49 protein-coding genes, 1 tRNA gene and 1 pseudogene (2 of these 51 cut by a window edge) are annotated in these 56,187 nt (G+C 75.1%); 28 read left to right on the top strand and 23 right to left on the bottom strand.

Features of this window, described 5'->3' with window-relative positions; all coding sequences use genetic code 11:
* Positions 1–991, top strand: the end of a protein-coding gene (locus AB0K43_RS11815) for a SpoIIE family protein phosphatase (protein ID WP_363638465.1). Its footprint begins 1,121 nt before the window's first position; the window shows 991 of its 2,112 coding nt (coding positions 1,122–2,112); the start codon falls outside the window, past its left edge; its stop codon occupies positions 989–991.
* 14 nt (positions 992–1,005) lie between these two features.
* On the opposite strand, the gene AB0K43_RS11810 is transcribed toward AB0K43_RS11815, so the two are convergent.
* The 5 genes from AB0K43_RS11810 to AB0K43_RS11790 all read right to left on the bottom strand — a co-directional run bounded on the left by AB0K43_RS11810 (position 1,006) and on the right by AB0K43_RS11790 (position 7,185).
* A complete protein-coding gene (locus AB0K43_RS11810; protein WP_363638463.1) occupies positions 1,006–2,418 on the bottom strand; it encodes an FAD-binding oxidoreductase in 1,413 nt (470 codons plus the stop codon).
* Positions 2,419–2,485: 67 nt separating this feature from the next.
* Positions 2,486–5,692 (bottom strand): BTAD domain-containing putative transcriptional regulator, encoded by a 3,207-nt coding sequence (locus AB0K43_RS11805; protein WP_363638461.1) that lies wholly within the window; start codon positions 5,690–5,692, stop codon positions 2,486–2,488.
* A gap of 128 nt (positions 5,693–5,820) precedes the next feature.
* On the bottom strand, positions 5,821–6,096 hold the full coding sequence (locus tag AB0K43_RS11800) for a hypothetical protein (protein WP_363638459.1): 276 nt from the start codon (positions 6,094–6,096) through the stop codon (positions 5,821–5,823).
* 86 nt (positions 6,097–6,182) lie between these two features.
* Positions 6,183–6,713 carry a hypothetical protein gene (locus AB0K43_RS11795; protein WP_363638457.1) on the bottom strand — a complete coding sequence of 177 codons (531 nt, stop codon included), beginning with the start codon at positions 6,711–6,713 and terminating at the stop codon, positions 6,183–6,185.
* A 31-nt stretch (positions 6,714–6,744) separates the two neighbouring features.
* The gene (locus AB0K43_RS11790; protein ID WP_363638455.1) at positions 6,745–7,185 is read right to left on the bottom strand and encodes a helix-turn-helix transcriptional regulator; all 441 of its coding nucleotides are present in this window, start codon (positions 7,183–7,185) and stop codon (positions 6,745–6,747) included.
* Between the two features lie 215 nt (positions 7,186–7,400).
* Here AB0K43_RS11790 and AB0K43_RS11785 point away from each other — a divergent pair, with 215 nt between their 5' ends.
* Entirely contained in the window at positions 7,401–7,943 is a 543-nt protein-coding gene (locus AB0K43_RS11785; protein WP_363638453.1) for a sigma-70 family RNA polymerase sigma factor, read from the top strand.
* Between the two features lie 45 nt (positions 7,944–7,988).
* On the opposite strand, the gene AB0K43_RS11780 is transcribed toward AB0K43_RS11785, so the two are convergent.
* From AB0K43_RS11780 to AB0K43_RS11770, 3 genes are all read right to left on the bottom strand, one after another.
* Positions 7,989–9,113 carry a sulfite oxidase gene (locus AB0K43_RS11780; RefSeq protein ID WP_363638451.1) on the bottom strand — a complete coding sequence of 375 codons (1,125 nt, stop codon included), beginning with the start codon at positions 9,111–9,113 and terminating at the stop codon, positions 7,989–7,991.
* Positions 9,114–9,206: 93 nt separating this feature from the next.
* Entirely contained in the window at positions 9,207–9,803 is a 597-nt protein-coding gene (locus AB0K43_RS11775; RefSeq protein ID WP_363638449.1) for a TetR/AcrR family transcriptional regulator, read from the bottom strand.
* 68 nt (positions 9,804–9,871) lie between these two features.
* Positions 9,872–11,956 (bottom strand): discoidin domain-containing protein, encoded by a 2,085-nt coding sequence (locus AB0K43_RS11770; RefSeq protein WP_363638511.1) that lies wholly within the window; start codon positions 11,954–11,956, stop codon positions 9,872–9,874.
* Positions 11,957–12,199: 243 nt separating this feature from the next.
* Here AB0K43_RS11770 and AB0K43_RS11765 point away from each other — a divergent pair, with 243 nt between their 5' ends.
* The 4 genes from AB0K43_RS11765 (at position 12,200) to AB0K43_RS11750 (ending at position 15,693) form a co-directional block, all read left to right on the top strand.
* Positions 12,200–13,564, top strand: coding sequence for a hypothetical protein (locus tag AB0K43_RS11765; protein ID WP_363638447.1), 1,365 nt, complete (start codon positions 12,200–12,202; stop codon positions 13,562–13,564).
* Positions 13,565–13,604: 40 nt separating this feature from the next.
* Positions 13,605–13,680 (top strand) — tRNA-OTHER (locus tag AB0K43_RS11760).
* Between the two features lie 188 nt (positions 13,681–13,868).
* Entirely contained in the window at positions 13,869–14,630 is a 762-nt protein-coding gene (locus AB0K43_RS11755) for an SDR family oxidoreductase (protein WP_363638445.1), read from the top strand.
* A gap of 133 nt (positions 14,631–14,763) precedes the next feature.
* On the top strand, positions 14,764–15,693 hold the full coding sequence (locus AB0K43_RS11750) for a helix-turn-helix transcriptional regulator (protein ID WP_363638443.1): 930 nt from the start codon (positions 14,764–14,766) through the stop codon (positions 15,691–15,693).
* 44 nt (positions 15,694–15,737) lie between these two features.
* On the opposite strand, the pseudogene AB0K43_RS11745 reads toward AB0K43_RS11750, so the two are convergent.
* Positions 15,738–16,583: pseudogene (locus tag AB0K43_RS11745) on the bottom strand (LysR family transcriptional regulator); the annotation flags it as partial.
* 95 nt (positions 16,584–16,678) lie between these two features.
* On the opposite strand from AB0K43_RS11745, the gene AB0K43_RS11740 reads away from it, so the two are divergent.
* The 3 genes from AB0K43_RS11740 (at position 16,679) to AB0K43_RS11730 (ending at position 20,210) form a co-directional block, all read left to right on the top strand.
* Positions 16,679–17,410, top strand: coding sequence for an SDR family NAD(P)-dependent oxidoreductase (locus AB0K43_RS11740; RefSeq protein ID WP_363638441.1), 732 nt, complete (start codon positions 16,679–16,681; stop codon positions 17,408–17,410).
* 173 nt (positions 17,411–17,583) lie between these two features.
* Positions 17,584–18,549 carry an agmatinase gene (gene speB / locus AB0K43_RS11735; protein WP_363638439.1) on the top strand — a complete coding sequence of 322 codons (966 nt, stop codon included), beginning with the start codon at positions 17,584–17,586 and terminating at the stop codon, positions 18,547–18,549.
* Positions 18,546–20,210, top strand: coding sequence for a thiamine pyrophosphate-binding protein (locus tag AB0K43_RS11730; RefSeq protein ID WP_363638437.1), 1,665 nt, complete (start codon positions 18,546–18,548; stop codon positions 20,208–20,210). The genes speB and AB0K43_RS11730 overlap by 4 nt, the downstream gene beginning before the upstream one ends.
* A gap of 43 nt (positions 20,211–20,253) precedes the next feature.
* Here AB0K43_RS11730 and AB0K43_RS11725 read toward each other — a convergent pair whose 3' ends face one another.
* The 6 genes from AB0K43_RS11725 to AB0K43_RS11700 are packed head-to-tail and all read right to left on the bottom strand — an operon-like array spanning position 20,254 to position 27,355.
* Positions 20,254–21,120 carry an ATP-binding cassette domain-containing protein gene (locus tag AB0K43_RS11725; RefSeq protein WP_363638435.1) on the bottom strand — a complete coding sequence of 289 codons (867 nt, stop codon included), beginning with the start codon at positions 21,118–21,120 and terminating at the stop codon, positions 20,254–20,256.
* 26 nt (positions 21,121–21,146) lie between these two features.
* Positions 21,147–22,148, bottom strand: coding sequence for an ABC transporter ATP-binding protein (locus AB0K43_RS11720; protein WP_363638433.1), 1,002 nt, complete (start codon positions 22,146–22,148; stop codon positions 21,147–21,149).
* Positions 22,148–23,008 (bottom strand): ABC transporter permease, encoded by an 861-nt coding sequence (locus tag AB0K43_RS11715; RefSeq protein WP_363638431.1) that lies wholly within the window; start codon positions 23,006–23,008, stop codon positions 22,148–22,150. Before AB0K43_RS11715 ends, AB0K43_RS11720 begins: the two co-directional genes overlap by 1 nt.
* The gene (locus tag AB0K43_RS11710; protein ID WP_363638429.1) at positions 23,005–23,979 is read right to left on the bottom strand and encodes an ABC transporter permease; all 975 of its coding nucleotides are present in this window, start codon (positions 23,977–23,979) and stop codon (positions 23,005–23,007) included. Before AB0K43_RS11710 ends, AB0K43_RS11715 begins: the two co-directional genes overlap by 4 nt.
* Entirely contained in the window at positions 23,976–25,604 is a 1,629-nt protein-coding gene (locus AB0K43_RS11705; RefSeq protein ID WP_363638427.1) for an ABC transporter substrate-binding protein, read from the bottom strand. The genes AB0K43_RS11710 and AB0K43_RS11705 overlap by 4 nt, the downstream gene beginning before the upstream one ends.
* A gap of 29 nt (positions 25,605–25,633) precedes the next feature.
* Positions 25,634–27,355, bottom strand: coding sequence for an amidohydrolase (locus AB0K43_RS11700; RefSeq protein WP_363638425.1), 1,722 nt, complete (start codon positions 27,353–27,355; stop codon positions 25,634–25,636).
* A gap of 127 nt (positions 27,356–27,482) precedes the next feature.
* Here AB0K43_RS11700 and AB0K43_RS11695 point away from each other — a divergent pair, with 127 nt between their 5' ends.
* The 3 genes from AB0K43_RS11695 to AB0K43_RS11685 all read left to right on the top strand — a co-directional run bounded on the left by AB0K43_RS11695 (position 27,483) and on the right by AB0K43_RS11685 (position 30,599).
* Complete coding sequence (locus tag AB0K43_RS11695) at positions 27,483–28,178, top strand: helix-turn-helix domain-containing protein (protein ID WP_363638423.1); 696 nt, start codon at positions 27,483–27,485, stop codon at positions 28,176–28,178.
* A 158-nt stretch (positions 28,179–28,336) separates the two neighbouring features.
* On the top strand, positions 28,337–30,001 hold the full coding sequence (locus tag AB0K43_RS11690; protein ID WP_363638421.1) for an NAD(P)/FAD-dependent oxidoreductase: 1,665 nt from the start codon (positions 28,337–28,339) through the stop codon (positions 29,999–30,001).
* A gap of 76 nt (positions 30,002–30,077) precedes the next feature.
* Positions 30,078–30,599, top strand: coding sequence for a putative immunity protein (locus AB0K43_RS11685; protein ID WP_363638419.1), 522 nt, complete (start codon positions 30,078–30,080; stop codon positions 30,597–30,599).
* A 31-nt stretch (positions 30,600–30,630) separates the two neighbouring features.
* Here the strand turns inward: AB0K43_RS11685 and AB0K43_RS11680 are convergent, their stop codons facing one another.
* Positions 30,631–31,176 (bottom strand): cupin domain-containing protein, encoded by a 546-nt coding sequence (locus AB0K43_RS11680; protein WP_363638417.1) that lies wholly within the window; start codon positions 31,174–31,176, stop codon positions 30,631–30,633.
* Positions 31,177–31,399: 223 nt separating this feature from the next.
* On the opposite strand from AB0K43_RS11680, the gene AB0K43_RS11675 reads away from it, so the two are divergent.
* From AB0K43_RS11675 to AB0K43_RS11610, 14 genes are all read left to right on the top strand, one after another.
* Positions 31,400–31,822 (top strand): Rrf2 family transcriptional regulator, encoded by a 423-nt coding sequence (locus tag AB0K43_RS11675; protein ID WP_363638415.1) that lies wholly within the window; start codon positions 31,400–31,402, stop codon positions 31,820–31,822.
* A complete protein-coding gene (locus AB0K43_RS11670; protein WP_363638413.1) occupies positions 31,819–32,574 on the top strand; it encodes a DsbA family protein in 756 nt (251 codons plus the stop codon). Before AB0K43_RS11675 ends, AB0K43_RS11670 begins: the two co-directional genes overlap by 4 nt.
* 549 nt (positions 32,575–33,123) lie before the next feature.
* Positions 33,124–34,674, top strand: a complete 1,551-nt coding sequence (locus AB0K43_RS11665) for an ABC transporter substrate-binding protein (RefSeq protein WP_363638411.1) — start codon at positions 33,124–33,126, stop codon at positions 34,672–34,674.
* Entirely contained in the window at positions 34,671–35,735 is a 1,065-nt protein-coding gene (locus AB0K43_RS11660) for an ABC transporter permease (protein WP_363638409.1), read from the top strand. The genes AB0K43_RS11665 and AB0K43_RS11660 overlap by 4 nt, the downstream gene beginning before the upstream one ends.
* A complete protein-coding gene (locus tag AB0K43_RS11655) occupies positions 35,732–36,676 on the top strand; it encodes an ABC transporter permease (protein ID WP_363638408.1) in 945 nt (314 codons plus the stop codon). The genes AB0K43_RS11660 and AB0K43_RS11655 overlap by 4 nt, the downstream gene beginning before the upstream one ends.
* Positions 36,651–37,703 (top strand): ABC transporter ATP-binding protein, encoded by a 1,053-nt coding sequence (locus AB0K43_RS11650; RefSeq protein ID WP_363638407.1) that lies wholly within the window; start codon positions 36,651–36,653, stop codon positions 37,701–37,703. The genes AB0K43_RS11655 and AB0K43_RS11650 overlap by 26 nt, the downstream gene beginning before the upstream one ends.
* Positions 37,700–38,707: an ABC transporter ATP-binding protein gene (locus AB0K43_RS11645; protein ID WP_363638405.1), complete on the top strand. Its 1,008-nt coding sequence runs from the start codon at positions 37,700–37,702 to the stop codon at positions 38,705–38,707. Before AB0K43_RS11650 ends, AB0K43_RS11645 begins: the two co-directional genes overlap by 4 nt.
* A 118-nt stretch (positions 38,708–38,825) precedes the next feature.
* Positions 38,826–39,980, top strand: a complete 1,155-nt coding sequence (locus AB0K43_RS11640; protein WP_363638403.1) for an LLM class flavin-dependent oxidoreductase — start codon at positions 38,826–38,828, stop codon at positions 39,978–39,980.
* The gene (locus AB0K43_RS11635) at positions 39,977–42,313 is read left to right on the top strand and encodes a molybdopterin-dependent oxidoreductase (RefSeq protein ID WP_363638401.1); all 2,337 of its coding nucleotides are present in this window, start codon (positions 39,977–39,979) and stop codon (positions 42,311–42,313) included. The genes AB0K43_RS11640 and AB0K43_RS11635 overlap by 4 nt, the downstream gene beginning before the upstream one ends.
* Complete coding sequence (locus AB0K43_RS11630; RefSeq protein WP_363638399.1) at positions 42,310–43,563, top strand: acyl-CoA dehydrogenase family protein; 1,254 nt, start codon at positions 42,310–42,312, stop codon at positions 43,561–43,563. The genes AB0K43_RS11635 and AB0K43_RS11630 overlap by 4 nt, the downstream gene beginning before the upstream one ends.
* Positions 43,564–43,566: 3 nt before the next feature.
* Positions 43,567–44,715, top strand: a complete 1,149-nt coding sequence (locus tag AB0K43_RS11625) for an LLM class flavin-dependent oxidoreductase (RefSeq protein ID WP_363638397.1) — start codon at positions 43,567–43,569, stop codon at positions 44,713–44,715.
* Positions 44,712–45,521 (top strand): alpha/beta hydrolase, encoded by an 810-nt coding sequence (locus AB0K43_RS11620; protein WP_363638395.1) that lies wholly within the window; start codon positions 44,712–44,714, stop codon positions 45,519–45,521. The genes AB0K43_RS11625 and AB0K43_RS11620 overlap by 4 nt, the downstream gene beginning before the upstream one ends.
* Positions 45,518–46,045 (top strand): flavin reductase family protein, encoded by a 528-nt coding sequence (locus AB0K43_RS11615; RefSeq protein ID WP_363638393.1) that lies wholly within the window; start codon positions 45,518–45,520, stop codon positions 46,043–46,045. The genes AB0K43_RS11620 and AB0K43_RS11615 overlap by 4 nt, the downstream gene beginning before the upstream one ends.
* A complete protein-coding gene (locus AB0K43_RS11610; RefSeq protein ID WP_363638391.1) occupies positions 46,036–47,154 on the top strand; it encodes an LLM class flavin-dependent oxidoreductase in 1,119 nt (372 codons plus the stop codon). Before AB0K43_RS11615 ends, AB0K43_RS11610 begins: the two co-directional genes overlap by 10 nt.
* Here AB0K43_RS11610 and lysA read toward each other — a convergent pair.
* The 5 genes from lysA to AB0K43_RS11585 all read right to left on the bottom strand — a co-directional run bounded on the left by lysA (position 47,144) and on the right by AB0K43_RS11585 (position 52,086).
* Positions 47,144–48,520 carry a diaminopimelate decarboxylase gene (gene lysA, locus AB0K43_RS11605; RefSeq protein WP_363638389.1) on the bottom strand — a complete coding sequence of 459 codons (1,377 nt, stop codon included), beginning with the start codon at positions 48,518–48,520 and terminating at the stop codon, positions 47,144–47,146. The genes AB0K43_RS11610 and lysA overlap by 11 nt on opposite strands.
* A 242-nt stretch (positions 48,521–48,762) precedes the next feature.
* Positions 48,763–49,554, bottom strand: a complete 792-nt coding sequence (locus AB0K43_RS11600; protein WP_363638387.1) for an ABC transporter permease — start codon at positions 49,552–49,554, stop codon at positions 48,763–48,765.
* Entirely contained in the window at positions 49,551–50,525 is a 975-nt protein-coding gene (locus tag AB0K43_RS11595; protein WP_363638385.1) for an ATP-binding cassette domain-containing protein, read from the bottom strand. Before AB0K43_RS11595 ends, AB0K43_RS11600 begins: the two co-directional genes overlap by 4 nt.
* A 93-nt stretch (positions 50,526–50,618) precedes the next feature.
* Positions 50,619–51,467 (bottom strand): DUF4097 family beta strand repeat-containing protein, encoded by an 849-nt coding sequence (locus AB0K43_RS11590; RefSeq protein ID WP_363638383.1) that lies wholly within the window; start codon positions 51,465–51,467, stop codon positions 50,619–50,621.
* Between the two features lie 103 nt (positions 51,468–51,570).
* Positions 51,571–52,086 carry a toxin-antitoxin system HicB family antitoxin gene (locus AB0K43_RS11585; RefSeq protein ID WP_363638381.1) on the bottom strand — a complete coding sequence of 172 codons (516 nt, stop codon included), beginning with the start codon at positions 52,084–52,086 and terminating at the stop codon, positions 51,571–51,573.
* Between the two features lie 286 nt (positions 52,087–52,372).
* Here AB0K43_RS11585 and AB0K43_RS11580 point away from each other — a divergent pair, with 286 nt between their 5' ends.
* Together AB0K43_RS11580 and AB0K43_RS11575 are read left to right on the top strand one after the other, a co-directional pair.
* On the top strand, positions 52,373–54,886 hold the full coding sequence (locus AB0K43_RS11580) for a DUF4118 domain-containing protein (protein WP_363638379.1): 2,514 nt from the start codon (positions 52,373–52,375) through the stop codon (positions 54,884–54,886).
* Positions 54,887–55,007: 121 nt separating this feature from the next.
* Positions 55,008–55,424: a DUF3592 domain-containing protein gene (locus AB0K43_RS11575; protein WP_363638377.1), complete on the top strand. Its 417-nt coding sequence runs from the start codon at positions 55,008–55,010 to the stop codon at positions 55,422–55,424.
* Between the two features lie 42 nt (positions 55,425–55,466).
* On the opposite strand, the gene AB0K43_RS11570 is transcribed toward AB0K43_RS11575, so the two are convergent.
* The gene (locus AB0K43_RS11570) at positions 55,467–55,988 is read right to left on the bottom strand and encodes a universal stress protein (protein WP_363638375.1); all 522 of its coding nucleotides are present in this window, start codon (positions 55,986–55,988) and stop codon (positions 55,467–55,469) included.
* A gap of 192 nt (positions 55,989–56,180) precedes the next feature.
* Positions 56,181–56,187 carry the 3' portion of a winged helix-turn-helix domain-containing protein gene (locus AB0K43_RS11565; protein WP_363638373.1) on the bottom strand. 383 nt of this gene lie beyond the right edge of the window, so 7 of the gene's 390 nt are visible here — the last part of the coding sequence; its start codon lies off the right edge, out of view — the gene reads right to left on this strand; the stop codon is at positions 56,181–56,183.

Below are 56,187 nucleotides of genomic sequence, written 5' to 3'. Positions count from 1 at the left end.
CGAGCGCACCGCCCCGATGATGCACGCGCTGAGCACCGGCGCACCCGGGTTCTACGGCTCGTCCGAGGAGCTGGCCGACGCCTACCCGCAGGTCCGTCAGGTCACCGGCAAGCAGGCCTGGGCGGTGCTGCCGCTGATCACATCCGGCCGCCCGGTCGGCTGCTGCCTGCTCTCCTACGGCCACCCGCACCGCTTCGCGGCCGACGAGCGCACCGTGCTGACCGCGCTGGCCGGGCTGATCGCGCAGGCGCTGGACCGCGCGCAGCTGTACGACACCAAAAGCCGGCTCGCGCACGGCCTCCAGCAGGCGCTGCTGCCGCACGCCCTGCCGACCGTCGAGGGGCTGAGGGTGGCCGCCCGCTACCTGCCCGCCACCCGGGGGATGGACATCGGCGGCGACTTCTACGACCTGATCCGGCTCGGCCCGAGCACCGCGGCCGCCGTGATCGGCGACGTCCAGGGCCACAACGTCCCGGCCGCCGCGCTGATGGGCCAGGTCCGCACCGCCGTGCACGCCACCGCGGGCGCCTCCCCCGACCAGGTGCTGGTGCTGGCCAACCGGCTGCTCTGCGACCTCGACCCGGACCTCTTCACCACCTGCCTGTACGCCCACCTGGACCTCGCCGCGCACCGCGCCCACCTGGTCAGCGCCGGCCACCCGCCGCCGCTGCTGCGCCCGCCCGGCGGCCCGGCCCGGACCTTGGAGGTGCCGCCCGGCCTGCCGCTGGGCGTCGACCCCGCCTCCCGCTACCCGATCACCGAGGTGCCGTTCGAGTTCGGCGCGCTGCTGCTGCTCTACACCGACGGCCTGGTGGAGACCCCGGGCACCGACCTCGACGAGGCCGTCGCCGACCTGGCCGCGCAGCTCGACCGGGCCGGGCCGGACGTGGAGGTGGTGGCGTCCGAGATCGTCTCCCGGGCGCGGCTGACCGGCCAGCGCGCCGACGACATCGCCACCCTGCTGCTGCGGGCGATGCCGCCGCCGCTCTGACCGCGGCCCCGTGGTCACCTCGCCGCGGACGGCGGGATGTTCTGGTTGAGCCGGAACAGGTTGGTGGGGTCGTACGCGTCCTTCACCCGCACCAGCCGGTCGTGGACGGCCTCCGGGTACGACGCCCGGGCCTTGTCCTCGGCCGCGTCGCCGGTGAAGTTGACGTACATCGAGCCGTTGCCGTGCCGCGCGATCTCCTCCCGGGTGGCCCGCGCCCAGGCCGCGTGCCCGTCGAAGCCGGCCGCCCCGGGGGAGCGGGCGATCACGTTGCACAGCACGCCCGCGTCCCGCTGGCTGAAGGCCGTCGCATCGGCCGGCACCCGGGCGAAGGCGCCGCCCAGCTGGTGCAGGTGGATCTCGCTGTTCGGGGTCGGGGTGCCGCGGTGGGCCCGGGTCACGGCCTCGATCGCCGCGTCGGTCGGCTCGATGAAGGCCGAGGTGAAGTAGTTGTGCGCGCCCTCGGTCCAGAGCGGATCCAGCAGCGACTGCATCCCGAGGTAGGGCATCGGCCCCAGCACGTCCGCGATCGGGGTGCCGAGCGAGCGCAGCGGCCGGACCGCCTCCTCACCGGCATCGAGGGGCCCGGCGTACATGCCCGCCAGGACCACGATCCGGGTGCCGTGCACCGACTCCGGCAGGAACGGCAGCGGGGGCGCCGTGGTCAGGTTGACCAGCGTGGTCAGCTCGTCCGGCAGGCCCGCGCACAGGTCGCGCCAGCGGCCGATCACCTGCCGGGCCTCGGCCTGCGGGTAGACGACCAGGCCCGCGAGCACCTGCGGGCCCACCGGGTGCAACTGGAACTCGAGAGAGGTGACCACCCCGAAATTGCCGCCACCGCCGCGCAGCGCCCAGAACAGCTCGGCGTTCTCCTCGGCGTCGGCGTGCACCAGCCGGCCGTCCGCGGTGACCAGGTCGGCGCCGATCAGGTTGTCGCAGGCCAGGCCGTGCTTGCGGAGCAGCCAGCCGACCCCGCCGCCGAGCGTGAAGCCGGAGATGCCGGTCGAGGAGACCAGTCCGCCGGTCACGGCGAGGCCGAAGGCCTGGGTCTCGTGGTCCAGCTCGCCCCAGGTCAGGCCCGGCTCGGCGACCACCCGGCGCCGCTCGGGGTCGACCTTCACCCCCTTCATGGCGGACAGGTCGATCACCAGGCCGCCGTCGCAGGTCGAGAACCCGGCGATGCTGTGCGCACCGCCGCGGACCGCGACCAGCAGGTCCTGGCTGCGGGCGAACTCCACCGCGCGGATCACGTCCGCGGCGCCGGCGCAGCGCACCACCAGCGCCGGGCGGCGGTCGTGGGCGGCGTTCCAGATCGCCCTGGCCTCGTCGTACGAGGCGTCGCCCGGGCGCACCACGGTGCCCCGCACCGCTGCCTCCAGCTCACCGATGGTGGCGTCCCCGAGGACACCCTGTGCGGTTTCGACTGACATGGTCGGCCTCCCTGGTCGGTTCCGTTGCCGATACCCGGGAGGCTAGGAGGCGCCGCTTTGCACCGGGTTAGCGCGCGCTTTGCAGGCCGCCGCGGGCCAGCCGGGCCAGCCCCTGGGTGTCGCCCAGCCGGGTGAACAGGTCCAGCGCCCGCGCGGCGGCCGCGGCGGCGCCGGCCCCGTCGCCGCCCTCCCGGGCCAGCTCGGCGAGGATCACCGCGACCCAGCCGGCGGCGCAGGTGGAGCCGGCCACCACGTCGAGCCCGAGCGCCCGGGTCAGCAGGGCGCCGGCGGCGGGGGCGTCGCCCGCGGCCCGGGCGACCAGACCGAGGTGGAGCAGGCTGTTGGTGGTCCCCGGAAGGTCGTCGGTCTCCTCGAAACCCGCGCGGGCCCGGTCGATCGCCGCCCGGGCGCCGTCGAGGTCGCCGGCGGCCAGCGAGAGCAGGCCCAGGTTCCCGAGCGTGATGCCGACCTCGCGGCGGTCGCCGAGCCGGCGCCGGATCCGCAGGCCGGCGTCCAGGTGCGGGCCGGCCTCCCGGTAGGCCCGCTGGGCCCGGCAGAGGTTGCCGAGCACGTTCAGCGCCAGCGCCTCGCCGCGCGGCTCGCCGAGCGCCCGGAAGCACTCCACGCTCCGCTCGGCCGCGGCCCGGGCCCGCTCGGGCGGGCCGCTCCGGCGGCGGGCCCAGGCGAGGCCGGCCAGCGCGTAGCCGCGCGCCTGCTCGGCCGCCACCAGCCGCCCGATCAGCACCGTCTCCTCGAAGAACACCGAGATCCGACCCTCGGCATCCTCCTCCCGGGCGTATCCGGGGGTCATCACCGGGAAGAACGGCCGGCTGCCCCGGTCGACCTCGGCCAGCAGCTCCAGGCAGTCGGTGAAGGCCGCCTCGGCCTCGGCGTCCCGGCCGCCGCAGACCGCGGCCACGCCCCGCTGCTGCGCCGCGGCGGCCAGTACCCAGGGCTCGCCGGCGGCGAGTTCGCGGGCCCGGTCGAGGGCGGTCGCCGCCTGCTCCCAGGTGCCGCGCATCCACAGCAGCAGGGCCTGGCGGCAGTAGGCCTCGGCGAGCGCCGCGCGGTCCCGCCCGGCCCGGTGGATCGCCACCACCTCGGCGCCGATCGCGGGCAGCCTGGAGCCGTCGCCGAGCCGGATCGCGAGGACGCCCCGCCCGAGCAGTGCCCGTGCCCGCAGCGGGGTCGGCGCCGGCGCGGCGGCCAGCGCGTCGTCCAACCGCTGCCGGCCCTCGGCCAGGTACCCGCGCTCGGCCCAGAACAGCCGCAGCGCGACCGCCAGCCGCAGCGCCGTCTCCGGATCCTGCGCCAGCGCCGACCGCAGTGCGGCGCGCAGGTTGTCGCGGTCGGCCTCCAGTTCCAGCGAGGTGGTGGCCGGGCCGAGGGCGGTCAGCTCGGGATCGGAGGACTCGGCGAGCGCGAGGTACCAGGCGCGGTGCCGGGCCTCGACGGCGTCCGCCTCACCGGCCTCGCGCAGCCGCTCCCGCGCGTACTGCCGGATGGTCTCCAGCAGGCGGTAGCGCACCTGGGCCTCGCCGGGGCGCTCGACCAGCACCAGCGATTTGTCGACCAGGCGGCCGAGCCGGTCCAGCACCCGGTCGGCGCCGGCGTCCTCGCCGCACACCTGCTCCGCGGCCGCCAGCGAGAAGCCGCCGGCGAAGACCGCCAGCCGCCGCAGCAGCACCCGCTCCTCGGGCCCGAGCAGCTGGTGGCTCCAACTCAGCGTGGCGAGCAGGGTCTGATGCCTGGTCACCGGGTGCCGACTGCCCTGACCGAGCAGGGCGAGCGCGTCGTCCAACCGCTCGGCGATCTGGTGCGGCGCCAGCATCCGGACCCGGGCGGCGGCGAGTTCCAGGGCCAGCGGGATGCCGTCCAGCCGGTAGCAGATCTGGGCGACGGCGGCCGCGTTCCGCGCCTCCAGCCGGAACTCCGGGACCACCTCCGCGGCCCGCTCCACGAACAGCCGCACCGAGGCGAACCGGGCCAGCTCCGCGAGCGGTGGCAGCCGCCCCGGGTCCGGCACCCCCAACGAGGGCACCCGCCAGGCGCGTTCACCGTAGGTCTGCAGCGGCTCACGGCCGGTGGCCAGCACGACCACGCCCGGGCAGTGTGCCAGGACGTCCGCGACCAGCGCGGCGCAGGCCTCCACCAGGTGCTCGCAGTTGTCGAGGACGAGCAACAGCTCCCGGCCCGCGAGCTGGGCGACCAGCGCCGCCCGCGTTCCGGCGCCGGCCGACAGCTGGAGGCCGAGCGCGGTGGCCACCGCGTCCGGGAGGAACCTCGGATCGGTCAGCGCGGCGAGGTCGACGAACCACACACCGTCGCGGACGGCGTCGACCCGCCGGGCCGCCACCGCCAGGGCGAGCCGGGTCTTGCCGCAGCCGCCCGGCCCGGTCAGGGTCAGCAGCCGGCTGCGCGCCAGCAGCTCCTGGACCTCGGTGAGTTCACGCTCGCGGCCGATGAAGCTGGTCATCTGGGCCGGCAGGTTGTGCCGCCGCTCGGGCGGGCCCTGCGAGCGGTCCTCGACCGACCCGGCCAGCAGGGTGCGGTAGAGCGCGCGGGTCTGCGGATCGGGGTCGGCGCCGGCCTCCTCGCGCAGCGCGTCGCGCAGCCGCTCGTAGACCGCCAGGGCCTCCCGGCGCCGACCCGCGGCGGCGAGCACCCGCATCAGCGCCCGGTGGCCCGGCTCGTCCCCCGGGTCGGCGGCGACCTGGGCCGCCAGCACCTCGGCCGCCTCGCGGGGCCGGCCCTCCCGTTCGAGGGCCTCGGCCAGGGCCAGCCGCAGCCCGGTGCGCCGGGCGGCCAGTGCGGCGCGCTCCTGCTGGGTCCAGGGCTCGAAGGTGTCCTCGGGCAGCAGCTCGCGCTCGGCCAGGGCGAGGGCGGCCCGCTGGTCGGCCGATCGGCCGCCGGTCGCGGCCAGCCGGGCCGCCCGCTCCAGCTCGTCGAGGTCGACCGTGACGCCGCCGTCCGGCCCCAGCAGCAGGACGTCGTCGCGCAGGACCACCACGTCACCGGGGGTGCCGGCGGTCGCCAGGGCGCGCCGCACGGCGTGCAGCGCCTGGTGGAGGTTGTTGGCGGCGGCCACCGGATCGAGGTCCGGCCAGAGCTGGTCGTACACCAGGTCCCGGTGCAACCGGTGGCCCGGTGCCAGTGCCAGCAGCTTCAGCGCGCTCCTGGCCTTGCGCAGTCGCCACGCCCCGGTGGCCACCGGGCGGTCGCCGACCGTGACCTCAAAACCACCGAGCAGGCGGATTCGCACTTCGTCGGCCATGTCGGCCCCTTGGGCAGGCAACCGAGGACGGGTGGATCCATGGATCATCCTACCGGCGGGCCCGGTGGGGCGGCCCCCGCAGAGCGCGGGCGTGGGCCCTGGTAGGGGGCGGGCGGCGTGGGCCGGGCTCACCGGCCCGGGCGCTCGTCCGGCCTCCCGCGCCCCGGGCGCCCGGTGTCGCGCCCCCCTCCGGACGCCCGCGCGCCGGGCACCCTGGCCGTCGCGACCAGGGTCGGTGCGGCGCCGGATCCGTAGGTGGGCGTGGCGAGCCCCCGTACGGGCACGGTCGTGCCGGGGAGGGTGAGGCCCCGGTCCTTCCAGCGGGCGAGGAGCTCGTGGTAGATCGGTTCGCTGGTGCAGGAGGCCGCGCCCGGGCAGGCGGGAGCGGGGTCGCTGGTGTCCATCTCTCTCCTCTGAGCTCGGGTCCGTCCTGGGGACGGGGCTCGTTGGTGGTCGACCGGTGCCTGGGGACCATCGCAGTATCGTTTCTTCATGCCTCCCGCCGGGGGCCGTCGCCTGGCCGGGTGCCGGCGCGGGGCGGGGGCAGCCGGGGGTCCGCCTCCGGCGGCCGCCCGGTCATCACCTCCCGGACCAGGCCGTTCCAGTCCTCGGCGAGGTCGGTGAACTCGGCCGACATCTCCGCGATGACCAGCTGGGCCTCGGACAGGTCGCTGCGGGTCCGCGAGAGCAGCCCGATCAGGGAGTCGACCCGCAGCTCGCGCGCCTCCTGCTCCCGCACGCGCCGGTCCAGCACGGCGAGCCGGCCCTCCAGGGCCTTGCGCTGGAGGGTGACCTCCTGCTGTTCGGCCGCCACCACGGCGAGGTGCCCGCAGAGTTGGTCGCTCGTGGTGCTGATCCAGCGGTTGATCCTGAAGAGCGCGATCTCCGTGACCACCAGGCCGGCGAGCAGGCAGCCGGCCAGGGACGGGACCCAGGGCGACCCCCAGCCGCCGACGGTGCAGAGCGCCAGGCCGACGACGGGAACGGAGAGTCTTGCGATCGGAGTTGCATACCTTGCCACGCTGACTTTTCACCTCCAAATCGGCACGCTGTCATCCCGCCGCCTCTTTCCGGTTCTCCTGCTGCAGGTTGATCGCTTGCGCGATGGTGGCGAGGAGGAACCGGCGGATCACGGGGTCGGTGATGCCCCAGGCGTCAGCTGCTTCCTCGGGACTGATGGGGTGTGAGCGTACTCGCACGGGAAGATTGTTGGCGGAATATGCGGAGATAACGCCTCCGCGTACCAGAAGGTCGCGCAGCTCGATCCGCACGGCATCGGCAATTCGTTCGAACTGGGCGGGGTGGGGGAGCGTTTCGCCCCTGAGCATGCGGCCCACCGCGGACGCGCTCATGCCCACGTCGTCGGCCAGGGCCTTGCGGCCGCCGGCGCCGGGCCGCAGGTCGTAGCCGGCCCGTTCGGCCGCCGTGTACACCGCGGCGCCGAACCGACGGGCCGTCGAGGCGTGCTCCGCGCCCTTGTCAATGGATGCCATGGGGGAAGGCTACCGTGCTGCATGTCCAGGACATGCAGGCGTGCACGCCTGCGCCTCGAGCATCTTGCGGTTATCGCGCGGTATTTGACGGGGTATTGGGCCGAGTTCGCCTTGCATGCATGCAAGGCGCCCTGTTAGCCTCTCCGATCACCCTGATGAGGGCGTCGCGCCGTACTAGGGAGGCCGTCCTGACATCCTGTGACGTCGACGATCTGATGTCGACACTGATCGATCACGCCCGAGCCGGTGACCCGGTGGCCTGGAGCGAGTTCTACCTCCGCTACCGCGCCCCGCTGGTGACCTACCTGCTCCGCCGTACGAACGGCGACCGCGGGCTCGCCGAGGATCTGACCCAGGAGACGTTCGTCCGCGCGATGCGGGCGATCCGTGGGTACCGGTGGACCGGGACCGACTTTTCCGCCTGGCTGATCACCATTGCCAGGAACCTGCTCAACGATCACGCCAGGAGGGCGATGAACACGGAAATACCGGTGCTCGAGGTGCCCGAGCGGGATTCCGGGGAGAGTGTCGAAGGGCTGGTCATCTCCGCGTTGGAATCCGCCGAAAGCGCCGCCCGGCTCGAATGCGCCATGACCAAGCTGACCCGCGCCCAGCGCGAGGCGCTCAGGATGCGTTACTGGGACGGCCTCACCGCCCAGCAGATCTCGCAACGCACCGGAAAAGGGGTCGGCGCGATCAAGACCCTGGGCTACCGGGCCAGGGCGCGGCTGCGCCAGGAGCTCGCGCAGTGCCCGTGACGGCGGACGCCGGGCCTGCCGGCGCCGCCGGGCGTCGCGGCGGTGTCACAGGCAGACCACCGGGACGCGCTGGACCGCGTTGTTGCCGAAACCGCCCCGGTTCCAGTGCTGGTGGACCGGCTGGGTGCGCCCCTCGGCGTCGGTGGCGCGGGCCGCGAGCACGTGCTCGCCCGGTTCGGCCGTCCACGGGCAGCGCCAGTGGCGCCAGGCCCAGGGGTGCGCGCCCGCCGGGGCGAGCTCCGCGTCGTACCAGCTGTGGCCGGCGTCGGCGCTGACCTCGACCCGGGCCACCGGGGCGTGCCCGGACCAGGCGCGGCCCTCCAGGAGCACGGGGCCGGGGCGCACGACGCGGGTGCGGGACATGAAGTCGGGGAAGCCGGGCGGGATCAGCAGCGCCCGGGGCGCGATCCGGGTGACCGGCTCGCCGGGCTCGTCGGCCGTCCTGCGGTAGCGGTAGGCGACGGCCTGCTGGAAGCCGGTGAACGGGGTGTCGGTCAGCACGATCTCGCACAGCCACTTCACCGCGGCCATCCCGTACCAGCCGGGGACCACCAGCCGCAGCGGGCTGCCGTGCTGCGGCGGGAGCGGCCCGCCGTTCATCCCGTAGGCGACCAGGACCGTCCGCTCCGGGTCGAGCGCGACCGCCAACGGCAGGCTGCGGCGGTAGTCCTGCTCGACGCCGCGCTCCACGCCGTGGTCCGCGCCGGTGAAGACGGCCTCCACGGCGCCCGGCGCCACCTCCGCCGCCGCGAGCAGGGCCCGCAGCGGTACGCCGGTCCACTCCGCGGTGCCCACCGCCCCGTCCAGCCACGGCTGGCTGACCGGCCGGGGGGAGAGCTGGGCCCGGCCGTTGCCGGCGCACTCCATGGTCACCCGCAGGGTGACGGCGGCCAGCGACCGGAGCGCGGCCAGGCTGAGGTTGAGCGGGTTGCCGACCCTGCCGTGCACCGTGAGCCGCCAGCGGGCCGGGTCGGTGGGCGGGATGTCGTAGTGGGTGAGCACGTAGTGCAACCCGGCCGGGGTGACCTCGTGGCGCAGGGCCTCCAGCGGCAGCGCGTGGTTGCGGCCGGCCAGCGCCAGCTCCTGCACGCCGATCCCGTCGCCCGCCCGGGCCACCCGGGCCGGGGCGCTCACGGCCGCCATCCGCGGCACCACGTGCCCGGCGTTCATCTGCCCATTGTCGCCCCCGCCCGGCCGGCGGGCACCCGGGCCCGCGAGGGTGGGCGACCGCGGCCCGGGGCCCGCGAGGGTGGGCGACCGGGGTCAGTCGGGCTGAACGGCCAGACCGGCCACATGGTCGGCGATCATGTCGAGGATCTCGGCCACCCCCTCGTCGCCGAGCACCAGGAGGTTGAGCGTCAGCCCGTCGGTCATCGCGGCCAGGTAGCGGGCCAGCACCTGGGCCGGGACGCGCAGTTCGATGCCCGCCTGGTGGCACAGCCGGTCGAGCAGCTCGGTGTAGGCGGCGGAGTACAGCTCGTACTGCCGCCGGGCCAGCTGCTCGAAGCCGGGGCGGCGCAGCGCGTACTGGGTGAGCTCGTAGGTGAGCATGTGCTCGCCCGGATGGGCGGCCACGTGGTCCCGGTAGGCCTGGAAGCCGGCCCGGACGGTCTCCCGCAGGGTGGCCCTGGGCCGGATCGCCTCCTGCACCACCGTGACGGAGTGCTCGGTGATGGTGGCGATGACGGACTCCAGCAGTGCCTGCTTGGAGTCGAAGCAGTAGTGGAAGACGCTCAGCGAGACGCCCGCCTCGGCGGTGACGGACCGGGTCGTGGTGTTGGCGACGCCGTCGCGGGTCATCGCCCGGATCGCGGCCTCGGTCAGCTGCCGGCGCCGGTCGGCCGACGGCATCCGTGCCATGGACTCCCTCTCGAACTCTCTGGAGTGCGGTCCCCGGCGACTCCTGCCGCCGGGGACCGCGACGCCGGTCAGGTGCTGTAGACGCCGACCTCGTGCAGCGAGTAGCCCCAGTCGGTACCCCGGCGCAGCCCGTGGATGCGGATCTGGCGGGCCGGTACGCCGGCGAACTGTGCGGTGTCCAGGCCGCCGTCGCCGCTGTCGGTCGACCAGACGGACTGCCAGGTGGTGCCGTCGGTGGACACCTCGATCCGGTACGCCCGCCCGTAGGCGCGCTCCCAGTCCAGGGTGACCCGCTTGACCACGGCGGTGCTGCCGAGGTCGATCCGCAGCCACTGGTCGTCGCTCCAGTCGCTGGCCCAGCGGGTGCCCGTGTTGCCGTCCACGGCCCGGCCGGGCGCGTAGCTGGTGAACGGGTTCCATTCCGAGGAGCTGGCCGAGGCCGAGGAGCCGGCGGCCAGGTCCACCGAGGCCTGGTGGTGCTCGGTGGCCCCCCAGGTGTCGAGGTAGGACTCGGCGCCCCGGAACAGGTCGTCCACCACGTCCTGGCCGCCGACCTGCCGGATGTCCTCGATCCAGTCCGGTACCAGGCCGTAGTGCGCGGCACCGTCGGTGTTGATGTCCCAGGTGCGCTGGCCGGTGGTCTGGCGGTCGATCAGGGAGCCGCCGTCGGCGCTGCGGAAGGGGTAGTGCACCGGGTTCGGCGTGTCGGCCCCGCGCGGGCCGGGCCAGCCGCCGACGCCGTTCATGTCGGTGCCGTAGCCGTAGCCGACGTGGTACTTGTCGCGCAGCGCGTCGGTGCGCTTGGCCTCCGCGCTGAAGCCCTCGGCGCCGTTCATGTACTGGGCGACGAAGCCGCCGAGCTTGTAGACCCGCTCGATCCAGTCCAGGTCCATCCAGCTGTGCGAGGAGATCACGCCGGGGTAGGACTGCGACTCCAGGATGTCGAAGGCCCGCCCGGCGGCCTTGACGCTCATGTGGTCGACCTCGAGCATCATCTTGCGTTTCACCATGCCGCGAACCGCGTACTCGCCGAGGTCGGTGAGGCCGCGGGAGTTGCACTGGGCGTCGGCGGCGTACGAGGGGACCGCCACGCCGGCCGGCAGGTCCTTCTGCGCGGCGAGCGCCGGTGCCAGACCGATCGGGTTGTCGTGCTGCGGGCCGGCGCACTTCTCGGTCTTCCAGAAGGTGCCGGTCGACAGGAACTGGCCGACGTTGATCGCGGTGCCGAGTCCGCCCTCGTCGAAGCGCACCCCGCAGAGCGCGTTGTCGAACTTGTGGCACAGGAACATGCTGCGCACGCCCAGGCCGTACAGCTCGTCCAGGCCGCGGTCGATGTCCTCCTTGCTGCACTGGGGGATGTCCAGGATCTGCTTGCAGCCGAACGGCTCGGAGGTCTCCACCCCGAGGACGACGGCCAACTTGCCCTGCTGGACCACCTCGCGGGCCTGCGCGCTGTCGGTGACGATCCGGAACCAGCCCTTGCCCGGCCCGCCGTACATGGTGTCGATGTAGGCCTGGAGCTCGTAGGTCTTGCGCGCCTGGAGGCGGATGGAGGTCATCTCGTCGCAGCCGCGGTCCTTGAAGAAGTAGACCGAGCAGATCACGCCGTTGGTGACCAGGTCGTTGACCAGCACCCGCTGGCCGCCGCGCCAGGCCCGCTCCACCCAGGCGTAGTAACTCTGCTGGTGGGTCAGCGAGTCGTGGGCCGGCCAGTCCTTGAAGGTCGGCCAGCCGACCGGGTCGTGGTGGCCGTCGCCGCCGTTGGTGATGTAGTCGAAGATCGCGAGGGTGCCGTCGGGGTAGTGCTCGGGGCAGTCCTTGAGCGCGTCCGCGATCCCCTGGTCGGAGAAGGACTTGCCGCAGATCAGACGGCCGCCGAAGGCCTCGTTGGCCATCAGGTGGGTGTGTGCGTCGACGAAGCCGCGGACCTGCCCCTGGGCGTCGGTGCCCTTGAAGGGCTCGCCCGTGACGTTGATCTGCGAGTCGGGTGCGGGACGTGCGACCGGGTCCCACCAGCCGGCCGTGCCGGTGCCGGAGCCCGCCGCCGCGGCGGGGGCACCGGGTGCGGGCGCGGCGAGCACCATGGCCAGCAGGGTGAGGAGTAACGACAGGACCGTGACGAGCCTGCCTCGGCTGTGCGCGAGTTGATTCATGGCCACCACTCAGAGCGTCGGGGTGAGCGGATGACGCGGTGGGGAGCCGGCCGGCGGGCGGCATCGGCCGCGACCCGCCGGCCGACTGTCATGTCCGCGTGTTCGGTGTGACGAGAATCGCCACTGTTGGATTCGGAGTCAATAGTCCCGGACGGATGACCTGTTGGGGCTCCCGCGGGCGCCGTGGGGCGGACCGGCGATATCCGGTGGTGCGAGGTCAGCTCTGCTGGCAGCCTGTGGCGCATGTCTTCGAACACCGAGCGGCTGCTCCCCGAGCTGCACGAGTCCCTCGGGCAGCGCAAGCGCCCCGAGGACGTGGCCCAGCTGATCGGCGATCTGTTCCGGGAGACCCAGGGCACCCTCGACGGGCGGACCGCCCGGGCGCTGGAGAAGGCCACCAGGAACTCGCTGCGCAACCTGTGGCACGGCTACACCTCGCTGCGCGAGGAGTTCGCCCGGCCGGTCGGTGCCCAGCGTCACCTGGCCGTGGCCGCGGCGCTGTTCGAGAGCGCGACCGCCCTTCCGGCGGCCGCCGGCGACGACCCCGCCCAGCTGGAGGCCGCCATCCGGGCCGCCGGGGAGGAGATCGGCAAGGAGTTCGGCCGCAGCGACTTCCACGACGACCGGCTGAACCGCGAGGACCGGGCCGTGCTCGGGCTCGCGGAGATCTCCAAGCGGCAGTACAACAAACGGTTCCGGCTGCTGCGCCGGATGGAGGCCAAGCTCGCCGCCGTCGTCGCCGAGCAGCGCAAGCGCGAGATCACGATGATCGGCAAGAGCGGGCTCGCCTCGCGCCTGCCGTACGAGCTGTTCGCGGCCGATCCCGGTACCGCCGCCTTCATCGCGTACCTGACCGCGCGGGGCAACCTCCGCAGCCGGTACACCGTCGACGGGCAGCGGCAGGCGTACGACGAGGTGGCCGCGGCGCTGTTCCACCGCCTGGACCCGGCCACGGCCGGGTGGTTCGCCATCGCGCACGTGCACCCGACCGCCGAGGTGCTGGAGCGGGTCTGCGACGAGCAGCGCGGGCTGCTGCTCGGACGTTGGTACGGGATCCTGCTCGACGTCGCGGAACGGCTCGAATCGCTGTGGGAGCAGGGCCCGTTGGACCGCGAGCTGATGGTGGTGCGCCGGGGGGACGACTCCAGCGGCTGGAACCAGGCGGCGGGTGCCTGGTCGAAGGCCAGGGCCAACTGGTTCGCCCTGCTGGAGGCGATGGGCGCGCAGGACGTGCTGGCCCGGATCTGCCCGGGCAAGGTGCTGAAGCTGGTCGCGGCGGACGTCGCGTACTGGCACCGCCGGACGGGCGGCGGGCTGCATCCGGACACCGACGTCTGGGCCGAACTGCCGCTGCCCTGGGAGGTGTTGCGCGGCGAGGCGCAGTGCCCGCAGTGGCTGGTCGAGCAGGTCTGCCGGCGCAACGGCGTGGAGCCGGAGCTTTCCGGCTGGACGCGCGCCCGGCGGGTGTCCCGGGCCGTGCCGTTCCAGGTGACGCCGGAGCTGGTGCACGGCGTCACGGTGGCCGATCCGATGCTGGCCACGCTGTTCCGCGCGGCCGGGGTCTTCTCGGGCCGGGCGCTGCGGCCCGCGGCGGCGGAAATCCGTTGACCCGGGGGTGGCCGGCCGGGAGGATCGGTGCGTTCATGGGCACCGGGAAGCTCTGCGGTGGAGCGCCCGGCTCGATTTCCGGGTGGACGTAGGTTCGAATCCTGCTCCGGTGCCCATGCACGCTCGCACCCCGTGCCCTGGACTTGCCGGGTGCCCGTGCCGGCCCCAGGGTGGCACTGGCCCACCCAGGTAAGGCAGAGCCCTGGGTAGCCGCTCCGGGCGGGCGCACAGTGGCCTGCATCGAGCCGCCGCGCCGGTCCACCCGGGACCGCTCCGCGTCGCGCCGCAGACCCAGGAGCACCCCATGAGCTACCCCGCCCTCGCCGCCCGCACCGCCGTCGTCACCGGAGCCGCCAGCGGCATGGGTGCGGCCACGGCGCGGGTGCTGGCCGCGAACGGCGCCCGCGTCGCCCTGCTGGCCCGCCGCACCGAACGGCTGGAGGCGCTGACCGCCGAACTCGCCGCCGCCGGCGGCCAGGCCCTCGCCGTCACCGCCGACATCACCGACCAGGCCTCCGTCGACGCCGCCGCCGAGGCCGTGCACGCCGCCTACGGCCCGGTCGACCTGGTGGTCAACAACGCCGGCGTGATGCTCCCCAACCCGCTCGCGGACGGCCGGCTCGACGAGTGGAGCCGCATGATCGACACCAACCTCACCGGCGCCCTGCGGATCATCCGGGCCTTCACCCCCGACCTCACCGCGGCCGCTGCCGAGGGCCGCACCGCCGACCTGGTCAACGTCTCCTCGATCGCCTCCCACGTGCTGTTCCCCGACTACGCCGTGTACGGGGCGACCAAGGCGGCCCTCACCCAGCTGTCCGCCGCGCTGCGCACCGAGCTGGGCCCGCGCGACGTCCGGGTCAGTGCCGTCGAGCCCGGCCTGACCGACACCGAGCTCGGCGGGCACATCGACAACCCGGCCCTGCGCGAGCAGCTCGGCGCGATGTTCACCGCGATCCCCGCCCTGACCGCCGAGGACATCGCGGACCTGGTCGCGTACACCGTCAGCCGGCCCCGGCACGTCAACCTGCGGCAGTCGATCGTGCTGCCGACCCGGCAGGCCTGACGGGGCGGCCCTGACCGGGGGCCCGGCCGGGGGCGCCCGGTCGGGTCGCGGGGCGAGCCGGTGGCGTCGCGGTGGCGAGCCTGGTCCTGGCAGGGCCAGGCTCGCCGGTGGGGCGAGCGGGCACAATCGCTCCATGAGTGCAACGACCGACCTGGGCGCGTTCCTGCGGACCCGCCGCGCCCGGCTGCGCCCCGAGGACGTCGCCCTGCGGGACTTCGGCGGGCGGCGGCGGGTCGCCGGGCTGCGCCGCGAGGAGATCGCCCAGCTCGCCGGGGTGAGCGTCGACTACTACACCCGGATGGAGCAGGGCCGGGTACCCAACCCCTCGGCGGCCGTGCTCGATGCGCTCGCCCGGGCGCTGCGGCTGGACGAGGAGGAGACCCGGCACCTGCACCGCCTCGCCCAGCTCCGCCCGGCGGCCCGGCGCCCGCCCAGGGCCCGGCCGGAACAGCAGCAGGTGCGGCCGATGCTGCGGGTCCTGCTGGCCGAACTGCGGGACATCCCGGCCCTGGTGATGGGCCGGCGGATGGACGTGCTGGCCTGGAACGCGGCGGCCGTCGCCCTGCTCGGCGACTACGCGGCGCGCCCGCCGGCCGAGCGCAACATCGCCCGGATCACCTTCCTCGACCCCGCCTCCCGAGCTCTCTACGCCGACTGGGCCGCCTGCGCCCGGGAGAACGTGGCCTACCTGCACCTGGAGGCCGGCCGGCACCCGGACGATCCGCAACTGACTCAGCTGATCGGCGAGTTGTCGGTGAAGAGTGAGGAGTTCCGCCGCTGGTGGGCCGAACACCCCGTCCAGGACAAGACCACCGGGGTCAAGCGGTTCCACCACCCCGTGGTCGGCGGGCTGGAGCTCGACTACGAGACGCTCCGGGCCGCCGACGACTCCGGCCAGGCGCTGATCACCTACGCCGCCGCACCCGGCACCCCGTCGTGGGACGCCCTGCGGATGCTGCTCGCCTGGGCCGCCCCCTCGGTCCCGGCCTCCTCGGTCCCCGCCGCCGAGCCCCCCGCTGTCGCGCACTCCGTGGTCGGCGGGCGGAGCCCCGCAGCCGGCTGAGCGACCCCGACGACCACCGGGCCCGACGCGTCGGACCGGGCCCCGAGCCCGGTCGCGGTCCGGACGAGGTCCGCAACGGCCCTGGACCGGCTGTGCGGTGGCCAGGCGATCACGGTGGTGACCGTCGGCGCGTCCAGCACGGGCACGGCGGCGAGGTCGCCGTGCAGTTGGGCCCGGCACGACTCCGGCGAGAGTGCGCAGGCCCGGCCGAGCGCGACGAGCTGCAACAACTGCGCGTGGTCGCGGACCTGCGGGCCGGGGCCGGGCGGGTAGCTGCCGTCGGGGCCGGGCCAGCGCGGCAGCGGCAGGCCCGGCAGCCCGGTGAGGTCGGCCATCCGCAGCTGCGCCCGGCGGGTGAGCGGATGCCCGGCCGGCAACACCGCCACCTGGCCCTCCGTGCTGAGCACTTCGGTGTGGAACCCGGCCGTCGAGTCGAACGGCCGGTGCAGCAGCGCCACGTCGGCCCGGCCCTCGCGCAGCAGCCGCGCCTGCTCGGCCGGGCCGCACAGGATGACGTCGACCGGCACCGCGCCGGGTGCGGCGGCGTACGCGTCGAGCAGGTCGGCCAGCAGCGCGCTGGAGGCGCTGGCCTTGGTGACCAGGACCAGGCCGGGGCGGCCGGGCGTGGCGAGCGCGGCGCGGCGGGTCCGGCGCTCGGCGGCGTCGACCGCGTCGAGGGCCGCCCGGCCCTCGACCAGCAGCACCGAGCCGGCCTCGGTCAGCGTGACGCTGCGGCTGGTCCGGTCCAGCAGCGCCGCCCCGAGCCGGCGTTCGAGCCGCTGGATCGCCCGGGACAGCGGCGGCTGGGCGATGCCGAGCCGCTGCGCGGCGCGCCCGAAGTGCAACTCTTCGGCGACGGCGACGAAATACCGCAGTTCCCGGGTCTCCATCCGGCCACCGTACTCCGGATCCATACCCGGGGGGTATCGCCGACCACCCGATCGGTCTTGGACCCGCGAAGCGGAGCCGGGGCAGGCTGGCTCCCATGAGCGAAAAGACGATTGCGCTGGTCACCGGCGCGAACAAGGGGATCGGCTACGAGATCGCCGCGGGCCTCGGGGCCCTCGGCCGGCGTGTCGGCGTCGGCGCCCGCGACGCCCGGCGCCGTCAGGCGGCGGTGGAGCGGCTGCGGGCGGCCGGGGTCGACGCGTTCGGCGTGCCGCTGGACGTGACCGACGACGCGAGCGCGACCGCCGCAGCGCGGCTGATCGAGGATCGGTTCGGGCGCCTCGACGTGCTCGTCAACAACGCCGCCATCGCCGGCGGCTGGCCGCAGGAACCCACCCGGGTCGATCCCGCCACCATCCGGACGGTCATGGAGACCAACGTGATCGGCGTCATCCGGGTCACCAACGCGATGCTGCCGCTGCTGCGCCGCTCCGCCGCGCCGCGGATCGTCAACATGTCCAGCAGCGTCGGCTCCCTCACCCGGCAGGCCGGACCAGCTGCCGAGCGGACGGCAGGTCCGGTGGCCGTGGCGTACGCGCCGTCGAAGACCCTCCTGAACGCCGTCACCCTCCAGTACGCCCGGGAGCTGCGCGGCACCAACATCCTGATCAACGTCGGCTGCCCCGGCTACGTCGCGACCGACCTCAACGGCTTCCGCGGGGTGCGCACCCCCGAACAGGGTGCGGCGATCGCCGTCGAGCTCGCGACCCTGCCCGACGGCGGGCCGACCGGCGGGTTCTTCGACGACGCCGGCGAAGTGCCCTGGTGACGCCCGCGGCGGCCGGCGGCGCACCTTCGTCCGGCCGCCCGGTGTTCGGTCAAGTCGGGCTGAGCGGGCGCCGGTTGGGCATCATCGGTGTCGGGTGGCGGCGCACCGACCGCGCGACGGTCGGGCCGCTCCGCCCGCTCCGACCGTGACCACCCGAGACCCCGAGGACCCTCATGAGCAGCACCCCCGAACCGCGCGGGCCGATCGACTCCTCCCGCGTCCCGCGCTACGCCGGGCCCGCCACCTTCGCCCGGCTGCCCCGGCTGGACGAGGTGGGCCGCGCCGACATCGCCGTGGTCGGCGTGCCGTTCGACGCCGGGGTGTCCTACCGCCCCGGCGCGCGGTTCGGCGGCAACGCCGTCCGCGAGGCCAGCCGGCTGCTGCGGCCGTACAACCCGGCGCAGGACGCCGCGCCGTTCGCGCTCGCCCAGGTCGCCGACGCCGGGGACGTCGCGGCCAACCCCTTCGACATCGACGAGGCGGTCGACACCGTCGAGGCCGCCGCCCGCGACCTGCTCGCCACCGGCGCCCGGCTGGTGACCCTCGGCGGCGACCACACCATCGCCCTGCCGCTGCTGCGCGCGGTCGCCGACCGGCACGGCCCGGTCGCCCTGCTGCACTTCGACGCCCACCTGGACACCTGGGACACCTACTTCGGCGCCGAGTACACCCACGGCACCCCCTTCCGCCGCGCCGTCGAGGAGGGGCTGCTCGACACCTCGGCCCTCAGCCACGTCGGCATCCGCGGCCCCCTCTACGGCAAGCAGGACCTGACCGACGACCAGAAGCTCGGCTTCGGCATCGTCACCTCCGCCGACGTGATGCGGCGCGGGGTGGACGAGGTGGCCCAGCAGCTGCGCGAGCGGATCGGCGACCGGCCGCTGTACGTCTCGATCGACATCGACGTGCTCGACCCGGCGCACGCGCCCGGCACCGGCACCCCCGAGGCGGGCGGCCTCACCTCCCGCGAGCTGCTGGAGATCCTGCGCGGCCTGGCCGGCTGCCACCTGGTCTCCGCCGACGTGGTGGAGGTCGCGCCCGCCTACGACCACGCGGAGATCACCGCCGTGGCGGCCTCCCACACCGCCTACGAGCTCACCACGCTGATGGCACGCCAGATCGCGCAGGGGCGCTCGTGAACCACGTCCGCAACGGCGGTGACCTGGTGGTCGAGTCGCTCGCCGACCTCGGCGCCGAAACCGTCTTCGGCCTTCCCGGCCAGCACGCCCTCGGCCTCTTCGACGCGCTGCGCCGCTCCCGGCTGCGCTACGTCGGCCTCCGGGTGGAGAACAACGCGGGCTTCGCCGCCGACGGCTACGCCCGTACCGCAGGCACCGTGGCCCCGCTCCTGCTGTCCACCGGGCCCGGTGCGCTGACCTCGCTCGCCGCGCTCCAGGAGGCCGCCGCCGCCTCGGTGCCCGTGCTGGCGGTCTCCGCGCAGATCCCGTCCGCCGGGCTCGGCGGGCGGCGCCGCGGCTACCTGCACGAACTGGTGGACCAGCAGGCCAGCTTCCGCGAGGTGGTGAAGTCCGTGCACACCGCGCGCACCGCCTCGCAGATCCCCTCCGCCCTCGCCGCGGCCTGGGAGTCCGCGCTGACCGTGCCGTACGGGCCGGTCTGGGTGGAGATCCCGCAGGACGTGCTGCTGGCGCCGACCACCGTGCCCCGAGTCACCGGGCTGCGGGTCGAGCCCCGGCCGCTCGACCCGCGGGCGGAGCTCGTCGCCGAGGCGGCGGCGCTGCTTGGCGCGGCCGCCAACCCGGTGATCCTGGCCGGCGGCGGGGTGGTCCGGGCCGGCGCGGACGGCGAACTGCGGCGGCTGGCGGAGCTGCTGGACGCGCCCGTGGCCTGCACCTTCGGCGCCAAGGGCGCCTTCCCGTGGGCGCACCCGCTGTCCCTGCAGTCCTGGTTGGAGGACCGGCACACCACCGAACTCCTCGCCGACGCCGATGTGTTGCTGGTGGTCGGCTCCGGGCTCGGCGAGCTCTCCAGCAACTACCACACCTTCCGCCCGCGCGGCCGGGTGATCCAGATCGAGGCCGACCTCGGCAAGCTGGAGTCCAACCACCCCGCGCTCGGCATCCACGCCGATGCGCGCCGCGCGCTGGCCGCCCTCGCCGAGACCCTCGCCGACGACCCGCCCGGCACCGAGCCCGGCACCGAGCCCGGCACCGAGCGCGGCGGCCGTGGCGCGGCGGTCGCCGCCGACCTGCTGAAGCGGGTCCGCGAGCGGATCGACGGCCAGGGCCTGGAGCTGGAGCAGCAGGTCCTCGCCGCCGTCCGGGCGGCGCTGCCGGACGACGCCCCGGCCTTCTTCGACATGACGATCCTCGGCTACTGGGCCTGGTCGGCCTGGGACGCCCGCCGCCCCGGCGCGATGCACTCCGCCCAGGGCGCCGGTGGTCTCGGCTACGGCTACCCGGCCGCACTCGGGGCCGCCGCCGCCCGGCCCGGCCGCCCGGTCCTCGCCGTCTCCGGCGACGGCGGCGCCATGTACTCGATCGCCGAACTCGCCACCGCCCGCCAGCACGCCCTCGACGTCACCTGGCTGATCGTGGACGACGGCGGGTACGGCATCCTGCGCGAGTACATGAACGACACCTTCGGCGCGGCCACCGGCACCGAGCTCGCCCGACCGGACTTCCTGCGCCTGGCCGAGTCCTTCGGCGTCCCCGCCACCGCCGCCACCCCGCAGACCCTGCAGGCCGCCCTGTCCGCCGCCCTGGCCACCCCCGGCCCGAGCGTGGTCGTCCTGCCGGCCCTGCTGCGGATGTTCGCCCCCACCCACCTGGAGCCCTGACGGCCGTCGGGGCTCCGACCGGAGCCGGAGCCCCGACGGCAGCTCACCCGGCGGCCGCCAGGTCGCGGCGGCGGGCCCCGATGGCCGCCGGGTCCCAGCCGGGGTGGGGGACGGAGGCCAGCAGCAGCCGGGTGTAGGGGTGCCGCGGGGCGGCGAGGAGGTCGGCGACGGGCTGGTGCTCCACCGTCCGGCCGCGGTACATCACCAGGGCGTCGTCGCAGACGTAGCGGACCACCGCCAGGTCGTGGCTGACGAAGACCAGGCCGATGCCGGTGTCGCGGCGGATGTCGCAGAGCAGGTTGAGGACCTGGGCCTGGACCGAGACGTCCAGGGCCGACACCGCCTCGTCGAGCACCAGGACGGCCGGCTCGGCGGCCAATGCCCGCGCGATGGCGGCGCGTTGGCGCTGCCCGCCGGAGAGCTGGCGGGGCAGCGCGGCGGCCTCGCGGTCGCCGAGGCCGACCTGGGCCAGCAGTTCCCTGACCCGGGCGGCCCGGGCCGCCCGGTCGAGCGAGCCGTGCAGCCGCAGGACCGCGTCCACGGTGACGCCGATGCCGAGCCGGGCGTCGAGCGAGAGGTACGGGTCCTGGAAGACGATCTGGACGGCCTTGGCGCGGGCCAGCCGGGCCGCCCGGCCGCGGGCGCGGGCGGCGAGCGGGGCGCCCTGGACCAGGATCTCGCCCTGGTCGGGGCGTTCCAGGCCGACCAGCATCCGGGCGGTGGTGGTCTTGCCGGAGCCGGACTCGCCGACGATGCCCAGGGCTCCGCCGGGGCGCAGCGCGAAGGAGAGGCCGTCGACGGCGACGACGGGTCGGCCGCCGGCCGGGTAGGTCTTGCGCAGTCCGCTCACCTGGAGCAGCGGTGCGGGGTCGGTGCTCGTGGGTTCGGTGCTCGTGGGTTCGGCGCTCACGGGCTCTGTGCGCACGGGGTCGGCGCTCAACGGTCCTCCTCGGGGGCGCGGGCGACGGTTCCGGGTGGGACGGCGAGCTCCTCCGCCCGGTGACAGGCGACCAGGCCCGGGCCCGCGGGGGCCAGGGCCGGCGGGCGCTGGTCGCAGCGCCCGGCCTGCGCCAGGTGGCAGCGGTCGAAGAAGGCGCAGCCGGGCGCGCTCTGCGCCAGACCCATCGGCGTGCCGGGGATCGGCAGCAGCCGGGACGGCTCGCCGCGCAGCGGCGGGGAGGAACCCAACAGGCCCGCGGTGTAGGGGTGTCGGGGAGCGGCGAGGAGATCGGCGGCGGTGCCCGTCTCGACGATCCGTCCGGCGTACATCACGTAGATCCGGTCGCAGGTGGCGGCGGCCAGGTCGAGGTCATGGGTGATCAGCAGCAGGCCGAGGCCGCGCTCGCGCTGCAGCCCGCGCAGGACGGCCATGATCTCGGCCTGGGTGGTGACGTCGAGCGCGGTGGTGGGTTCGTCGCAGAGCAGCAGGCGCGGGTCGGCGGTGAGCGCTCCGGCGATCATGACGCGCTGGAGCATGCCGCCGGACAGCTGGTGCGGGTACTGGCGCAGGTGCCGGGGCGGGTCGGGCAGGCCGACGGCGCCGAGCAGTTCGAGGGCGCGGGCCCCGGCCTCGGCCTTGGACCGGCCGCCGACCAGGCGCAGCTGTTCGGTGAGGAAGTCGCCGATCCGGCGCACCGGGTTGATGCCGGCCCTGGGGTCCTGGAAGATCATGGACGCCTTGCCGGCCCGTACCGCGCGCAGGCTCGCGGCGCCGGCGCCGACCAGCTCGACCCCGTCGACCCGGACCCGGCCGCCGATCCGCGCGCCGGCCGGGAACAGGCCGAGGGCGGCGCGGGCCGTCACCGACTTGCCCGACCCCGACTCCCCGACCAGGGCGACGGCCTCGCCCGCGGCGACGGCCAGCCGGACGCCGTCCAGGATCGGGCGGGCCATCGCGGGCAGCGCGACGTCCAGGTCCTCGTACTCGAGCAGCGGCATCAGGATTCCCTCCCCGCGAGCCGGTCGCCGAGGCTCTCCCCGACGACGTTGAATGCGACGACCACCAGCACGACGGCGACGGCCGGGACGATCGCGGACAGCGGCTGCCCCTCCAGCACGGCCGCCTGCCCCTGGTTGATCATGGCGCCCCAGTCCGGGGTGGGCGGTTGGACGCCCAGCCCGAGGAACGACAGGGCGGCGAGGTCGAGCAGGGCGTAGCCGAAGTTGACCGTCGCCTGGGCGAGCACGGTGGGCATGATGCCGGGCAGCAGCCGGCGCAGCGCCACGAACACCGGTGCGTGGCCCTGGACCTGGTAGGCGGCGATGTACGGCCGGACCTTCTCCTGGGCGGTGAGGCCGCGCACCAGGCGGGCGGTGTACGGCAGGTAGGCGACCGCCATGGCGAGGACCGGCGCGGTCAGCCCCTTGCCGAACAGGGCGACGGCGAGGATCGCCAGCAGCAGGGCCGGGAAGGCGAAGAGGATGTCCAGCACCCGGCCGACCAGGCTGTCGACCCAGCCGCCGCGCCAGGCGGTGAACAGGCCCACCGCGATACCGGCGAGGGTGGCGAACAGCACCACCGCGAGCGGGCCGGCCAGGCTGGTGCGGGTGCCCTCCAGCAGGGCCGAGAAGGTGTCGTGGCCGCCGCCGTCGGTGCCCAGCCAGTGCGCGGCGCCGGGGCCGGCGAAGGTGTCGCCGAGCTCGCCGAAGGCCGGGTCCTGCGGGGCCAGCCAGGGCGCGAACAGCGCGACCAGGACGAAGCCGACCAGCACCAGCGTGCTCAGCCGCGTCAGCGGGCCGCCGCCGAGGCGCCGCAGGGCACCCAGCGGGCGGCCCAGCAGGGATGTCGAGGCGCTCATCGGGCTCCTCCCGCCGCGCCCACGCGCGGGTCGATCAGCGGATGGACCAGGTCCACCAGGGTGTTGACGACGACGAAGGCGGCCACCACCAGCAGCACGATCGCCTGGACCACCTGGAAGTCCAGCTCGTTCACGCACTGGACCAGCAGCGAGCCGATCCCGGACATGCCGAACGCGGTCTCCACGATCGCGGTGCTGACCAGCATCCCCGAGACCAGCAGCCCGCCGACGGTGACGACCGGTCCGAGCGCGTTGCGCAGCACGTGCCGCCGGATCACGGCCCGCCGGGGGAGTCCGCGGCTCAGCGCGACCTCCACGTGCTCGCGCCGCAGCTCGTCGAGCATCGCCGAGCGGGTCACCCGGGTGACCAGCGCCATGAAGGTCACCGAGAGGGCGATCGCGGGCAGCACCACGTGGTGCAGCCGGTCCAGCACGCCGGTGCCGTTGCCGATGGTGGGGAACCAGCCGAGGCGCACCCCGAAGGCCGAGCGCAGCACGATCGCCGCGACGAAGGAGGGTACCGCCGCGCCGACCGTCACCAGCAGCAGCACCGCGGAGCCGGTCCGGGTGCCGCGCCGCAGGGCGCCGACCACGCCGGTGGCGACGCCCACCACCGCGATCAGCAGGGTGGCGACCCCGACCAGCAGCAGGGTGGCCGGCAGCCGGGCGCCGAGCACCTGACCGACGCTCTGGTGGAACAGGTAGGAGCGGCCGAAGTCGCCGTGCAGCACGCCGTCCAGCCAGTGCCAGTAGCGCACCGGGAACGGGTCGTCCAGGCCGTACTGCTGGCGGATCGTGGCGAGTTCCTGCGGGCTCGGGCTGCGGCCGCGGACCAGGAAGGCCGCCGGATCGCCGGGCGCCAGGTAGAGCGAGGAGAACACCAGGAACGAGGTGACCAGCAGGGTCACCGCCATGCCCAGCAGCCTGCGCACCGCCGACCGGGCCGCCCGCAGGGCGGGGGCCGGCGTCATCCCCTGGCGCCGATCTCGGCGGCCCACGGGTAGTACAGGTAGGCGATGGACGGCCGGACACCGGTGATCCGCCGGCCGAGGAAGACGCTGACCGGCTCGGTGTACAGCGGCAGCCAGGGCAGCTGGACCATCGCGACCTGCTGGGCGGCGCCGGTGGCGGCGGCGTGCTCGGCCGGGTCGTAGGCGCCGACGGCCCGGTCGAAGGCCGCGTCGAACCGCGGGTCGGACCAGCCGCCGTAGTTGCTGAACGCGCCGGTGCGCAGCGAGCCGTACATGTCCAGCGGGTCGGTGATCGAGGTGTACCAGAAGGTCAGGAAGAGGTCGATGCCCTCCCGGGCGGCCGGGTCGGTGAACAGCGCGGTGTACTTGTCCGCGGCGATCGAGTCGATCTCCGGCTTCAGCCCGATCGCGGTGGCGGCCTGCGCGACGGCCTGGGTGATGATGGCGGTCTGGGAGTCCAGCGGGCTGGTCGCGATCACCACCTTCTGGCCGGCCACCCCGGCCTGGGCGGCGAGCTCCTTGGCCTTGGCGGGGTCGTACGGGTAGCTCGGCAGTGCCTTGAGCAGGTCCTCGGCCCCGGGCGCGCCGGCCCAGTTGTTCGCCGTCACGAGGGAGTCGGCCACCTCGCCGACGCCGCCGACCCCGGCCTTGACGATGCCCTTGCGGTCGACGGCCATCAGCAGGGCCTGACGCACCCGGGCGTCGCCCAGCGGGCCCTTGAGGTTGTTGACCACCTCGGTGGCGACCGTGGTGTTGCGGCCGAAGTAGAGCGAGCCGCCCGGGGTGGACCGCAACTGCCCGTACGCGCTGGGCGGCACCATCCAGCCGCCGTCGACCTCTCCGGTGCGGAACGCGTTGACCCGGGTGGTCGGGTCGGACAGGAAGACGAACTTCGCCTCGGCGGACCTGGCCTTGAGCTCGGGGTTCCAGTAGTCGTCGAACCGCTTGAGGACCAGCGACTGGCCGGAGGTCCAGGAGTCGAAGGAGAACGGTCCGGTGCAGTTCACCCCGGTCGACGGGCTGCCGTAGTCCTTGCCGTCCTTGGCCAGGGTGGCGGCCGACTCGACGGTGCCGGGGCTCGCGGCCAGGTACTTGTTGAAGGTGGAATCCGGTGTTCTGAGGGTGACGGTGACCTCCATCGGGCCGGTCCGGTCGATCGACTGCACATTGCGGTACGGGGTGCTCCAGACACCGGCCACCTCGGGGTCGAGGTTGCGGCGCAGCGAGGCGACCACGTCGTCGGCGGTGAGCGGGGTGCCGTCGTGGAAGTGCACCCCGGGCCGGATCCGGTAGACCCAGCTGGTGGGCGTGGGATTGTCGTACGAGGCGGCCAGGTTGGGCGAGGTGGTCAGGTCCGGGTTCCAGCGCAGCAGGCTCTCGCAGACGTTGGCGAGGATCTGGTTCGGCGGGAAGTCGAAGGAGTAGGCGTAGTCGATCGAGGTCGGCTCGGCGAACAGCGACCAGGTGAAGGAGTCCAGCCCGCCGGCGGGGGCCGGCGTGCTGTCGGTGAGCCGGTAGGCGGCCGCGCTGGCGTCGCCCTGGTGCGCGGGGGTGCCGCCGCACGCGCCGGTGGCGAGGGCGGTGGCTGCCGTGACGGCGGCCAGCAGACTGCGGGGGCGTCTCATGGGGGTTCCTCCGTGGGGGTGCGGGGTGGTCAGGCGGTGGCGGTGAAGACCGCTCGTCCGTCGATGTAGGTGCGCAGCACCCGGGTTCGGCCGATCTCCTCGGCGGGGTGCTCGAACGGGTCGCGGTCGAGGACGACGAGGTCCGCGTGCTTGCCGACCTCCACCGTCCCGGTGACCTCGTCCAGGTGGTTCACCCAGGCGCTGCCGGCGGTGTAGGCGGTCAGGGCCTCGGCGAGGGTCAGGGCCTGGGCCGGGTAGAACGGGGCGCGCGGCTCGTGGTCGGCGGCGGCGTTGGGGGCGTCCACCGGTACGGCCCGGTTGACCGCGACGTGGATGCCCCAGAGCGGGTTGGGGCTGCTCACCGACCAGTCGCTGCCGGCCGCCAGCCGGGCGCCGGCCCGCCGGAGGTCGCCGAACGGGTACTGCAGCGCGGCGCGCTGCGGGCCGAGGAAGGGGATCGTCAGCTCGTCCATCTGCGGCTCGTGCGCGGCCCACAGCGCCTGGATGTTGGCGGTGGCGCCCAGCTCCGCGAAGCGCGGGAGGTCGTCGGGGTGGATCACCTGGAGGTGGGCCAGGTGGTGGCGGTTGTCGCTCGGGCCGTTGGCCGCCCGGGCGGCGGCCAGTGCGTCGAGCGCCTCGCGGACGGCCCGGTCGCCGAGTGCGTGGAAGTGCACCTGGAAGCCCGCCCGGTCGAGCGCGCAGACCGCGTCGGCGAGCAACTGCGGCCCGACGAAGGTGAGTCCGGAGTTCTGGGTGGGGCACCCGCAGCGGTCCAGGTACGGCTCCAGCATGCTCGCGGTGAAGTTCTCCGCGATGCCGTCCTGCATGATCTTCACGGTGGTGGCGCTGAACCGGCCGACCCGGCCGCCGCGGCGGCGTTCCTCCAGCTCGGGCAGCTGCTCCAGGCCGCGTTCGCGGTCCCACCAGAGCGCGCCGACCACCCTGGCGCGCAGCGAGCCGTCCTGCGCGGCACGCAGGTAGACCTGGTAGTTGTCGGGGTTGCCGGGGAACGCGCCGATCATGGCGTCCTGCCAGCTGGTCACCCCGAGCGAGAACAGGTGCTGCTGGGCGACCAGCAGACCGGCGTGCGCCTCCTCGGGGGTGGCGACCGGGACGTGCGCGGCGACCAGGTCCATCGCGCCCTCCTGGAGGGTGCCGGCCGGGCTGCCGTCCGCCTCCCGCTCGATCCGGCCGTCCGCCGGGTCGGGGGTGTCGCGGTCGACCCCCGCGAGCCGCAACGCCACCGAGTTGACCCAGGCCCCGTGCCCGTCCCGGTTGGTGAGCAGCACGGGCCGGTCGGGCACCACCCGGTCGAGCATCGCGCGGGTCGGGACGCCACCGGGGAAGACGTCCATCGACCAGCCGCCGCCGCAGATCCACGGCGCCCCGGGGTTGGCCTCGGCGTAGCCGGCGACCGCCGCGAGGTAGCCGTCCACCGAGCGCTCGGCGGACAGGTCGCAGCGCAGCAGCTGCACGCCGGCCACCGCGGGGTGGACGTGGGCGTCCTGGAACCCGGGGACGAGCAGGCCGCCGGCGAGGTCGACCACCTCGGTGTCCCGGCCCACCAGCCGCCGGACCGACGCCTCGTCGGTGACGGCGACGATCCGGCCGCCGCCGACCGCGACGGCCGCCTCGATCGGCGCCGGGCCGCTGGCGGTGAAGACCCGGCCGCCGACGAAGACGGTGTCGGCCGGTGCCGGTGCGTCCGGTGCGGCCGCGTCCTCGGCGATCACCGGTGCGTCCTGAGCCATCAACGGAACCTCCCCCTCGGCGGGCGGGCCCGCACGGCGTGTTGTTGAGGAGGAGTGAAGGGCAGCGCAACAGCGTTGTCAACAGTGTTGCGCGAACTCGTCCACGCATCGATACACTGGGGGCACCATGTCGAAGCCACCCGTGACTCCCGCCCGCACCAAGCGTGTCGGCGCCCAGCTGACGCCCGAGTCGATCATCGAGGCGAGCCTGCGCATCGCCGCCCGGGGCAGTGCGGACGCCTTCACCGTCCGGCGCCTCGGCGAGGAGCTGGGCACCGATCCGACCGCGATCTACCGGCACTTCCGGGACAAGGACGAGCTGCTCCTCTCGGTGGCCGACCGGACACTCGGGGAGGTGCTCGACAGCATCCCGGACGGTCTCGACTGGAAGGGGCGGCTGCGGGCGCTGGCGGCCGGCTCGCTGGCGGTCGCCCTGAAGTACCCGGCCGTCAGCTCGGCCATGGCCAGCCGGACCACCAGGCGCGGCAACGAGTTCCGGGTGGTCGAGCTGATCCTCGGCGCCGTGCTGGAGGCGGGGCTGGACGGCGCCGAGGCCGCCGTCCACTACCGGATGGTCGGCGACTCGTTGCTGGCCTACGTCGGCCAGCGGGCCGCGTACCTGCTCTTCGACCCGGAGGTCCGGGCCGCCGACGAGTCCTCGTGGAGCCGCGAGTACCGGACGGTGGACGCCCAGGGCTTCCCGCACATCACCCGACTCGGTCAGCAGCTGGCCGAGGTGACGCACGACCAGATCTTCCACGCCAGGGTCGAGGCGCTGATCACCGCGATCGAGCAGCGGGCCGGGGCGCTCCGCGGGGCCTGAGGCGGGCGGGCGCCGGAGGCGGGCCGGTGCCATCTTGCGCAACACCGTTGACAACGGTGATGCGCGGGCGCTTCACTCCCGAACAACTCGAAACGCGTCGGGCGCCATGCCGCCGCGCGAGCCTCTTTGATCCGGATTCTCCCGAGACGAGGCATCACATGGACCGCGAACCCACCCGTCTGCGCCCGGCCCGCTCCCCGTCCGGCTCCGGGAATCGTGCGGGGCTGCCCGATCCACTGCGCGGGGTCTTCTCCGTGCTCGGCGAGGCCCGCCGCCGCCGGATGCCGGTCGCCGAGGTCACCGGCGAGCGGGCCGAGCGGGCGGCCCGCACCGTGAGCCGGCGTCAGGTGCTCGGCAGCGCGGGGGCGATCGCCGCCGCCACCGTGCCCGCCGGGCTGCTGGCGCCGTCCCGGGCCGCCGCGGCGGGCACGGCCACCGCGCCCCGGGTGGTGATCGTCGGCGCGGGCCTCGCGGGGCTGCGCTGCGCCGACCAGCTGTGGAACCGGGCCCGGCCGGTGGCCGCGACGGTCTACGAGGCGGACACCACCCACCTCGGCGGCCGCTGCTGGTCCCTGCGCGGCTTCTTCGACGGCGGGCAGGTCGGCGAGCACGGCGGATCCTTCATCAGCTCGACCGACCGGGCCGTCCTCGCCCTCGCCAACAGCCTGGGCCTGCGGCGTGAGTACGCCAACGGCGGTGCGCTGGACGCCGGCGACTACACCGCCTGGATCAACGGCACGCTGTACGGCGGCAGTCAGCAGCAGTGCGACTGGACCGCGCTGGCCTTCGACGCCTTCAACGCCTCCTACCGGGCCATCGGTACGCCGCGCCACGACGAGTACACCGCCGAGGCGCACCGGCTGGACCAGCTGTCCTGCCTCGACTACCTCGCCGAGATCGGCCTGCCCGCCGACTCCCGGCTCGGCCAGCTGATCCGGACCGTCCAGCTCCAGTCCGGCGGTGAACCCGGGCAGGCCTCGGCGTTGAACATGATCGGCTTCCTGGGCGCCTCCAGCACCTTCGACGGCGCCAGCGGGTTCGACGAGAAGTACCATCTGGTGGGCGGGAACGACCAGTTGGTCAGCGGCATGGTCGGCCGGCTGCCGTCCGCCGCCGTGCGGCAGGGGTACCAGCTGATCGCGCTGGCCCGCAACGGCGACGGCAGCTACGCCTGCACCTTCGACCACGGCGGCAGTACCGTCACCGTCCCGGCCGACCACGTGGTGCTCGCCCTCCCGTTCAGCACGCTGCGCAACGTCGACCTCTCCCGGGCCGGCCTGTCCGCGCTGAAGCTGACCGCGATCCGGCAGCAGGGGATGGGCCAGAACGCCAAGCTGGTCACCCAGCTCACCAGGAAGACCTGGCCCGCGCTCGGCTACAACGGCATCTCCAACACCGGGCCGCTCGGCTACCAGACCGCCTGGGACGGCTCGGTCGACCTGGGCGCGGCGGGCGCCCCCGCCCTGCTGGTCAACTTCCCCGGGGGCGACGGCGCACGCGACCGGCTCACCGGAGCGGCGCACGGCCCGGCCCCGGCCGCCGACGTACAGGCCTTCCTCGCCCAGATCGAGCGCGTCTACCCCGGCACCACGGCCGCCTACAACGGCAGGGCGTACGAGGACCACTGGTCCCTCGACCCGTGGCACCTGGGCGCCTACCACTACTACAAGCCGGGCCAGTACACCTCGTTCGCCGGCTACGAGGCGGTCCAGGAGGGGCGGATCCACTTCGCCGGCGAGCACACCGACGTGGACAACGCCACCCTCGACGCCGCGGTCGCCTCCGGCGTCCGGGTGGCCGGCGAGATCACCGCGCAGATCTGACCCGACCGGTTCCGCGGGCCGCGGCGGTGAGGCCGATCGTGCTGACACGGAGCACCGGAAGCGGCAGGATGTGCGGGTGGACAGCGTGACCATCAGCGACGAAGACCGCAGGCTCCTCGGGCTCTGGGCGGCCGACTGCGCCGAACGGGTGCTGCCGCTGTTCGAGGCCGAGGCTCCGTCCGACACCCGCCCGCGCGAGGCGATCGAGGGCATCCGGACGTTCGTGCGCGAGGGGCGGCGGACCGGGCGGCTCCGGTCCGTCGCGTTCGCCGCCCTGGCCGCGGCACGCGAGGTCGGCGATCCGGCCGCCACCGCCGCCGCCCGTGCCGCGGGCTATGCGGCGGCGACCCCGTACATCCACCCGTTGGCCACCGCGCACCAGGTGCGGCACGTCCTCGATCCGGCCGTGCACGTGGCGCTCGCCCGGGAGTTCGCGGCGGGCGGGGAGGGCGGCGCCGGCGACGCGGAGCTCCGCCGGGCGATCGAGCAGGCCCCGCCGGCCGTGCGCGGGATCGTGCGGCAACTGCCCGGTTGCGGCCCCGGCCGCAGCCGGGCGGCGGTGCTCCGGCACCGGCTCGACCAGGCCCTGCGCAGTTGAACCCGCTGCGGGTGAGCCCCGCTCCGGTGCGTCAGGACTCCTCGGGGCGGGGGTACAGGCTGGGCAGGTTGACGACCACGGCCTCCTGGGTGCTGCGGGCGATCACCACCACGGCCTCCTCGGCCGGGTCCGGGTTCTCCTCGCGGTGCGGCACGAACGGCGGTACGAAGATGTAGTCGCCCGGGCCGGTGCGCAGCCGCACCTCGACGGGTTCGCCGGAGGAGTCGTCGACGAAGACGAACTCCGGGTGCCCGCTGACCACGTGGATCGCGGTCTCCGACTCGCCGTGGTGGTGGTCGGAGGAGGCGGTCGCCGGGGCCACGTGCGTCTGGCCCATCCAGAGCCGCTCCGAACCCACCCGGCGGCCGCTGATCGCCGCGAACCGGCGCATGCCGCCGGTCTGCGCGGTGTCGCCGTCCAGCTCGCCGGCGCGGATGTGGTGCAACCGGGCGCGCAGCGGTGCCCCCGCGCCCGCGGCGTCGCCGGGCAGGTGCGGGTGGAAGCCGTCGCCGGCCTCGGCGCAGCTCGCCGAGGACCCGCCGGTGGCCGCGTCGGTGGGGCGGGGGGCGCTGGACATGGTGACTCCCGGGAGTGGGCACGAGGGCGCGGAGGATCGGTGCGGAGCGCAGGCGCGCGAACGTCACCGGGCCGGGCGCCGGACGGGCGCAGCGGCGGCCGCGGACAGGACGCTAGGCGCGGGACGGAAAGGATGTCAAGAGGTGTCCTTTCGGGTGGGTCGGTCAACGGACCGCTCCGGGGCGGAGCTTGAAGAAGGGCGCGGCCGGTGGATACTCGGTCCCATGCATATTTCCGCGAAGGCGGACTACGCCGCCCGCGCGCTCGTCGAACTCGCCTGCGACACGGGGCGTCCGCTCACCTGCGAGGCCATCGCCTCCTCCCAGGGTATCCCGTTCCGGTTCCTGAAATCGGTGGTCGGCGACCTGCGCCGGGCCGGCCTGGTCCGCAGCCAACGCGGCTGCGAGGGCGGCTACTGGCTCGGCCGCGCCGCCGCCGAGATCACCCTGCTCGATGTGGTCCGGGCGGTGGACGGCGAGGTGATCACGCTGCGCGGCGAGCCGCTCGGCTCTCTCGCCTACCCCGGGCCCGCGGACGCGCTGCCCGAGATCTGGCGGGCGGTCGAGGAGCGGGCCCGGGAGATCCTGGCGAGCACCACGGTCGAGGGCCTGCTGCCCGCCCGGCAGGCCGTGGCGGCGCCGGTATGACCGCCCGCACCGGCGCCCCGGGTCTCGAAGTCGTCGAGTACACCGACCCGTTCTGTCCCTGGGCCTGGGGGTCGGAGCCCAGGCTGAGGGTGTTGCACCGGATGCTGGCGGGCGCGGCCCGGCACCGCCGGGTGTTCGGGATCCTGTTCGACGACGACGAGGAGCCGGCGCCGGATCCGGCGGCCGAGACGGCCTGGTACGCCCGGTACCTGGCCGAGGTCGCCGGTCACACCGGCGCCCCCCGCGCGGCCGTCCTCGGGTGGGTGGCGGCGAGCAGCCGGCCGGCGTCGCTGGCCGCGGCCGCCGCCGAGCGGCAGGGGCCCGAGGTGGCCGAGCGGGTGCTGCGCCGGCTGCGGGAGACCGTGTTCGTGCAGGGGGAGCCCGCCGACTCGCCCGCGCGGGTGCGGGCCGCGCTGTGCGGCGTACCGGAGCTGGACCTGGACCGGCTGGTGGCCGAGGCCGACTCGGCCGAGGTCCGCGAACGGGTGCGCCGGGACCACGCGGAGACCCGGCGTCCGGTGCCCGAGGTGATCGGGCTCCGCGCCGACGGGCCGCACCCGGGCGCGGCCAAGGAGACCGAGGACGGTCACCGCTACGCGCTGCCGACGCTGCTGTTCCACGGGCCGGCCGGCCGGCGGGCGGTGCCGGGGTGGCGCCCGCTGGCGGCGTACCTGGCGGCCGCGGCGGCGGTCTGCCCCGGGTTGGAGCCCGCGCCGGTGGAGCTGTCCCCGGAGGAGCGGCGGCTCGGCTGACCGTCTCGGGACGGGCCCTGAGCAGCAAGGACGGTTCGGGGGCGGCCGATTGGGGCCGCCGCTCGGGCGGCGTACCGACGAATGAGACACCTTTTGGTGTCCATTGACAGCCGGGCCCCGTTGTCGCCAGGATGAGCGCATGTTCTCCACGCACCCCAACGTGGTGTGCCGCTACGTGGACCTTCGGCGCACCAGCAGCGACCTCTGTCGCTGAGCGCCCCCCTCTCCCCGGCGGCCTGACCACCGCCCTGCCGGCCGTCCGCCGGAGCCCGATCGGGGCTCTGCCGGGCCGTGCCCGCCGCGGTGGTCCCGGTCCGCGGCCCCGCAGCCCGTCCGGGCCTGCCCGGCGCCGGTCTCCTGCCGTTCCTCCGCGTTTGCTCCCGCACGCCGCGCCGTCCCTCGTCCGGAGGGAGCCGCCGGCCGCCTCCTCCTTCCTGACCCGTCGGTGCACGCCGACGCCCGCGCACCGCCCTCGCCCGTGGACCGCCGTGTCCCGGACCGGGCGGCCGCGGGCCGTCCCGCCGTGCCCGCGAAAGGTGACGCACACTCATGACCAGACCCACCACGACTCCGTCGACCCTCGCCAGACGCTCCTTCCTCGGACTCGGCCTCGGCGCCGGCGCCGCGCTCGCCCTGGCCGCCTGCGGCAGCGCCGGCACCGTGACCACCGGCGCGGCGGGCTCCTCCGGGACGCTCAAGTGGGGCTGGGCGCTGCCCACTTCGTGGGACCCGGTGTTCTCCTCGGCCGGCTGGGACGTGCATGCGCTCTCGCTCGTCTACGCCGGTCTGACCAAGCTCGACGAGAAGGGCGCGGCGGTGCCCGCCCTCGCCACCGGCTGGAAGTACAGCGCGGACGGCACCTCCGTCACCTTCACCCTCCGCCCCGGGCTGACCTTCGAGGACGGCACCCCGCTGGACGCCGCCGCCGTCAAGCAGAGCCTGGACCGCGGCCGCACCGACCCCAAGTCGCTGGTCGCCCCGCAGCTGGTGCACGTCAAGGAGGTGCAGGCCCCCGACGCCACCACCGTTGTCCTCCAACTGACCCAGCCCGACTACCAGTTGCCCAACCTGCTGGCCGGCAAGACCGGCTTGGTGGTCAACCCCAAGGCCTTCACGGCCGACGCCGCCGCCATCGCCACCAAGCCGGCCGGCGCCGGGCCGTTCACCCTCACCTCGTACACCCAGAACGCCAAGGCCGTGCTGCGCCGCAACCCCACCTACTGGGACGCCGGCTCGATCAAGCTGGAGAATTTCGAGGTCTACCCGCTGCCGGACGCCGCCATCGTGGTCGGCGCCCTGCAGTCCGGGCAGTTCGACGTGGCGCAGATCCCGGGCAGCCAGGTCGAGGCGGCCAAGGCGGCCGGGCTGGAGGTGCAGGAGATCCCGTCGCTGGTGGTGGCCGTCCTCGACGTCAACAGCACCAAGGGGCCGTTCGACAACCCCGATGTGATCGAGGCCCTGAAGTACGCGATCGACCGCGAAGCCCTGGTGAAGACCCAGCTGTTCGGCCACGGCGAGGTCAACTACCAGCCCTTCCCCAAGGGTTACGTCGGGCACGACCCCGGCTCCGAGGACCTGTACCGCTACGACCCGGACAAGGCGCGCGCCCTGCTCGCCAAGGCAGGCCACCCCGACGGCGTCGACCTGACCCTCACCACCACCGCCGCGCAGGGCCTGCCCGAGCAGCTCCAGGCCCAGCTGAAGGCGGTCGGCATCCGTGCCACCATCGAGGTGATCCCGGCCGCGCAGGCCACCCAGATCGTCTACATCCAGCACTCCAAGGCGCTGTTCACCGACCAGTTCGCCGGCCGTGACTCCGCCGCCCAGGCCTTCCAGGTGCTGTTCGGCGAGCAGGGCCTGATGAACCCCGGCCGCACCGTCCCGCCGGAGCTCACCGCCGCCGTGGAGAAGGTGTCCCGGACGCCGCTGGACTCGCCCGACTACCCGAAGGTGCTCCAGGCGGCCTCCGCGCTCGCGGTGCGGACCATGCCGAACGTCTTCCTCTACAGCGTGCCCCGCCTGCTGGCCCGCCGGCGCTCGGTCTCGCCGATCCCCGCCTTCACCGTGGTGCAGCGCTTCGAGGGAGTGACGGCGTCGTGAGCACCGCGGCCCTGCCCGCCGCGACCGCGCCGCCGGCCCCGCCGCCCACCGGCCGGGTGACGGCGGGGCGGTTCGCCCGCCGCGCGGCCCGGGCGCCCAGGTCCGCCGGCCGGGTGCTGGCCGGCACGGTGTCCGTGTTCCTGCTCTCCTCGCTGCTCACCTTCGCCCTCGGCGCGGTCTCGGACGCCAACCCGGCGGCCGCGGTGCTCGGCGAGACCGCGACCCCCGCCGACATCGCCCGCCTCGACCACGAGTTCGGCCTCGACCGGCCGCTGCCGGTGCAGTTCGGCAGCTGGCTGGCGCACGCGCTCGGCGGCGACCTCGGACGCTCCTGGTTCACCACCGTCCCGGTGTCCGACTCGATCGCCGCCGCGCTGCCCGTCGACCTCTCGATCGCCGGCCTCGCCCTGCTGTTCGCGGTGCTGTTCGGCTCGGCCGCCGGCATCGGCGCCGCGCTCAGCAACGGCGGCCGCCTCGACCGCGCGGTCACCGCGGTCTGCACCGTCCTCGGCACCCTGCCGGCCTTCGTCCTCGCGATCGGCCTGATCACCGTGGTCGCCGTCCAGCTGCGGCTGCTGCCCTCGGGCGGGTACGTGCCGTTCGGCCAGAACCCCTCCCAGTGGCTGCGGTTCGCCACCCTGCCCGCCCTGGCGCTGAGCCTGGACGCCGCCGCGGGCATCGCCCGGCAGCTGCGCACCTCGCTGGTCGGCGCGCTGCGCGAGAACTACGCCACCGGGGCCGTCATGCGCGGGCTCTCCCGGCGGCGGGTGCTCTTCGGGCACGTGCTGCGCAATGCCGCCGGGCCGGCGGTGACCGTGCTCGGGATGAGCGTGCCGATGCTGATCGGCGGCGCCGTCGTCACCGAACGGATCTTCAACCTGCCGGGCATCGCGCAGCTCTCGCTGCGCGCCGCCGAGCAGCACGACGTGCCGGTGATCCAGGGCACCCTGCTGGTCACGGTCGCGGTGGTGCTGGTCGCCAACCTCGCCGTGGACGCCGGCCTGCTCGCGCTCAACCCGGCCGCCCGCAAAGCCTCTTCGGCCGGGGCGGGGCAGCGGTGAGCGCCGTCCGCACGGTCGCCCGGCAGCCGGTCGCCAAGGCCGCGCTGGCGGCGCTCGCCCTGGTCGCCCTGCTCGCCGTGTTCGGCGGCCGGCTGGCCCCGCTCGACCCGCTGGCCCAGGACACCGCGCACATCCTCCAAGGCCCGGGCGGCGCCCACCTGCTGGGCACCGACTACCTCGGCCGCGACGTGCTCAGCCGGCTGCTCGCCGGTACCGGGCTGTCGGTGGTCGCCGCGGTCGAGGCGGTCGGTGCGGCGATGCTGCTGGGGGTCCTCCCGGGGATCGCCTCGGTCCGGTTCGCCCCGGCGCTCACCTGGGTGTCGCTGCGGGCGGTGGACGCCCTGATGACCCTGCCGTTCACGCTGTTCGCGATCGCCGCGGTCGGCGTGCTGGGCAACGGCCTGCACCAGGCGATGCTCGCCCTCGGGGTGCTGCTGGCACCGTTGTTCTTCCGGGTCACCCGGGCCGCCGCGCTCGGCCTGGACCGGGCCCAGTACGTAGAGGCCGCCGAGCTGATGGGCGCGGGCCGGCTGCACATCCTGCGCATCCACGTCTGGCGCAAGGTGCTGCCCACGGTGGCGGTCACCACCGCGCACGCCCTGGCCACCAGCCTGCTGACGGTCGCATCGCTGACCTTCCTCGGCATCGGCGTCCAGCCGCCGGCGCCGACCTGGGGCGGCATGCTCGCCAGCGACCTCGGCTTCCTGGCCCAGCAGCCCTGGGCGCCCGCGCTGCCCGCCGCGCTGATCATGTTCACCGTCGGCGCGCTCAACCTGCTGGCCGACGCGGTCCGGGACGCCGACCCCGCGGACCACCCCGCCGACCAGGCCCCTGACCAGGCCCCCGACGGGACTGCCTCCGGCCAGGGCGCCGGCACCCCCGACCGGTCCACCGACGCGCCGAAGGAGAAGGCCGATGCCCGCCGCCACGCCCACGCCTGAGCGCCCCGCACTGACCGTCGACGGCCTGCACGTCACCGTGGGCCGGGGCCGCACCGAGGCGGTGCGCGACGTCTCCTTCACCGTCCGGGCCGGCGAGGCCGTCGGGCTGGTCGGCGAGTCCGGCAGCGGCAAGACGCTGACCTGCCGCTCCGTGCTCGGCCTGCTCGCCCCCGGGGTGGCCGTCTCGGCCGGGCGGATCAGCCTCGGCGACACCGCGCTCACCGGCCTCGACGAGCGCGCCTGGCAGCAGGTCCGGGGCAGCCGCCTCGGCGCCGTCTTCCAGGACCCGGGCTCCTACCTCAACCCCTCGCTCACCGTCGGGCGCCAGCTCGCCGAACCGCTGCGGACGCGGCACCGGCTGTCGCGGACCGAGGCCCGCCGCCGCGCCGTCGAGCTGTTCGCCTCGGTCGGCCTGCGCGACCCCGAGACGGTGCACGACCGCTACCCGCACGAGCTGTCCGGCGGCATGCTGCAGCGGGTCCTGATCGCGATCGCCGTCTCCGGCGAGCCGGAACTGCTGGTCGCCGACGAAGCGACCACGGCGCTCGACACCGTCGTCCAGGCCGAGGTGCTCGACCTGCTCGACCGGCTGCGCGCCGAGCGCGGCCTCGCCCTGCTCCTGGTCACCCACGACCTCGCCGTGGTCGCCGAGGTCAGCGACCGGCTGCTGGTGTTCTACGCCGGTGAGATCGTCGAGGACGGGCCCACCGCCGAGGTGGTCGCCGCCCCCGCCCACCCGTACACCGAGGCCCTGCTGCGGGTCGCCTCGCTCGGCGACCGCGGCCGGCGCGAGCTCGCCGTCATCCCCGGCCGGCCCCCCGAGCCCGGCACGGCCGGCCCCGGATGCCGCTTCGCGCCCCGCTGCGCCTACGCCACCGACGTCTGCTCGGCCGGGCCGGTCGCCCTCGCCCCGGTCGCCCCGGCGCCGGTGCCCGGGGACCACCGGCGCGCCGTCCGCTGCCTGCGGGCCGCCGAACTCGCCCTGCAGGGAGCCGCCACACCCGACCGCACGGAGGTGCCCGCATGACCGTCACCACCGAAGCCCCGACGGCCGCCCGGCCCACCACGGCCCCCGCCGGCGCCCGCCTGAGCATCCGCGGCCTCGACGTCTCCTACCGGCGCGGCGAGCAGGTGCTCAGCGGCGTCGACCTGGACGCCCGGGCCGGCGAGATCCTCGGCGTGATCGGCGAGACCGGCTCCGGCAAGACCACGCTCGCCCGCGCGGTCGTCGGTCTCGCCCCGGTGACCGGCGGCCGGATCACCGTCGACGGCGAGGACCGCACGGCCCTGCGCGGCCGCGCCCTGCGGGAGGCCCGCCGGGCCGGCACCGTCCAGTACATGTTCCAGGACCCGCTGCGCTCGCTCGACCCCGACCTGACGGTCTCCCGGCTGGTCGGCGAGCCGCTCGCCGTCGCCCGGATCCCGAAGGAGGAGCGGGAGGGCCGGGTGGCGACCGCACTCGACCAGGTCGGCCTGGACCGCGCCCTCGCCGGGCGCACCCCGGGGCGGCTGTCCGGCGGCCAGCGCCAGCGGGTCGCGCTCGCCCGGGCGATCGTCACCCGGCCCCGCCTGCTGCTCGCCGACGAGCCGGTCAGCGCCCTGGACGCCTCCAACCGCAACCACGTGCTGCGCCTGCTCGACCGGCTCCGGCACGAGCTCGGGCTGGCGGTCGTGGTGATCTCGCACGACCTGGACTCGCTGGCCGGCGTCGCCGACCGGATCGCCGTCCTCTACCGGGGCCGTGTGGTGGAGGAAGGCCCGGCCGAAGCGGTGCTGACCGAGCCGCTCCACCCGTACAGCGCGCTGCTCGCCGCCTCCGCGCCCAGCCTCGACCCCGCGCACCGGGCCGACCTCGCACTGCTGCGCAGCCCCGCCGCCCGACCGCCGGCCGCCTCGGGATGCGCCTTCGCGCACCGTTGCCCGTTCGCGGACGCCGACTGCGCGCCGCGCCCCGCCGCCGTCCGGCCGCACCCCGGCCGCAGCGCCGCCTGCCACCACGCGCCCGACTGGCGCGGCCGGCTCGCCCGCTGAGGCCGCCGCGGCCTACCGCAAGCGTCCGTCCACGCCTGTCCGTCCGCGCCCTGCCACGCCTGCGCCCCGCCGTCCGCGTCCGGCCCCTTCCGTCACCCGCGATCCCAGGAGCACCACCGTGTCCGCCATCGAGTTCATCGGCATCACCGCGACCCAGCCCGTCAGCGAGACCGGCGCCGCCTCCGGCGCGGCCGCCGCCGTCAGCACCCAGAGCGAGACCGGCAGCCCCACCGGCGCCGTGATCCAGCCCGCCTATCTGAAGGCGCTCGCCACCGCCCACGAGGAGGCCGGTTTCGACCGTGTCCTGGTCGCCCACTCCTCGGCCAGCCCGGACGGCTTCACCGTGGCCGACCAGGTGCTCACCCACACCGAGCGGCTCGGCGTCCTGCTCGCCCACCGGCCGGGCTTCGTCGCACCCACCCTGGCGGCCCGGAAGTTCGCCACCCTGGACGCCTTCCACCCAGGCCGGGTGGCGCTGCACGTGATCACCGGCGGCGACGACGCCGACCAGGCCCGCGACGGCGACCTCAGCGACAAGCCGACCCGCTACCGGCGCACCGACGAGTTCCTGCAGATCGTCCGCCGCACCTGGGAGTCCGCCGAACCCTTCAGCCACGAGGGCGAGTTCTACACCGTCAAGGGCGCGCTCTCCGGGGTCCGGCCCGCCGCTGCCATCCCGGTCTACTTCGGCGGGGCCTCGGCGGACGCGGTCCGGGTCGGCGGTCGGCACGCCGACGTGTACGCCTTCTGGGGCGAGCCGCTGGCCGGCATCGCCGAGCGGATCGCCCAGGTGCGGGCCGCCGCCGCCCCGTGGGGCCGCGACCCGCGCTTCAGCGTCAGCCTGCGGCCGATCCCCGCCGCCACCGAGGCCGAGGCCTGGCGCCGCGCCGAGGAGATCCTGCGGCTCACCAAGGAGCGCTCCGGCGAGCTGCGCCGGCACTTCAACCTGGACCACTCCGCGCAGCACGGCTCGCAGCGCCTGCTGGAATACGCCGACCAGGCCGAGGTGCACGACAAGCGGCTCTGGACGGCGATCGCCAAGGCCACCGGCGCGGCCGGCAACTCCACCGCACTGGTGGGCAGTTACGAGCAGGTCGCGGAGTCGCTGCTGGACTACACCGCGCTCGGCGTGTCCACCCTGCTGATCCGCGGCTTCGACCCGCTCGCGGACGCCCGGGACTACGGCGAGCTGGTCCGCCTGGTCCGCGCCGGGGCAGCCGAAGCGGCGGAGGCCGCCGAGGCCGCCGAACCGGTCGGGGCCGGCCGGCCGTGACGACCCCCACCACCTCGCACTGGGGCGCCTTCCGGGTGCGCACCCGGCCGGACGGCGCCCTCGCCGTCGAGCCGCACCCGGCCGACCCCTCGCCCTCCCCGCTGCTCGACGGGGTCGCCGGCGCGCTCCACCACCCGACCCGGGTGCGGCGGCCCGCCGTCCGGGCGGGCTGGCTGGAACACGGCCCCGGCCCGTCGGCGCGGCGCGGCGCGGAACCCTTCGTGGAGGTGGAGTGGGACCACGCCCTGGACCTGGTGGCCGCCGAACTCGACCGGGTCCGCCGGGAGTTCGGCCACCGAGCGGTGTACGGCGGCTCCTACGGCTGGGCCAGCGCGGGCCGCTTCCACCACGCACAGAGCCAACTGCACCGCTTCCTCGCCCAGTTCGGCGGCTACACCGGCTCGCGGAACTCCTACAGCCTGGGCACCTCGCTGGTGCTGCTGCCGCACCTGGTCGGCGACGCCGACACCGTGCTGCGGGCCTCCTCCTCCTGGCCGACGATCACCCGGCACACCAGGCTGATCGTCGCGTTCGGCGGCATCCCCGCCAAGAACGTCCACGTCACCCCGGGCGGGGTCACCCGGCACGGCACCCCCGGCCACCTCGCCGAACTCGCCGCCGCCGGCGTGCAGGTCGCCCTGGTCAGCCCGCTGCGCGACGACCTCCCGGACGGGCCGGCCACCGACTGGTACCCCGTCGCACCCGGCACCGACACCGCCCTGATGCTCGCGCTCACCCACACCCTGCTCGCCGAGGGGCTGCACGACCGGGCCTTCCTCGACCGGTACACCACCGGCTGGCCCACCCTGGCCCGCTACCTGGACGGCAGCACCGACGGCACCCCCAAGGACGCCGACTGGGCCGCCCCGATCTGCGGCCTCACCGCCGACCGGATCCGCCGGCTCGCCCGCCGGATGGCCGCCACCCGCACCCTGGTCACCGTCACCTGGTCGCTGCAGCGCGCCCGCTACGGCGAGCAGCCGGTCTGGGCCGGCCTCGCGCTGGCCGCCGCGCTCGGCCAGATCGGCCTGCCCGGCGGAGGCTTCGGCCACGGCTACGGCTCGATGGGCGACGTCGGCGACACCGGCCCGGCCCTGCGGCTGCCCTTCCTGCCGCAAGACCCCAACCCCGCCGAGGAGTTCATCCCCTGCGCCCGGATCGCCGACCTGCTGCTGCACCCCGGTGAGGAGTACGACTACGACGGCACCCGCCGCACCTACCCCGACATCCGGCTGGTGCACTGGGCCGGCGGCAACCCCTTCCACCACCACCAGGACCTCGGCCGGCTGCGCCGCGCCTTCACCCGCCCCGACACCGTCATCGTCCACGAGCCGCACTGGACGGCCAGCGCCCGGCACGCCGACATCGTGCTGCCCGTCACCACGGCGCTGGAACGCGAGGATCTCGGCGGCGGGCGCCGCGACACCCACCTGATCGCCATGCACCGCGCCGTCGCCCCGTACGGGGAGGCCCGCGACGACCACGCGATCCTCGCCGCGCTCGCCGAACGGCTGGGCTTCGCCGAGCGGTTCACCGAGGGGCGCGGGCCGCGCGAGTGGCTGGTGCACCTCTACCAGGAGTGGGCCGACCGGCTGCGCGCCGACCGGGTCGGCGATCCGCCGCCGTTCGAGGAGTTCTGGGCCGCGGGGGAGTGGCGGCTGCCCGAACAGGCCGCCGAGCGGACCCTGTTCGAGGAGTACCGGGCCGACCCGGACCGGCACCCGCTGGCCACCCCCAGCGGCCGGATCGAGCTCCACTCGGCCACCGTCGCCGCCCTCGCCCTGCCGGACTGCCCCGGCCACCCCGCCTGGCTCGACCCGCCCGAGCGGCTCGGCACCCCCGCCGCCGAGCGCCACCCGCTGCTGCTGGTCGCCAACCAGCCGGCCACCCGCCTGCACAGCCAACTCGACGTCGGCGCACCCAGCCTGGCCGACAAGGTGGCCGACCGGGAGGCCGTCGAGCTGCACCCCGCCGATGCCGCGGCCCGGGGCGTCGCCGACGGCGACCTGGTGCGGATCTTCAACGACCGCGGCGCCTGCCTGGCCGGCGTCCGGCTCACCGACCGGCTGCGCCCCGGCGTGGTCCGGCTGCCCACCGGCGCCTGGTTCGACCCGGTGCCCGGGACGGAGCCGCCGCTCTGCGCGCACGGCAACCCCAATGTGCTCACCGCGGACGTGCCCAGCTCGCGGCTCTCCCAAGGCTGCACCGGTCAGCACGCGCTCGTCGAGATCGAACGCTGGTCCGGCGGCGAGCCACCCCCCGTCACCGTCCGCCGCCCGCCCGACCTGCTCGCCGCCGCCCCAGCCGCCCCCGCCCCGGAGACCGCCCGATGACCACCGCCCCGATCGCCCCGACCGGATCGCCCGCGATCCCGCCCCCGCTCCCGGTGCCGCGCCCGCTGCCGGCGCCCGACCTCGACCGGCTGCCCGAGCTCACCGCCGCACTCGCCGCCCGGGCCGCCGACCACGACCGGGACGGCAGCTTCCCGTACCAGGGCATCGAACTCGTCCACCGGGCCGGGCTGCTGACCGCCACCGTCGACCGGCGGCACGGCGGACCCGGCGCCGGACTCGCCGACACCGTGCGGATCCTGCGCGCCCTCGGGCAGGGCGACCCCGCGGTGGCCCTGGTCACCGCGATGACCCTGTTCACCCACGCCACGCAGGCCCGCCACCCGCACTGGCCGGCCGACGCGCTCGCCGACCTGCTCGGCGAGTCCGCCGAACGCCCCACCCTGGTCAACGCGCTGCGGGTGGAGCCGGAGCTCGGCACCCCCGTGCGCGGCGGCCTGCCCGCCACGGTCGCCCGGCGGGCCGGCGACCACTGGGAGCTGACCGGACGCAAGATCTTCTCGACCGGGGCGGTCGCGCTGCGCTGGATGCTGGTCTGGGCCCGCACCGACGAGGCCGAACCCCGGGTCGGTTCCTTCCTGGTGCGCGCCGACCGGCCCGGCATCACCGTCGAGCCCACCTGGGACCACCTCGGGCTGCGGGCCAGCCGCAGCGACGACGTCCTGCTGGACGCCGTGCCCGTGCCCCTCGGCCATGTCGCCCACCTCACCGCGCCCGGCGCCGACGGCGGCCGGGACGCGGTCGGCGGCGCCTGGAACTCGCTCGGTCTGACCGCCCTCTACCTCGGCGTCGCCCGGGCCGCCCGCGACTGGCTCACCGGCTTCCTGCTGGAGCGCACCCCGACCGCGCTCGGCGCCCCGCTCGCCACCCTGCCGCGCTTCCAGAGCGCGCTGGGCGAGATCGACATCGCGCTCACCGGCGCCGAGCGGCTCGTCGCCGCCCTGGCGGCGGCCGTCGACGCCGGCGAACCCGGCGCCGCCGAGGAGTCGGCCGGCGCCAAGCTGCTCGGCACCCGGGCCGCCGTCGACGCCGTCCAGCAGGCCGTCGCGCTGGTCGGCAACCACGGACTCACCCGCCACCACCCGCTCCAGCGCCACCTGCGCGACGTGCTCTGCAGCCGGGTGCACACCCCGCAGGACGACACCGTCCTGCTCGCCGCCGGCCGGGCCGGCCTGGTCAGGCCCACCAGCTCCACCGACCCCACCAACTCCACCACCAGCGAAGGAAACTGACCCATGCCTGTGCAGTTCATCGGGATGATCTCCACCCACGACGTCTCCGAGACCCGCCCCGCCGGCGGCCCGGTCGTCGACGCCGACTACACCCGCCGGTTCGCCCAGGCCCACGAGGAGGCCGGCTTCGACCGGATCCTGATCGCCCACTCCTCCGCCAGCCCCGACCCCAACCAGGTCGCCGCCTACGCCGCCGCCCACACCGAGCGCCTCGGCCTGCTGATCGCCCACCGGCCCGGCTTCATCGCACCGACCGTCGCCGCCCGCACCTTCGCCACCCTCGACCAGTTCTCCGGCGGCCGGGTCGCCGTCCACATCATCACCGGCGGCCACGACGCCGAGCAGCGCCGCGACGGCGACTACCTCACCAAGGACGAGCGCTACGCCCGCACCGACGACTACCTCACCGTCCTGACCAAGGCCTGGACCGAGGAGAAGCCCTTCGACCACGACGGCCCGTACTACCGCTTCGCCGACTTCCACTCCGAGGTCCGCCCGGCCCAGCAGCCGCGCATCCCGCTGTTCTTCGGCGGCTCCTCCGAGGCCGCCTACCGGGTCGGCGGAAAGCACGCCGACACCTTCGCCCTGTGGGGCGAGCCGCTGGCCGAGACCGCCGAGCAGATCGCCAAGGTCCGGGCCGCCGCCGAGGCCGCCGGCCGTGCCGAGGCGCCGGGCTTCAGCGTCTCCTTCCGCCCGATCCTCGGCCGCACCGAGGAGGAGGCCTGGGACCGCGCCCACCGCATCCTCGACACCATCCGGGGCCGCGGCGACGCCTTCGGCGGACGCCGGGCGATCCTGCCCACCGGGCCCGGCGCCACCCCGCAGAACGTCGGCTCCCAGCGGCTGCTCGCCGCCGCCGCCAAGGGCGACCGGCACGACCGGGCGCTGTGGACGGCCCCGGCCGCCGCCACCGGAGCGGCCGGCAACTCCACCGCCCTGGTCGGCACCCCCGAGACCGTCGCGCAGGCCCTGCTCGACTACGTCGACCTCGGCGTCACCACCCTGCTGATCCGCGGCTACGACCCGCTCGACGACGCCCTGGACTACGGCCGCGAGCTGCTGCCGCTGGTCCGCCAGGAGGTCGCCCGCCGCGACGCCGCCGCGTCGCTCGCCGCCACCCCGCTGGCCGCCGCCGCGGGCGCGGCCCGGTGAGCGCCGCACCCGCCCCCACCCTGGCGGCCGCCGAGCGGTGGGCGCCCGCGCCGGGCACCGCCGTCCGCGGCACCGTCCTGCTGCTCCCCGGCCGGGGCGAACACCCGGGCCTGTACGGCCGGTTCGGCCGCCGGCTGGCCTTCGACGGCTACCAGGTGCAGGCCCCGGCCGAGGTGCGTTCGCTCGCCGACACCGCGCACCTCGCCGAGCAGGTCGCCACCGCCCGGCAGAGCCCCGGGCCGGTCGTCCTGGCCGGCTCCGACACCGGCGCGCTGCTCGCCCTCGCCGCCGCCGCGGGCGCCGCCCGCCCGGACGCCGTGCTGCTGGTCGGCGCCCCCGACAGCCGGCACCCGGCCGGGCCGGGCTGGAGCGACGAACTGGCGGCCCGCACCTCCTGCCCCGTGCACCGCGGCCTGCTCGCCGACGACCCGGCCTTCCGGCCCGGCCTGCTCGGCGTGCCGGTGGCCGCAGAGCTCGCGGCCGCCGCCGAGGCCGCCGCCCCGGACCTGCCCGTGCTCGTACTGCACGGATCGGCCGACCCGGTCGTCCCCGCGGCGGCGGCGCACCGGCTGGCCGCGCGGCTGCGGCGGGCCGAACTCGTCCTGGTCGCCGACGGCGTGCACGACGTGCTCAACGACGCCGCGCACCGCAGCGTGGCGGCCCAGGTCGTCCAGTGGCTGGAGCGGCTGCGGGCCGGCGGCGCCGACCTGCCCGAGCTGGCCGACCTGCCCCACCTGCTCACCACCACCGGTACCGCTGCCGGTACCACCACCGGTACCGCCGCCAGGGAAGGACATGCCTCATGACCGCCGTGGACGACCGCCCCCGCACCGAGCCCACCGCCCCCGCGGAGCTGCTGCGCCGTACGCTCCGCCGGCACGCCGCCGGTGTCGTGGTGATCACCGTGCCGGGCCCGGCCGGCTTCACCGCGACCTCCTTCACCTCGGTCAGCCTGGAGCCGGCCCTGGTCTCCTTCTACCTGGCGCAGGGCGCCTCCACCGCGCCCGCGGTCCGCGCGGCCGAGGCGTTCACCGTGCACCTGCTCCGCCAGGACCAGGAGGAGCTGGCCCGCCGCTTCGCCCGCAGCGGGGTGGACCGCTTCGCGGGGACGGCCTGGAGCCCCGGGCCGCACGGCACCCCGCTGCTGGCGGGGGTGGCCGCCCGGCTGACCGCCCGTCCGGTCCAGTTCCAGCAGGTCGGCGACCACCTGCTGGTGGTCGGCGAGGTGCTGGCCGCCCACGCCGACGGCGGCGCACCGCTGGTCCACCACGACGGCGGCTTCGGCGGCTTCGCCCCCGCGGCCGCCACCGGGGAGGGCCGGTGGCACTGACGCTGCACTGGTTCCTGCCGACCACCGGCGACAGCCGCCAGGTGGTCGGCGGGGGCCACGGCTCCACCCCCGGGGCGGCCGGCTCCGACCGTCCGCCCAGCATCGCCTACCTCGGCCAGATCGCCCGCAGCGCCGAACAGTTGGGCTTCGCCGGCGCCCTGACCCCGACCGGTGCCTGGTGCGAGGACGCCTGGCTGACCACCGCGATGCTCACCCAGGCCACCGAGCGGCTGAAGTACCTGGTCGCCTTCCGCCCGGGCCAGCTCAGCCCCACCCTGGCCGCCCAGATGGCGGCGAGCTACCAGAACCAGTCGCAGGGCCGGCTGCTGCTCAACGTGGTCACCGGCGGGGAGTCGGCCGAGCAGCGGGCGTACGGCGACTTCCTGGACAAGCGCGGCCGCTACGCCCGGACGGACGAGTTCCTCGACATCACCGGGCGGCTGTGGCGGGGCGAGACGGTCGACCACCACGGCGACCACCTGCGGGTCGAGGGCGCCCGGCTGACCAGGCTGCCCGATCCGGTGCCGGAGGTGTACTTCGGCGGTTCCTCGCCCGAGGCGGAGCGGGTGGCCGCCCGCCACGCCGATGTGTACCTGACCTGGGGCGAACCGCCGCCGAAGGTGAAGGAGAAGATCGACCGGATCCGCGCGCTCGCCGCCGTGCACGGCAGAAGCCCCCGGTTCGGCATCCGGTTGCACACCATCAGCCGCGACACCTCCGCCGAGGCCTGGGCCGAGGCCGGCCGGCTGCTCGCCGGCATGGACCCGGACCGGATCCGCCGCACCCAGGAGGCGCTGGCCCACAGCGAGTCCGAGGGCCAGCGCCGGATGCGCGAGCTGCACGGCGGTGCGGTCGACCGCCTGGAGGTGTACCCGAACCTGTGGGCGGGGGTCGGCCTGGTCCGCGGCGGCGCGGGCACCGCGCTGGTCGGCAGCCACCGCGAGGTCGCCGACCGGATCGAGGAGTACCACCGCCTCGGCATCGAGGAGTTCATCCTGTCCGGGGTGCCCCACCTGGAGGAGGCCTACCGGGTCGGCGAAGGGGTGCTGCCGCTGCTCGCCGCCCGGGGCCTGTGGCGGCGGCCGGACGCGGGAGGGCTCAGGGGCTGATCTCGCGGGCGCGGAAGTCCTCGACGGTCTCGCGGCGGATCAGCAGGCGGGCCCGGCCCTCGCGCAGGGCGGCGACGGCGGGGCGGCCGACCAGGTTGTAGCCGGAGGCCATGGAGAGCTGGTAGGCGCCGGCCGCGGGGACGGCGAGCAGATCGCCGGGCCGCAGGTCGGCCGGCAGCCGGGCACCCCGGACCAGGACGTCGCCGGCCTCGCAGTGGCGGCCGACCACGTCGACCTCCTGGGTGCCGGCGGCGAAGGTCCGGCCGATCGCCCGCACCGAGTACCGCGCGCCGTACAGCGCCGGGCGCGGGTTGTCGCTCATCCCGCCGTCGACGGCGGCGAACACCCGGCCGCCGCCCTGCTGCTTGACCGCGAGCACCCGGTAGACCGCGATGCCCGCGGGTGCCACGACCGCGCGGCCGGGTTCGACAGACAGCCTCGGTACGTCCAGGCGGTGGCGCTCGCACGCGTCGGCCAGCCGGGCCGGGACGAGGGCCGCGAACGTCTCCAGGTCGAGCGCGTCCTCGCCGGGGGCGTAGGGCACGCCGTGCCCGCCCCCGAGGTCGAGCTCGGGGAGCTGGACGCCGTGCTCGTCGCGGACGGCGGCTAGCAGCGCGACCAGGCGGTCGACCGCCGCCAGGTACGGCTCCACCGAGTCGATCTGCGAACCGAGGTGGCAGTGCAGGCCGCCGAGCACCAGCCCCGGCTGGGCCAGCACCCGTCGGACGGCCTCCGCGGCGTCCCCGCCGTCCAGCCCGAAGCCGAACTTCTGCCCGGCGACCCCGGTCCGGACGGCCTCGTGGTGCCCGGCGGCGACCCCGGGCACCACCCGGACCAGCACCCGCTGCGGTGTCTGCGCACTGGTCATGGCGGCCAGCCGGGGGATCTCGGCGAGGTTGTCGAGGACGATCCGGCCGACCCGCAGCCGCCGGGCGAGCCGCAGCTCGGCCGGGCTCTTGGCGTTGCCGTGCAGCAGGATCCGCTCGGGCGGGAAGCCGACCGCGGCCGCCAGCCGCAGCTCGCCCTCGGAGCAGACGTCGAGCCCGAGGCCCTCCTCGGCGACCCAGCCGGCCAGGGCGCTGCACAGGAACGCCTTGGCGGCGTAGTACACATCGGCGCCCGGCAGGGCCGCCCGGTAGGCGCGGCAGCGGGTCCGCACCTCGTCCTCGTCGAGGACGTAGACCGGGGTGCCGAACCGGTCCGCGGTGTCGGCCAGGCTCACCCCGCCGACGGTCAGCTCCCCGCTCCGCTCCAGCCGGGCGGAGGCCGGCCAGGGGCTGCCGACCACGCCGCCGGGCGGGGTGGCCGGGTGGGGTCCACCGGCGGACGGCGGCGGGAGGTACGAACGGACGGGTGTCACGGTCATTCGGTGCTCCTAGCCGAGGAGTGCGCGGCACTGACACCATTCCCGCGCGCCGGCCACGCCGGCCCGGCCCTGACGAGGCCTTGACCCCGGAGCCCGCTCTCCTGACACGGCATTGACGGTCCCCGCGCCCGGCGGCCGGCCGGGGACGCCGGCGGGGCGGCGTACGCCGACGCGGGGTCGGGGTACGCCGCCCTCGGGCGTGGTGGGGCGTGGCGTGGTGGGGCCGGGCCGGGGCCGGGGAGTTACTTCGGGTCGCTGTCGAACTTGGCGGTCGACCAGAGGTAGCCGAGCACCGCGAGGCCCAGGCACCAGGCCACGGCGAGCCACCCGTTGTGGCCGATCCCGCTGCCGAGCAGCAGGCCGCGGAGGGTTTCGATGGCGGGGGTGAACGGCTGGTACTCGGCGACCGGCTGGAACCAGCCGGGCATCGAGTGGACCGGGACGAAGGCGCTGGAGAGCAGCGGCAGCAGGATCAGGGGCAGCGCGTTGTTGCTGGCGGCCTCGGCGTTCGGGCTGATCAGGCCCATGCCGACGGCGATCCAGGTGAGCGCCGTGGCGAAGAGCACGAGCAGCCCGAAGGCCGCCAGCCACTCCAGCACGCTCGCGTCCGTGGACCGGAAGCCGATGGCCACCGCGACGGCGCCGACCAGGACCACGCTCATGATGGACTGCAGCACGCTGCCGAGGACGTGGCCGACCAGCACGGAGGGGCGGTGGATCGCCATCGTGCGGAAGCGGGCGATGATGCCCTCGGTCATGTCGTTGGAGACGGACACCGCGGTGCCGACGACGGTGCTGCCGATGGTCATCAGGAGCAGGCCCGGGACGATGTACGCGATGTACGCGGAGCGGTCCGCGCCGCCGCCGCCGATGCCCGCGCTCATCGTGTCGCCGAAGATGTAGACGAAGAGCAGCAGCAGCATGATCGGGGTGAGCAGCAGGTTCAGGGTGAGCGACGGGTAGCGGCGCGCGTGCAGCAGGTTGCGGCGCAGCATCGTGGACGAGTCGCGGACGGCGAGTGCGAGGGAGCTCATCGGACAGCCTCCTTGGGCCGGTCGGTGTCGCCGGTGAGGGCGAAGAACACGTCGTCGAGGTCGGGGGTGTGCACGGTCAGCTCGTCGGCCTCGATGCCGGCGGCGTCCAGCCGGTCGAGGACGGTGCGCAGTTGGCGCTGGCTGCCGTCGCTGGGGAGTTGCAGGGAGAGTGCCTCGTCGTCCCGGGTGACCTCGCCCAGGGCGAGGGCGGCGCGCCGGTAGGCGGCCGGGTCGGTGAAGCGGAGCCGGACGTGCCCGCCGGGGACGAGCCGCTTGAGCTCGTCGGCGGTGCCCTCGGCGGCGATCCTGCCGTCGTGGAGCACGGCGATGCGGTCGGCGAGTTCGTCGGCCTCCTCCAGGTACTGGGTGGTGAGGAAGACGGTGACGCCGTCGGAGACCAGCTCGCGGATGATCTGCCACATGTTGTGGCGGCTGCGCGGGTCGAGGCCGGTGGTCGGCTCGTCGAGGAAGATGATCCGCGGGTTGCCGACCAGGGTCATTGCGAGGTCGAGGCGGCGCTTCATCCCGCCGGAGTAGCTGGCGGCGGGCTTCTTCGCGGCCTCCACCAGGTCGAAGCGGGCCAGCAGTTCGGCGGCGACCCGCCGGCCCTCGTGCTTGGACAGGTGGTGCAGGTCCGCCATCAGCAGCATGTTCTCCTCGCCGGTGATCAGGCCGTCGACGGCGGAGAACTGCCCGGTGACGCCGATCGCGGCCCGTACGGCCTGCGGGGCGGTGGCGAGGTCGTGGCCCGCGACCTGGGCCTGCCCGCCGTCGGCGGCGATGAGCGTGGAGAGGATCTGCACGGTGGTGGTCTTGCCGGCGCCGTTCGGCCCGAGCAGGGCGAACACGGATCCGGCCGGGATGCGCAGATCGATGCCGTCGAGCACGGTCTTGTCGCCGTAGGACTTTCGCAGGCCGATGGCGGAGACGGCGGCGGGCGACTGCGCGCCGCGCTGCCTTGGAGTGGGCATGACAGATGAAGGCATGGAACCCTCCCGTTCGGAGGCCGGAGTGACTGGGGGAGTGGGGGAATGGGGGAGTGGGCGGGTCGGTGGGGCCGGTGCTCAGGCCCGGGCGCGGCGCACGTCGATGTTGCCGTAGCGGGTCCTGGCGCGGACCTCGACGGTGTCCTCGCTCTGCTCCGGGGCGTCGGAGTCGGCGAGCGTGTTGCGCACCTGCCCGTGGCCGGAGCTGACGTCGAGCCAGGTGGCGGTGCCCGCCCGGACGCCGACCTCGATGGCGCCGTATGAGGTCTCCAACTGAACCGTGCCGCGGGCGACTTCGGCGACACGCACGGTGCCGTGGGCGGTGGTGGCGACGACCGCGCCCTCGGCGCGGGTGATGTCGATGTCGCCGTTGGCCCCGCTCACCCGCAGGTCGCCGAGCGCGGCGCCGACGGTGGTGGTGCCGTGCGAGTTCTTCAGCACGGCGGGGCCGTCGAGGGTGCCGACGCGCAGGCTGCCGGAGCTGGTGGTGATCTCGGCCCGGCCCTCGACCCGGTCGACGGTGATCGAGCCGTGGGAGGCGGTCAGCCGCAGCGGCCCGGTCGTGTCGAGGCGGACGTCGCCGGACGAGGTCTTCACCCGGACCTCGCCGAGCCGCCCCTCGCCGAGCACCTGGGTCCAGGCGCCGGTGGTGTCGATCCGCGAGCCCGCGGGCAGCTCGACCGTCACGTCGACGGTGCCGGTGCGGCCGAGGCCGAGCAGGTTGGACTTGGGCGTCCTGACGGTCAGCACGCCGCCGGTGCAGGTGACCTCGGTCTGGTCGGCCGTCCGCACGTCCCGGTCCTTGGCCGGGTCGCGGGGCCGCACCTCGACCACCGTGTCGCTGCGGTCGCCCGCGATGAACTGGATGGAACCGGCCTCCACGTGCGCCGTGGCCGAGATCGGTTCGGGAGTGTCGAAAGAAGGCATGGCTGTCCCGTCCTCATGGGTCTTTGGGGTGCCCCCGCTGGTGGGGCGTGGTGTGGGTGAAGTGGGGCGTGGGGTGGGTGCGGCCGGGGTTCGAGGCCCGGTTCTAGCGGACCCAGCCCGTGAAGCTCTGTCCGACGGAGCGGGTCCGCTCCGTGGTGCGCGGCGTACCGCTGCCGTCGACCGCGGCCGACACGGCCCGGATCAGCCACGCGTTGACCGACAGGCCCTCCTGGCTCGCGGCCTCCTCGGCGCGCGCCTTGAGGTGGGCCGGCAGGCGCAGGTTGACCCGGGCGGTGCCGCCCTCGTCGCTGTCGGCGGGTGCCGGCGCCTTGAGCGGTTCGAGCGGGGTGCCCGGCTTGGTGGCGCCGCCCTCGGTGGGCGGCAGGGTCACCACGAAGTCGGGGTCGAGCCCGCGCAGCCGTACGTCGACCGAGCCGGGGGCGAGCTCGCGGGTGATCTCGTCCATCGCGGCGGAGAGCACGTTGAGCATGGTCAGGCGGGTTGCCGACTCCAGCGGAGCGGTGAGCCGCTCGGCCAGCTCGCGGGCGTCCGCCCCACCGGCTTCGGCGGCCACCGCGAGTTCGCGGCGGAGGGTGTCGACATACGGCGTGAGGTCCATAGCGCCATCATGGCACCACTGTGGCGCCATGCGCAAGCCCCGTTGGCGCCGCGGGTGGAGTCATGGCAAGGATGGCCGCTCTGACCTGCGGAAATGGTGGTCCGACTATCTGTGCCATGGTGGTGCCAGGTGTGCGCATGTGCCCTCGAGTGGCGCCGAGTGGCGCCACTCGGTGCCAGGTGGCGCCATCTGGTGCCATCGGGGGGGCTGCACCGGGATCCGTCCTTCGGGCGAGGATGGACACCTGGGCCGGAGTGCGGCGACGGTGGCGGACGGGAGGCCCCCGGTGGCGGCAGGCGGAAAGCTGCGGGTGTACCTGGGCGCCGCGCCCGGGGTGGGGAAGACCTACGCCATGCTCGCCGAGGGGCGGCGGCTCCACGAGGGCGGGCTGGACGTGCTGGTCGGCCTGGTGGAGACCTACGGGCGCCGGGGCACCGAGGAGCAGCTGGGCGACCTGCCGGTGGTGCCACGCCGGACGGTCCGCCACCGCGGGGTGGAGCTGGCCGAGCTGGACCTGGACGCGGTGCTGGCGCGCCGGCCGGCGCTCGCACTGGTGGACGAGCTGGCGCACACCAACGTGCCCGGCAGCCGCAACGCCAAGCGGTGGCAGGACGTGGAGGAGCTGCTCCGTGCGGGCGTCGACGTGTCCACCACGCTGAACATCCAGCACCTGGAGAGCCTCAACGACGTGGTCGAGCAGATCACCGGGGTGGTCCAGCACGAGCAGATCCCGGACGCGGTGGTGCGGGCCGCCGACCGGATCGAGCTGGTGGACCTGAGCCCGGAGGCGCTGCGGCACCGGATGTCGCAGGGGCTGGTGTACTCGCCGGACAAGATCGACATCGCGCTCGACCACTACTTCCGGCCGGGCAACCTGGGGGCCCTGCGCGAACTGGCACTGCTCTGGCTCGCGGACCGGGTCGAGGAGGACCTCGCGGACTACCGGGCCCGGCACGGCATCAAGGCACCGTGGGAGACCAAGGAACGGATCGTCGTCGCGCTGAACGGTGCACCGCACGGCGCACACCTGGTCCGCCGGGGCGCACGGACGGCCGCACGCGTGCACGGGGACCTGATCGGCGCCCACGTGCGGATCGACGACGGCACGCTGCGATCGGAACCGCCGGACCTGGAGGCCCAGCGCCGCCTCCTGCACGAGCTGCACGGCAGCTACGTCGAGATCAGCGGGACGGACATCGCCCGGGCCCTGGTGGACTTCGCCCGTACGGAGAGCGCCACCCAGATCCTGCTCGGTCCGACGACCCGCTCGCGGGTGCGCGAACTGACCAGCGGCTCGGTGATCAACCGGGTGATCCGGCTGGCCGGACCGATCGATGTCCGGGTGCTGCCCCCGCCCGGCCCCGGAATGCTGGACCTGCCGCGGTCGCCGCGCCGCCGGAGGCCCGCCGCCGTGCCACCCCGCCGGAGGTGGGCAGGCTGGCTGCTCGGACCTGCCGGGGCGGTCGCCGTGGCGGGCCTGCTCGCACCGCTACGGGACTCCGTCGGGCTGTCCGGCGCGCTGCTGTGCCTGCTGCTCGTGGTGGCCGGCGTGGCCCGGCTCGGTGGCCTCGCGCCGGCCGCCGGGACCGCCCTGGCGGCTGCGCTGGCGGCCGACTTCTGCTTCACCTCGCCCTGGTACAGCCTCTCCGTCGAGCGCGCGACCGATGCCGCGACGCTGCTGGTGTTCCTGGCCGTCGCCGGGATCATCAGCCACCTGATCGACGGCCTGGCGCGCCGCTCCCAGCAGGCCGCCCGCGCCCGGGCCGAGACGCAGGCGCTGGCCCGGCTGGCCGGTGAGACCGTACGCACGGGCGGACGGGCCCTGCCTCGCCTCCTCGGCGAGCTGCGGCGGACCTTCGCCCTGGACGCGGCCGCCGTCCTGACCCCGGCGGGGGACGACTGGCGTGTCGCGGCGTCCTCCGGGCGACCGCTGCCCGAGCGGCCCGAGGAGGCACCGTTCGCCGCGGAACTCGACCGGGGTGCAGTCCTGGTGCTCTCCGGCGCGGCCCTCACGGAGGAGAACACCCGGCTGCTGGGCCCGTTCGTCACCCAGCTGCGCCTGGCGCAGGAGCGCGAGCGTCTTGCCGGGGAAGCGGCGGCGGCCCAGGCGCTCGCCCGCACCGACGCGCTGCACACCACCCTGCTGGAGGCCGTCCTGCACGATCTGCGCACACCGCTGGCCGCGATCAAGGCATCGGCGTCCGGCCTGCTCGCCCCGGGCGCCGAGTGGCGGCCGGAAGAGGTCCGCGGGTGCGGCGCGATCATCGACACCGAGGCGGGCCGGCTGACCCACCTGGTCGCCGTGCTGCTCGATCTCGGCCGGATGCAGGCCGGGCAGGTGCCGGTGACGCTCGCACCGGTGGCGGTCGCGGACGTGCTGCGCGCGGCGGTGTCCGGCCTGCCGGTGTCCGACGTGCCGGTGGAGACCGACCTCGCGGAGGACCTTCCCCCGGTCGAGGCGGATCCCGGGCTGCTGGAGCGGGCGTTGGCCAATGTGCTGGCCAACGCCCGGACCTGGTCACCGCCCGGCGCCGCGGTGCGGGTGGACGCCGGCGTCGTCGGGGACCGGGTCGAGATCCGGGTCGTCGACCGGGGGCCGGGGATCCGGCCGGACCTGCGCGACTGCCTGCTCCAGGTCCGGCGGACGGCGGACGGTGCCCCCGAGATCCCGGCCGGCGTGGGCCTCGGCCTTGCCGTGGCCAGGGGATTCACCGAGGCCATGCACGGCGAACTGACCGCCGACGACACCCCGGGCGGTGGCACGACCTTCGTCTTCGGCCTCCGGGCGGCGGCGTCCTGAGCAGCCTTGGGGCCCGGGTGCCGAAAGCGCCCCGCACAGCTGACACGGTCGCGCGCACCGGCGCAGACTGGGAGGGCGGGTAGCCACCCGCACCCGTCGCACCAGGGAGGGAGGGGCAGCGATGGACCTGGCCCTGTTGGCGCCGTTGGCCCTGTTCCTCGGGATCGGCGGACTGGTCGCGCACCTCGCGGGGGCGGTCGGGCTGCGTGACACCCGCCGGCTGCGGAGGGTGGGCGTGCCGGTGCGGGCCCTGGTGAGGTACCGCGCGGCGGGGCCGGACGACCGCACCGGATCTCCCCGCCCGCTGCTGCAGTTCACCACCGCGGACGACGCCGTGGTGGAGGTCTTCTCGCCGGTGCCCGCGGCGCGCTCGCAGCCGCTGCCCGACGGCGGGCAGGTGTGGATCAGCTACGACCCGGCCGATCCCCGGCAGGTCGCCGTCCGCGGGCGCGAACGCGCCTGGCTGGACGTGGTGTTCCTCGCGCTCGGCGGCGGAACGCTGATCGCGTCGCTGACCCTGTTCCTGCTCGCCGTGTGACGGTCGCGGGGTCTACGGGCGCGGGGACAGCGGTCGGGGGTCTCAGGCCGACACGGCGGAGTGCCGCGGTGCCCGGCTGCGGCCGGCCAGGAGGGGCAGGGGCGCACCGCTGCGGGCGGTGAGCTCCATGCTCTCCAGGAGCTCGGACGGCGAGACCACCAGCACGTCGCAGGCCGCGTGCCCACGGCAGTAGCGGGCCACCGAGCCGTGCAGGGCGTGCTGCACCCGGCTGCGGTGGCCGCTGCCGACGACCAGCAGGTCGGTCGGGCGGTCGGCGGCCGCCACCAGCGCGCGGCCCGGCTCGGAGCGGACCACCAGCGGACGGATCACGATGTCGTGCGGGTATCCGCCGAAGGCCTGCTCGAACACGGTGTCCAGGCGCTTGCGTGCCGCGTGCTCCAGCTCGGAGAGCGGCCGCAGGCGATCCCCGTCCGTGTCCGACCAGGCGATCACCGGGACGAGTACGGCTTCCCGCCGCCCGGCCTCCTCCGCGGCCCGGTAGAGCGCGGCGAGACTGCTCAGCGATCCGTTGACCCCGACGACGACCCGAATTCCCTCGACCATGACAGTCCGCCTTCTCTCCGCTCTCTGCCGCACAGCACCGCCGGCCGGCGGAGCGCGATCGGCTCACACCCCCATTGGATGCCCGGGGCGGCGCGCCGGCACCGGTCCTTGACGTACGCACTACGCGCCGCGGCCCGTCCTTGACGTGGCCTTGATGGGAGCCCGTCGGGCACTGTGCGGACCGCTCCGCGCTCACGGT

The organism is Kitasatospora sp. NPDC049258 (assembly GCF_040678895.1).
GTDB lineage: Bacteria > Actinomycetota > Actinomycetes > Streptomycetales > Streptomycetaceae > Kitasatospora.
The sequence above is the reverse complement of the archived record's forward strand: the minus strand, read 5'-3'. Positions and strand labels throughout refer to the sequence as shown.

Bases quoted from the DNA above. Each gene is read 5' to 3' on its own strand.
- lysA (WP_363638389.1), bottom strand. From the start codon at position 48,520: ATGACCGTGACACCCGTCCGTTCGTACCTCCCGCCGCCGTCCGCCGGT.
- AB0K43_RS11690 (WP_363638421.1), top strand. From the start codon at position 28,337: ATGGACCGCGAACCCACCCGTCTGCGCCCGGCCCGCTCCCCGTCCGGC.
- AB0K43_RS11785 (WP_363638453.1), top strand. From the start codon at position 7,401: ATGTCGACACTGATCGATCACGCCCGAGCCGGTGACCCGGTGGCCTGG.
- AB0K43_RS11625 (WP_363638397.1), top strand. From the start codon at position 43,567: ATGCCTGTGCAGTTCATCGGGATGATCTCCACCCACGACGTCTCCGAG.
- AB0K43_RS11810 (WP_363638463.1), bottom strand. From the start codon at position 2,418: ATGTCAGTCGAAACCGCACAGGGTGTCCTCGGGGACGCCACCATCGGT.
- AB0K43_RS11630 (WP_363638399.1), top strand. From the start codon at position 42,310: ATGACCACCGCCCCGATCGCCCCGACCGGATCGCCCGCGATCCCGCCC.
- AB0K43_RS11675 (WP_363638415.1), top strand. From the start codon at position 31,400: ATGCATATTTCCGCGAAGGCGGACTACGCCGCCCGCGCGCTCGTCGAA.
- AB0K43_RS11585 (WP_363638381.1), bottom strand. From the start codon at position 52,086: ATGGACCTCACGCCGTATGTCGACACCCTCCGCCGCGAACTCGCGGTG.
- AB0K43_RS11670 (WP_363638413.1), top strand. From the start codon at position 31,819: ATGACCGCCCGCACCGGCGCCCCGGGTCTCGAAGTCGTCGAGTACACC.
- AB0K43_RS11695 (WP_363638423.1), top strand. From the start codon at position 27,483: ATGTCGAAGCCACCCGTGACTCCCGCCCGCACCAAGCGTGTCGGCGCC.
- AB0K43_RS11615 (WP_363638393.1), top strand. From the start codon at position 45,518: ATGACCGCCGTGGACGACCGCCCCCGCACCGAGCCCACCGCCCCCGCG.
- AB0K43_RS11715 (WP_363638431.1), bottom strand. From the start codon at position 23,008: ATGAGCGCCTCGACATCCCTGCTGGGCCGCCCGCTGGGTGCCCTGCGG.
- AB0K43_RS11705 (WP_363638427.1), bottom strand. From the start codon at position 25,604: ATGAGACGCCCCCGCAGTCTGCTGGCCGCCGTCACGGCAGCCACCGCC.
- AB0K43_RS11740 (WP_363638441.1), top strand. From the start codon at position 16,679: ATGAGCGAAAAGACGATTGCGCTGGTCACCGGCGCGAACAAGGGGATC.
- AB0K43_RS11775 (WP_363638449.1), bottom strand. From the start codon at position 9,803: ATGGCACGGATGCCGTCGGCCGACCGGCGCCGGCAGCTGACCGAGGCC.
- speB (WP_363638439.1), top strand. From the start codon at position 17,584: ATGAGCAGCACCCCCGAACCGCGCGGGCCGATCGACTCCTCCCGCGTC.
- AB0K43_RS11750 (WP_363638443.1), top strand. From the start codon at position 14,764: ATGAGTGCAACGACCGACCTGGGCGCGTTCCTGCGGACCCGCCGCGCC.
- AB0K43_RS11805 (WP_363638461.1), bottom strand. From the start codon at position 5,692: ATGGCCGACGAAGTGCGAATCCGCCTGCTCGGTGGTTTTGAGGTCACG.
- AB0K43_RS11765 (WP_363638447.1), top strand. From the start codon at position 12,200: ATGTCTTCGAACACCGAGCGGCTGCTCCCCGAGCTGCACGAGTCCCTC.
- AB0K43_RS11645 (WP_363638405.1), top strand. From the start codon at position 37,700: ATGACCGTCACCACCGAAGCCCCGACGGCCGCCCGGCCCACCACGGCC.
- AB0K43_RS11770 (WP_363638511.1), bottom strand. From the start codon at position 11,956: ATGAATCAACTCGCGCACAGCCGAGGCAGGCTCGTCACGGTCCTGTCG.
- AB0K43_RS11720 (WP_363638433.1), bottom strand. From the start codon at position 22,148: ATGCCGCTGCTCGAGTACGAGGACCTGGACGTCGCGCTGCCCGCGATG.
- AB0K43_RS11665 (WP_363638411.1), top strand. From the start codon at position 33,124: ATGACCAGACCCACCACGACTCCGTCGACCCTCGCCAGACGCTCCTTC.
- AB0K43_RS11755 (WP_363638445.1), top strand. From the start codon at position 13,869: ATGAGCTACCCCGCCCTCGCCGCCCGCACCGCCGTCGTCACCGGAGCC.
- AB0K43_RS11700 (WP_363638425.1), bottom strand. From the start codon at position 27,355: ATGGCTCAGGACGCACCGGTGATCGCCGAGGACGCGGCCGCACCGGAC.
- AB0K43_RS11680 (WP_363638417.1), bottom strand. From the start codon at position 31,176: ATGTCCAGCGCCCCCCGCCCCACCGACGCGGCCACCGGCGGGTCCTCG.
- AB0K43_RS11650 (WP_363638407.1), top strand. From the start codon at position 36,651: ATGCCCGCCGCCACGCCCACGCCTGAGCGCCCCGCACTGACCGTCGAC.
- AB0K43_RS11600 (WP_363638387.1), bottom strand. From the start codon at position 49,554: ATGAGCTCCCTCGCACTCGCCGTCCGCGACTCGTCCACGATGCTGCGC.
- AB0K43_RS11790 (WP_363638455.1), bottom strand. From the start codon at position 7,185: ATGGCATCCATTGACAAGGGCGCGGAGCACGCCTCGACGGCCCGTCGG.
- AB0K43_RS11710 (WP_363638429.1), bottom strand. From the start codon at position 23,979: ATGACGCCGGCCCCCGCCCTGCGGGCGGCCCGGTCGGCGGTGCGCAGG.
- AB0K43_RS11570 (WP_363638375.1), bottom strand. From the start codon at position 55,988: ATGGTCGAGGGAATTCGGGTCGTCGTCGGGGTCAACGGATCGCTGAGC.
- AB0K43_RS11575 (WP_363638377.1), top strand. From the start codon at position 55,008: ATGGACCTGGCCCTGTTGGCGCCGTTGGCCCTGTTCCTCGGGATCGGC.
- AB0K43_RS11800 (WP_363638459.1), bottom strand. From the start codon at position 6,096: ATGGACACCAGCGACCCCGCTCCCGCCTGCCCGGGCGCGGCCTCCTGC.
- AB0K43_RS11595 (WP_363638385.1), bottom strand. From the start codon at position 50,525: ATGCCCACTCCAAGGCAGCGCGGCGCGCAGTCGCCCGCCGCCGTCTCC.
- AB0K43_RS11780 (WP_363638451.1), bottom strand. From the start codon at position 9,113: ATGAACGCCGGGCACGTGGTGCCGCGGATGGCGGCCGTGAGCGCCCCG.
- AB0K43_RS11590 (WP_363638383.1), bottom strand. From the start codon at position 51,467: ATGCCTTCTTTCGACACTCCCGAACCGATCTCGGCCACGGCGCACGTG.